The 41,564-nt window shown below is 42.3% G+C and carries 34 protein-coding genes, 3 tRNA genes and 1 rRNA gene; 9 read left to right on the top strand and 29 right to left on the bottom strand.

Features of this window, described 5'->3' with window-relative positions:
• Positions 1 to 205: 205 nt before the first annotated feature.
• Positions 206 to 1,516 carry an NCS2 family permease gene (locus LPAF129_RS08825; RefSeq protein ID WP_244056349.1) on the bottom strand — a complete coding sequence of 437 codons (1,311 nt, stop codon included), beginning with the start codon at positions 1,514 to 1,516 and terminating at the stop codon, positions 206 to 208.
• 812 nt (positions 1,517 to 2,328) lie between these two features.
• On the opposite strand from LPAF129_RS08825, the gene LPAF129_RS08830 reads away from it, so the two are divergent.
• Positions 2,329 to 4,713 (top strand): ATP-dependent DNA helicase, encoded by a 2,385-nt coding sequence (locus LPAF129_RS08830; protein WP_244056352.1) that lies wholly within the window; start codon positions 2,329 to 2,331, stop codon positions 4,711 to 4,713.
• A 159-nt stretch (positions 4,714 to 4,872) separates the two neighbouring features.
• On the opposite strand, the gene LPAF129_RS08835 is transcribed toward LPAF129_RS08830, so the two are convergent.
• The 8 genes from LPAF129_RS08835 to LPAF129_RS08870 all read right to left on the bottom strand — a co-directional run bounded on the left by LPAF129_RS08835 (position 4,873) and on the right by LPAF129_RS08870 (position 12,224).
• The gene (locus LPAF129_RS08835; protein WP_244056354.1) at positions 4,873 to 5,574 is read right to left on the bottom strand and encodes a DUF2238 domain-containing protein; all 702 of its coding nucleotides are present in this window, start codon (positions 5,572 to 5,574) and stop codon (positions 4,873 to 4,875) included.
• Between the two features lie 174 nt (positions 5,575 to 5,748).
• Complete coding sequence (locus LPAF129_RS08840) at positions 5,749 to 5,997, bottom strand: type B 50S ribosomal protein L31 (protein ID WP_244056356.1); 249 nt, start codon at positions 5,995 to 5,997, stop codon at positions 5,749 to 5,751.
• A gap of 190 nt (positions 5,998 to 6,187) precedes the next feature.
• A complete protein-coding gene (gene rho, locus LPAF129_RS08845; RefSeq protein ID WP_244056359.1) occupies positions 6,188 to 7,477 on the bottom strand; it encodes a transcription termination factor Rho in 1,290 nt (429 codons plus the stop codon).
• A gap of 13 nt (positions 7,478 to 7,490) precedes the next feature.
• The gene (gene murA / locus LPAF129_RS08850) at positions 7,491 to 8,774 is read right to left on the bottom strand and encodes a UDP-N-acetylglucosamine 1-carboxyvinyltransferase (RefSeq protein WP_244056361.1); all 1,284 of its coding nucleotides are present in this window, start codon (positions 8,772 to 8,774) and stop codon (positions 7,491 to 7,493) included.
• A 210-nt stretch (positions 8,775 to 8,984) separates the two neighbouring features.
• On the bottom strand, positions 8,985 to 9,179 hold the full coding sequence (locus LPAF129_RS08855) for an LBP_cg2779 family protein (protein WP_244056364.1): 195 nt from the start codon (positions 9,177 to 9,179) through the stop codon (positions 8,985 to 8,987).
• Between the two features lie 165 nt (positions 9,180 to 9,344).
• Positions 9,345 to 10,940, bottom strand: a complete 1,596-nt coding sequence (pyrG, locus tag LPAF129_RS08860; RefSeq protein WP_244056367.1) for a CTP synthase — start codon at positions 10,938 to 10,940, stop codon at positions 9,345 to 9,347.
• 205 nt (positions 10,941 to 11,145) lie between these two features.
• On the bottom strand, positions 11,146 to 11,733 hold the full coding sequence (rpoE, locus tag LPAF129_RS08865) for a DNA-directed RNA polymerase subunit delta (RefSeq protein WP_244056369.1): 588 nt from the start codon (positions 11,731 to 11,733) through the stop codon (positions 11,146 to 11,148).
• A 44-nt stretch (positions 11,734 to 11,777) separates the two neighbouring features.
• Entirely contained in the window at positions 11,778 to 12,224 is a 447-nt protein-coding gene (locus LPAF129_RS08870) for a YwiB family protein (RefSeq protein ID WP_244056372.1), read from the bottom strand.
• Between the two features lie 275 nt (positions 12,225 to 12,499).
• Between LPAF129_RS08870 and LPAF129_RS08875 the strand changes: the two genes are divergently transcribed.
• The gene (locus tag LPAF129_RS08875; protein ID WP_244056373.1) at positions 12,500 to 13,840 is read left to right on the top strand and encodes an HD domain-containing protein; all 1,341 of its coding nucleotides are present in this window, start codon (positions 12,500 to 12,502) and stop codon (positions 13,838 to 13,840) included.
• 658 nt (positions 13,841 to 14,498) lie between these two features.
• On the opposite strand, the gene LPAF129_RS08880 is transcribed toward LPAF129_RS08875, so the two are convergent.
• The 3 genes from LPAF129_RS08880 to LPAF129_RS08890 all read right to left on the bottom strand — a co-directional run bounded on the left by LPAF129_RS08880 (position 14,499) and on the right by LPAF129_RS08890 (position 16,816).
• Positions 14,499 to 14,864, bottom strand: a complete 366-nt coding sequence (locus LPAF129_RS08880; RefSeq protein WP_244056376.1) for a DUF3899 domain-containing protein — start codon at positions 14,862 to 14,864, stop codon at positions 14,499 to 14,501.
• A gap of 103 nt (positions 14,865 to 14,967) precedes the next feature.
• Complete coding sequence (locus tag LPAF129_RS08885) at positions 14,968 to 15,726, bottom strand: YibE/F family protein (RefSeq protein ID WP_244056379.1); 759 nt, start codon at positions 15,724 to 15,726, stop codon at positions 14,968 to 14,970.
• Complete coding sequence (locus LPAF129_RS08890; RefSeq protein ID WP_244056381.1) at positions 15,713 to 16,816, bottom strand: YibE/F family protein; 1,104 nt, start codon at positions 16,814 to 16,816, stop codon at positions 15,713 to 15,715. Before LPAF129_RS08890 ends, LPAF129_RS08885 begins: the two co-directional genes overlap by 14 nt.
• A 423-nt stretch (positions 16,817 to 17,239) precedes the next feature.
• Here LPAF129_RS08890 and LPAF129_RS08895 point away from each other — a divergent pair, with 423 nt between their 5' ends.
• A complete protein-coding gene (locus LPAF129_RS08895) occupies positions 17,240 to 18,202 on the top strand; it encodes a biotin--[acetyl-CoA-carboxylase] ligase (RefSeq protein ID WP_244056383.1) in 963 nt (320 codons plus the stop codon).
• A gap of 112 nt (positions 18,203 to 18,314) precedes the next feature.
• Positions 18,315 to 18,542, top strand: coding sequence for a hypothetical protein (locus LPAF129_RS08900; protein WP_244056385.1), 228 nt, complete (start codon positions 18,315 to 18,317; stop codon positions 18,540 to 18,542).
• A 301-nt stretch (positions 18,543 to 18,843) separates the two neighbouring features.
• On the opposite strand, the gene LPAF129_RS08905 is transcribed toward LPAF129_RS08900, so the two are convergent.
• From LPAF129_RS08905 to purR, 4 genes are all read right to left on the bottom strand, one after another.
• Positions 18,844 to 19,818: a ribose-phosphate diphosphokinase gene (locus tag LPAF129_RS08905; protein ID WP_244056387.1), complete on the bottom strand. Its 975-nt coding sequence runs from the start codon at positions 19,816 to 19,818 to the stop codon at positions 18,844 to 18,846.
• An 88-nt stretch (positions 19,819 to 19,906) separates the two neighbouring features.
• A complete protein-coding gene (glmU, locus tag LPAF129_RS08910; protein ID WP_244056389.1) occupies positions 19,907 to 21,316 on the bottom strand; it encodes a bifunctional UDP-N-acetylglucosamine diphosphorylase/glucosamine-1-phosphate N-acetyltransferase GlmU in 1,410 nt (469 codons plus the stop codon).
• Between the two features lie 289 nt (positions 21,317 to 21,605).
• A complete protein-coding gene (locus LPAF129_RS08915; RefSeq protein WP_244056391.1) occupies positions 21,606 to 22,460 on the bottom strand; it encodes a helix-turn-helix domain-containing protein in 855 nt (284 codons plus the stop codon).
• Between the two features lie 452 nt (positions 22,461 to 22,912).
• Positions 22,913 to 23,755 carry a pur operon repressor gene (gene purR / locus LPAF129_RS08920; RefSeq protein ID WP_244056393.1) on the bottom strand — a complete coding sequence of 281 codons (843 nt, stop codon included), beginning with the start codon at positions 23,753 to 23,755 and terminating at the stop codon, positions 22,913 to 22,915.
• 385 nt (positions 23,756 to 24,140) lie between these two features.
• Here purR and ispE point away from each other — a divergent pair, with 385 nt between their 5' ends.
• Positions 24,141 to 25,004: a 4-(cytidine 5'-diphospho)-2-C-methyl-D-erythritol kinase gene (gene ispE, locus LPAF129_RS08925; RefSeq protein ID WP_244056396.1), complete on the top strand. Its 864-nt coding sequence runs from the start codon at positions 24,141 to 24,143 to the stop codon at positions 25,002 to 25,004.
• A gap of 160 nt (positions 25,005 to 25,164) precedes the next feature.
• Here the strand turns inward: ispE and LPAF129_RS08930 are convergent, their stop codons facing one another.
• The 8 genes from LPAF129_RS08930 to LPAF129_RS08965 all read right to left on the bottom strand — a co-directional run bounded on the left by LPAF129_RS08930 (position 25,165) and on the right by LPAF129_RS08965 (position 33,289).
• Entirely contained in the window at positions 25,165 to 25,404 is a 240-nt protein-coding gene (locus LPAF129_RS08930; RefSeq protein WP_244056399.1) for a Veg family protein, read from the bottom strand.
• 105 nt (positions 25,405 to 25,509) lie between these two features.
• Positions 25,510 to 26,409 carry a 16S rRNA (adenine(1518)-N(6)/adenine(1519)-N(6))-dimethyltransferase RsmA gene (gene rsmA, locus LPAF129_RS08935; RefSeq protein WP_244056401.1) on the bottom strand — a complete coding sequence of 300 codons (900 nt, stop codon included), beginning with the start codon at positions 26,407 to 26,409 and terminating at the stop codon, positions 25,510 to 25,512.
• Positions 26,402 to 26,965 (bottom strand): ribonuclease M5, encoded by a 564-nt coding sequence (gene rnmV, locus LPAF129_RS08940; RefSeq protein WP_244056428.1) that lies wholly within the window; start codon positions 26,963 to 26,965, stop codon positions 26,402 to 26,404. The genes rsmA and rnmV overlap by 8 nt, the downstream gene beginning before the upstream one ends.
• A 4-nt stretch (positions 26,966 to 26,969) precedes the next feature.
• Entirely contained in the window at positions 26,970 to 27,740 is a 771-nt protein-coding gene (locus tag LPAF129_RS08945) for a TatD family hydrolase (RefSeq protein ID WP_244056403.1), read from the bottom strand.
• 447 nt (positions 27,741 to 28,187) lie between these two features.
• Positions 28,188 to 30,212, bottom strand: coding sequence for a methionine--tRNA ligase (gene metG, locus LPAF129_RS08950; protein ID WP_244056405.1), 2,025 nt, complete (start codon positions 30,210 to 30,212; stop codon positions 28,188 to 28,190).
• 133 nt (positions 30,213 to 30,345) lie between these two features.
• Positions 30,346 to 31,050, bottom strand: coding sequence for an NAD-dependent protein deacylase (locus LPAF129_RS08955; RefSeq protein WP_244056407.1), 705 nt, complete (start codon positions 31,048 to 31,050; stop codon positions 30,346 to 30,348).
• Between the two features lie 17 nt (positions 31,051 to 31,067).
• Positions 31,068 to 32,021, bottom strand: coding sequence for an IpaB/EvcA family protein (locus tag LPAF129_RS08960; protein WP_244056410.1), 954 nt, complete (start codon positions 32,019 to 32,021; stop codon positions 31,068 to 31,070).
• 2 nt (positions 32,022 to 32,023) lie between these two features.
• Positions 32,024 to 33,289 carry a hydroxymethylglutaryl-CoA reductase, degradative gene (locus LPAF129_RS08965; protein ID WP_244056413.1) on the bottom strand — a complete coding sequence of 422 codons (1,266 nt, stop codon included), beginning with the start codon at positions 33,287 to 33,289 and terminating at the stop codon, positions 32,024 to 32,026.
• A gap of 275 nt (positions 33,290 to 33,564) precedes the next feature.
• On the opposite strand from LPAF129_RS08965, the gene LPAF129_RS08970 reads away from it, so the two are divergent.
• Positions 33,565 to 34,389, top strand: a complete 825-nt coding sequence (locus LPAF129_RS08970; RefSeq protein WP_244056416.1) for a substrate-binding periplasmic protein — start codon at positions 33,565 to 33,567, stop codon at positions 34,387 to 34,389.
• A gap of 75 nt (positions 34,390 to 34,464) precedes the next feature.
• On the opposite strand, the gene LPAF129_RS08975 is transcribed toward LPAF129_RS08970, so the two are convergent.
• Positions 34,465 to 35,388, bottom strand: a complete 924-nt coding sequence (locus tag LPAF129_RS08975; protein ID WP_244056419.1) for a Ppx/GppA phosphatase family protein — start codon at positions 35,386 to 35,388, stop codon at positions 34,465 to 34,467.
• Positions 35,389 to 35,429: 41 nt separating this feature from the next.
• The gene (gene trpS, locus LPAF129_RS08980; RefSeq protein WP_244056421.1) at positions 35,430 to 36,452 is read right to left on the bottom strand and encodes a tryptophan--tRNA ligase; all 1,023 of its coding nucleotides are present in this window, start codon (positions 36,450 to 36,452) and stop codon (positions 35,430 to 35,432) included.
• 445 nt (positions 36,453 to 36,897) lie between these two features.
• Between trpS and helD the strand changes: the two genes are divergently transcribed.
• The 3 genes from helD (at position 36,898) to LPAF129_RS08995 (ending at position 40,836) form a co-directional block, all read left to right on the top strand.
• A complete protein-coding gene (gene helD / locus LPAF129_RS08985; protein ID WP_244056424.1) occupies positions 36,898 to 39,168 on the top strand; it encodes an RNA polymerase recycling motor HelD in 2,271 nt (756 codons plus the stop codon).
• Positions 39,169 to 39,274: 106 nt separating this feature from the next.
• Positions 39,275 to 39,347, top strand: a tRNA-Thr gene (locus LPAF129_RS08990).
• Between the two features lie 859 nt (positions 39,348 to 40,206).
• Entirely contained in the window at positions 40,207 to 40,836 is a 630-nt protein-coding gene (locus LPAF129_RS08995) for an RNA polymerase sigma factor (protein WP_244056426.1), read from the top strand.
• 393 nt (positions 40,837 to 41,229) lie between these two features.
• Here LPAF129_RS08995 and LPAF129_RS09000 read toward each other — a convergent pair.
• From LPAF129_RS09000 to rrf, 3 genes are all read right to left on the bottom strand, one after another.
• Positions 41,230 to 41,303, bottom strand: a tRNA-Arg gene (locus tag LPAF129_RS09000).
• A gap of 34 nt (positions 41,304 to 41,337) precedes the next feature.
• Positions 41,338 to 41,409, bottom strand: a tRNA-Gly gene (locus LPAF129_RS09005).
• A gap of 36 nt (positions 41,410 to 41,445) precedes the next feature.
• A 5S ribosomal RNA gene (gene rrf / locus LPAF129_RS09010) occupies positions 41,446 to 41,562 on the bottom strand.
• Positions 41,563 to 41,564 lie beyond the last annotated feature (2 nt).

Raw genomic sequence — 41,564 nt, forward strand, 5'->3', positions numbered from 1 at the left:
GCCAGCCCCAACCACACAAAACCGGCACTTTAAACTAGCTACTAGAGTATAAAAAAGAACCCTACCTTTAAGATAGAGTTCCAAGGACCATCAACACTATTTGACAAAGTCCCGCATTTAATGCCAAAAAAGAAGCAACTGCATTCACAGCCGCTTCCATTAACTTATTTAGTTTATAAAATATCTTGATTTATTTCTCAGTTAATTATTCAACGTTTAAGATCCACAAGAAGAGTAAGAAAACAAAGAACATCACATACATCAATGCTGGTACTTCCTTACCGCGTTTAGCTGCAATCATTGTAATTGGGTAAGCAATAAAGCCTAATGCCAAGCCATCAGCAATACTATAAGTCAAAGGCATCCCCGCAATGATCAAGAAAGATGGGATCGCAATTTCTAATTGTGACCAACTAATTCTTGCCATGTTCTGTGCCATCAAAACTCCGACAATAATCAACGCAGGTGCTGTCACTTGCGAAGTCACCACTCCTAATAGCGGTGAGAAGAACATCCCGATAATAAACATGCAGCCAGTTACAACAGCAGTCAGCCCTGAACGACCACCAACAGCGATCCCAGCTGATGATTCAACGTAGGCACCAACTGGTGAAGTTCCGAATAAAGAACCAGCCAACATGGCGGTTGAATCAGAAACTAACGCTTTCCCAACTCGGGGCATCTTGTTATCCTTCATGAAACCGCCTTGTTGAGCTAAACCAATCAATGTTCCGGCTGTATCAAAGAAAGTTACCAATAAGAAGGTCAAGACCACCACGATCAGCTGTAAGGAATTAATATCTGTCACGTGCTTTAAAGCGACCATAAAGGTTGGTGCCATACTAGGAACACCGGAGACGATTCCATGCGGCATTGCAATGTAGCCGGCAGAAACACCGAAGACCGATGAAAGCAACATCCCGATAAAAATTGCACCAGGAACGTTTAAGACCATCAAGATCACCGTCACTACGAGTCCAAAAATTGTGACCCAAGTCGTCCCAGAAAGTGAACCCAAAGTGACTAAGGTCGACTTATCCCCAGCCACAATTCCGCCGCCTTGCAAACCAATAAAAGCAATAAACAAGCCAATTCCGGCTGAAATCGCTGCTTTTAAGTCAGCAGGGATCGAATCAATGATCTTTTCACGTAATTTAAAGATCGTAATCAAAATAAAGAGCAATGAAGCAACAAATACCCCGGCTAGAGTTGTTTGCCACGGGATCTTCATCCCGATACAAACTGAATAAGCAAAGAAAGCATTGATTCCCAAACTAGGTGCAGTTGCGATCGGATATTTGGCTAAGACACCCATTAAAACACACCCTAAAGCACTTGCCAAGGCAGTGGCTGTAAAAACAGCACCCTTATCCATTCCTGCATCCCCTAAGATGGAAGGATTAACAAATAATATGTATGCCATGGAAATAAAAGTCGTAAAACCAGCTAAAACTTCTCTTTTGATCGAAGTATGTAATTCATCGATACCAAAAAAAGATTCAATTGAATTTTTCATCTCAAAACTCCTTATCTAAACACAGAGCGAAGTGAGGCGTTTAAGAGACGAGCATGATCGTGGCCTGACCTTTAATGCGCATTTGGCATGAAAGGTCAGGCTGGGATAAGCGGAATCTCTTGCCTCACGGAGCTCGACTATATCACAGAGCGAAGTGAAACGGTTAGAAAGCGAGCACTATCGGAACCCAGGAGCTAATGCGGTTTAGGCATTGGTTCCTGGGTTGAGATAGGCGGAACTTTCTGTTTCACGGAGCTCAACTACATCACAGAGCAAAGCAAAGCGGTCAACTCCCGGGCATGATCATAACCTGGCCTTTAATGCGCTTTTAGCATTGAAGGCTGGGTTGAGATAAGCGGAAGAAGTTGCTTTGCGGAGCTCGACTACATCACAGAGCGGAGTGAAACGGTTAGAAAGCGAGCACTATCGGAACCTAGGAGCTAATGCGTTTTAGGCGTTGGTTCCTGGGTTTGGATAGGCGGAACTTTCTGTTTCACGGAGCTCGACTACAAACTACTAACAGCTTACATCGACTAATTGCCACTGATGTCCGGGACCTTGCTTGGCAGCGGTCGCTCAACCAAGTCGTTAAAATCATCCATTAGTCCCTAAATTGTAGTTAATCACGAACATTATTAGCAACAAGTCGTTTTACAAACACTGTCTACTATACAGCACTGGCAATTAATTGTAAATATCCGATTCATCGAAATATAATGTTCGTTTTTTGAAAGATAATTTTCCTGCACTCGACACTAAAAAATGCTAACCTATTAAGGTAGAAACTATTTCAAGGAAGGCTAGCAACTCTTATGACAAAAAAATCAGTCGGGATCAGACAAATGGTTGAATTTGTCCTTCGCTCCGGTGACATGGTCTCAAGCTCAACTGGTTCGCAAAATACCGCCCAAGAAGGAGCAAGAATCCATCGCAAGCTTCAACGTGACTGGGGAAAAACTACTAAAAATGAAGTCTATTTGAAACATGAATTTCAGACCGCTCATAGTACTTGGCTCTTACACGGACGAGCTGATGCCCTGCACCTTTCTGGCGACAGTTATGATGAAGTCCGGGAAATCAAGACTTCGGCCGTCCCTTTTGAAGAACTTAGTCAAAATACGCTGACCCTCTATTTTGGGCAGGCTAAAGTTTACGCTCACTTATTAATGGACCAACTCGGGTTAGACCATCTGCAGGTCTCACTTTATTACTTTCAAACAACCACCGAGAAACTCACGATCAAAAGTATTGATTACTCCCGCTTAGAAGCCGCCGATTTTTTTGACTCTCTGCTGGATGAATTTAGCTGGTGGGTTGATTTTAAAGACGAGCTGGCTCACAAACGCAATGTTAGCAGTCAGGACCTGCAATTTCCTTTTGCAGCTTATCGCAAAAATCAGCATGAACTCTCAGCCGCTGTCTATAAAACTATCTATGCACACAAGCGACTATTTGTCGAAGCACCAACTGGGACTGGTAAAACGATCTCTACCCTGTTTCCAGCCATTAAAGCTTTTGGAACAGAACTAACCGAGCGCATCTTTTATTTAACTGCCAAACAAAGTACCCGGATGGTGGCAGAAGAAAGCTGTGCTTTATTGGAGAAACACGGTTTAGTGATGCATTCGATCACCCTGACCGCCAAAGATCAAATTACTTTCGCTGCTGAAAAAGACCTGGCAGAAACCGAAAATCCGTACCTGTTAGGCTACTATGATCGGATCAAGCCAGCCATTAAGGATATTTTGACTAATGAAACACTGCTCACCCGTCCGGTCATTGAAAAGTACGCTGAAAAGCATCAAGTTGATCCCTTTGAATTTTCCTTAGATGTCAGCCTATTTTGTGACACGATCATTTGCGATTACAATTACCTGTTCGATCCTCAGGTCTACTTGCAACGCTTCTTTTCTGACAAAGATCCCAGCAACGTCTTTTTGATCGATGAAGCTCACAATCTTGTCTCACGTTCGCGCTCCATGTACACGAAAGAAATCTCGTCGAAGGACTTAGCTGACCTCGAGCAACTATGTGCCAGTCATTTAAGTGCGGGGAATCGGTTATTAGAACAGTTAGCTCATTTGCAGGCAGAATTCACGACTTTAAAAGGACCCATGCAAAACTTTCAACAAGACAACTTAGTGATTGCCGAAGAATTTGAAGGCTTTAAAAATCAACTCATGCGGCTCTGTGATTTCTTGCTAGAATGGTTAACTGAAAATCCTGAAGCAGACTTTCGCACTGAGGTCCTGGACTTCTTTTTCAAGTGTCGCAGCTATTTAAAAATCAGCGAGTTTTATGGTCCACAGTTCCGGACCAAGCTCACCTTTGACCGTTCAAGTTCTGACCTGACAATTAAAATTTTTTGTCTGGACCCTAGTGAATTAATTGATCAGCAGTTAAACCTAGGGGGCGGCAGTATCTTGTTTTCAGCTACCTTATCTCCACTCCCCTACTATCAAGAAATTTTGGGTGGAACAGAGAATAGTTTAGCTTACCGTTTGCCTTCGCCGTTTTCACCAAATAATCTGGCACTCCTGATTCCCGCCTACCTGCAAACAACTTACAAACAGCGCGCCGCTAACCAGGCTGGGATCGTGAATGCCATTCATCTCATGGTCGCCGCTAAAACCGGAAACTACCTGGTTTTCCTGCCCTCGTATTCTTACCTGGACCAAATTGCGACTGCTTATCAAACGGCTTATCCCGCGCAAAAAACAATTTGTCAGACTGGGGAAATGGACGCCGTCAGCCGGAGTGAATTTCTCGCTAATTTCAGCGCCGACTTGGATGAGCCCGTCGTAGGTTTTGCGGTCCTAGGCGGGATCTTCAGTGAAGGAATAGACTTAAAAGGTGAGCGTTTAAGCGGTGTGGCGATCATAAGCGTTGGCTTACCGCCAGCAACCCCGGAACTAGACGCTCTTAAAGATTACTATGACCAGCAAGAACAAGCCGGATTCCAATATGCTTACCAGTTACCAGGGATCAACAATGTCTTTCAAGCAGCTGGTCGAGTCATTCGTGGCGAAAACGACCAGGGCGTGGTTTTACTAGTTGATGCCCGCTTTAATCAAAGTCGTTACACCCGCTTTTATCCGCCCCACTGGTCCAATTACCGGGCAGTTTATCAACCTGAACAGTTGGCCGAGCAACTTGAAGAATTCTGGAAAAATCACAGAACAGAACGTGGCGCTTAAGGGGTAAGCATTATCCTTCCGCGAGCAGCCCGACTAAGAAAACTAAGTGAGTAGTTACCAGACAAAAAATGAGTGCTAAAAATCAATTAACGTTTAAGTCAAATTGATTTTTAGCACTCATTTTTATTGTGCGTATTGCTTCGCGGCAATATTTACCAACTAATTATTTTGTTTGGCAGGATGATTTCTCTTTTTGTGAAAGAAAAAAGTGTTTAAAACTTGCGGTTTTTTACGTAAACGGAAATATAGATAGCAACAAATCAGCAACGCTCCGATCACATCCATGATCAAGTCCGTCATCGTATCCATCAAGGCTGCCCGCCCGACTTTAGGTTGTCCGGCAGCCAAATAGCGCTGCAAGTTCATCCCAAAACTGTCACAGGTAAATTCATAAAACTCCCAGAGGACCCCACAAAACGCTGCAAAACAAAAGGCGTACAAGGTCACAAAGGTTCGGGAAATTTTCCGTTGCACCTCAGGTGTCACCAAAAAGCCAAACAAAGCTAAACCTAAAAAGACTTCTAAACTGGAACTGACGAGGTGCAGCATCTTATCCCACCATGGGATGCGGTAAAAGTGGCGTAAAGTGCCCAGATAAACCGCCCCAAACAAGAAGACGACAAAAAGGGTAAAAAGCTGCTGGGGTAATTCAATGGCATATCTACGGGCGACAAACACGGGCAGGTAGGCAACTAACATTCCGGCTAAAATTTCAACGATCACTAAAAACGTTTGTCCTCGCGAGGCACCATCCAACAAGTCTTTCACGCTAAAGACCAAAGCGATGGTCATTAAAAACTCATAAACTCCTAAAAACAACAATCCCACTGGATTTTTACTATTTTCTTTTGCTTGTGCCATTCTTTTCGCAAACACCGATCCTTTTTTAAATTTTAAAATTTCTCACTAGTCTGCACTGATTGTGCGGTATTTTCACCAAGACTGCAAGAAAAAGGTCTCACTTTCAAGAAAATCTTTAAAAATATAAAAAAACACCTGATCCGCAAAGGACTAGGTGTCGTTTTAGAAACACAATTATTCTTGTGTAAAACCGTATTTCTTGTTGAAACGGTCGATCCGACCATCGACTTGGTTGAACTTTTGACGTCCTGTGTAGAAAGGATGTGAGTCGCTAGTAATTTCAACCCGGATCAATGGGTATGTTTCGCCTTCAAATTCAACAGTTTCGCTAGAGTTCTTAGTAGAACCAGATACAAACTTGTAGCCTGTAGATGAGTCCATGAACACTACTTGATGATATTCTGGATGAATTCCTTTTTTCATTAGTAATACTCTCCTTTGCCCTGAGTCATTTGCTGAGACAGAGTTGATATTTATGATATTGTACATATTATGACAACAACTAACATAGTAACATGAATCCAGACCACACGCAATTGTTTCTGGCAAAAAGTCATTGATTCTGTCCGACTTCACCGCTTAATCTGGTTGTTTACCTGCTATTTTGTCTAATTTAATACTTTTTATGTTTTTTAGTAGTTAACTCCAATTTACCCGCTGCTTGATAAAACTCTGCGTTATTTTTTGTCTGACGCATCATTGACAAGACTTGCGGTGTATCATTTTCAGGTTCCCCACTCATGAATTTACGCAGCTTCCAGATATTATTTAAGGCCTCAGAACCCAAGAGTAATTCCTCTTTTCGGGTCCCTGAACGTTTTAAATCAACTGCCGGGAAGAACCGTCGTTGCGCTAAGTTACGGTCTAGCTGCAACTCTTGGTTCCCGGTCCCCTTAAACTCTTCGAAAATAAAGTCATCCATGCGGCTTCCAGTATCAACTAAGGCGGTCGCCAGAATAGTCAAACTGCCGCCTTCTTCAATATTTCGCGCTGCGCCAAAGAAACGCTTCGGTTTAAATAAGGCAGCGGGATCGATCCCACCTGATAGTGTCCGACCACTCGGCGGTTCAACCAAGTTATATGAACGAGTCAAACGGGTCAATGAATCAAGTAAGATCACAACATCTTCTTTTTCTTCAACTAAGCGTTTGGCACGCTGTAACACTAATTCAGCGACTCTGACATGGTTTTCCGGTTTCTGGTCAAAAGTTGAATAAACTACTTCTCCGTCAATCGTCCGTTCCATCTCAGTCACTTCTTCTGGGCGTTCATCGATCAGCAACATGATCAACTTAACTTTAGGATAGTTCTGTGAGATTCCCTGAGCAATTTTTGCCAACAAATTGGTCTTCCCTGTTTTAGGCGGAGCGACGATCAAGCCGCGTTGGCCAAACCCAATTGGAGCAAACGCATCGATCACTCGCGTCGCTAATAAGGAACTGCTAGTTTCAAGGTGCATTTGTTCATGGGGAAATAAGGGCGTTAACGCTGGAAAATGCGGCCGAGCTTTGGCACCCTCAGGATCTTTCCCGTTCACAGAATCAACGTGCATCATTCCATAATAGCGTTCGCTAGGTTTAGGAGCGCGCACTTTCCCAGCAACTAAATCCCCGCTCCGCAAACCAAAGCGTCTGATCTGCGAAGCTGAGACATAAATATCTTCTTGTGAATGCCCGTAGTTGATTGGTCGTAAAAAGCCATAACCTTCTTCATGCGAGACAATATCCAGCACCCCGCTCATATAATAAAAGCCCTCTTTTTGAGCCTGAGCGCGAATAATAGCCACTGATAGTTCTTTTTTATTCATTTTACTGTAGTAGGGAATTTTGAACTTACTAGCTAAGCTGTAAATTTCTTTTAAGGTCTTCCCCTCTAAATCAGCTAAAGTGATATTTTCTGGCATGAGATGCACTCCTTTATTTGGTTTCCAACTGGTCGGGGCTGGTTACTACTTTTAGTTCAACGTTCAAACCGCGGAATTTTTCAACGATCCGGTCATAACCACGCAAAATGTTATCAGCCTTTAAGATCGTCGTTGTTCCCTCGGCCATTAATGCCAGACCTACCAGTGAAACGCCGGCCCGAATTTCATCGGCTTCGACCGTCGTCCCAGCTAGTTTGCCAGCTGGTCCCACTGTGATCACACCGTCTTCACTCTTAATGTCGCCGCCCATCCGATTCATTTCGGGGATATGCTTGATTCGTTTGGGATACAAGGTATCGATAATGGTCGATTTGCCCCGCGCCTTCATCAATAACGGCGTGATCGGCTGTTGCAGATCAGTCGCAAAGCCAGGGAATGGCGAGGTTTTAATAGCAATCGGTGCGAGTTGATCGTTGCCTGGAATGTAGACACTATCCTCGTCAATTTCTAAGGTCACACCCATTTCTTGCAGTTTAGCCAAGAAAGGATCCAAATGTTCAGTGATCACGTTTTTAACCAAGACCCCATCACCATTAGCTGCCGCAAAGGCAATATAGGTTCCGGCTTCGATCCGGTCAGGAATGATCGTATGTGTATTACGGGCTTCAAGGTGTTCAACACCTTCGACCCGAATTTCGTTAGTTCCGGCACCCCGAATATGAGCACCCATATTATTTAAGAAAGTTGCCAAATCAATAATTTCTGGTTCCCGTGCAACATTTTCCATGACCGTCGTTCCCTTGGCTTTCACAGCTGCCAACAAAACATTGATCGTTGCGCCAACTGAGACGAGGTCAAAAAAGATCCGTGCTCCGTGCAAGCCTTCTGGACCAGTTGTAATTTCAACGGAATTTTGTTTTGCTTCGACGCGTGCACCTAAGGCTTCAAAGCCCTTGATATGCTGGTCAATTGGTCGTGGTCCAATGTTGTCGCCGCCGGGAAAACCGACTTCAGCGTGGCCAAAACGGCCCAATAAAGCTCCCATAAAGTAATAAGAGGCCCGAAGACTGCGGATCGCGTCGCCCGGTAAGGGGTTGGCTTCGATCTGGGTTGGATCGATCTGCAGTACTCCGTGACCAAACTGTGAAGTAACGTTCATAGATTTTAAAATTAACATTAAGTTGTGTACGTCTAAAATATCTGGAACAGAATCAAAAGTAACGGGGGTATCAGCCAAAATTGCTGCCGGAATCAAGGCAACTGTACTATTTTTAGCGCCGCCGATCGTGACCTCGCCACTTAATTTTTGTCCGCCTTTTACAATCATTTTTTTCATTATTATAAAGTCCTCACCAAAATAAAAACAATTACTAGTTTTGTATTATCAACAGCACGCTTAATCACTTGTTAGTTTCAGCATGCAGAGACACAAAAAGTGCCTTATTTCATAATACAAGATACTAATAATTGTTTCAATTGCTTTTGGGGGTTTCTAGTAAATTTTCTTGAAAATTTCACAAATTTCTGCTACTTTTCGGCAAATCATTCAACTTTTCATGAAATTTTTTAAATCGTGTTTTTCTTCTGCAGTTGGTGCATTACCGGTCAGCGACTTAAAGCCATGAATTTTTTCCACGGTAAAATGACTAGCTAAAGCAAATTCCGCATCAGTTAAGTGATGTTTTTCTTGATAGTCAATAATTTCCAGGGCAATATTTGCATCAGTTACGCTTTGTTCCATAGTGATCATCCTCCTAGCAGTAGTTAAACTTTTCTACTTTTAGAATAGCACATTCAAATTATTTTTCTCAACTAAAAGCCTTTTTAGCAAAAAGAAGTCTCTGCCGGCCGCATCAACGACCAAACAGAGACTTCCCGAACTACTAATTCTATTTGTTAGTTTTCCTTATTTGGCACTAGCCGCAACGAAGCTGGCAAACAAGCCTTCTGGACGTTGTGGACGTGACAAAAATTCTGGGTGATACTGAGCAGCCACGAAGAATTTGTGGTCCGTAATTTCTACCACTTCTACCAAATGATTATCAGGAGATGTTCCAGCAAAAGTCAAACCTTTTTCTGTCAACAAATCACGGTAAGCATTGTTAAATTCATAACGGTGACGATGACGTTCTTGAATCACATCTTGATTGTCATAAGCAGCCGCTGCTTTAGTATTTTTACGCAACTTGCATGGGTACAAGCCCAAACGTTGAGTTCCACCCATTTCTTCGATGTTTTCTTGATCAGACATCAAATCGATGATGTTGTTCTTGCAGTGTGGGTCAACTTCTGTGGAGTTGCAGTCTTCTAAGCCAGCAACGTCACGGGCAAATTCAATACATGCCAACTGCATTCCCAAACAAATGCCAAAGAATGGGACGTCATTTTCACGGGCATACTTGATTGCTTGGATCATACCTTCCAAACCACGATCGCCAAAACCGCCAGGAACGATAATTCCATCGTAAGCAGCTAATTTTTCAGCAACATTGTTTTCGTCCAGCTTTTCAGCATCAAAGTAGTCGATCTTAACATCTTTATTGATCTTGTAACCGGCATGTTTCAAGGCTTCATTCACTGAAATATAAGCATCAGGCAAGGAAGTATACTTCCCGATCAACGCAATCTTCACTTGGCCTTCCAAGTGCTCAACTGTGTCTAATAACTTAGACCATTCTGTCATATCAGCAGCCGGTGTATCTAAGTGCAATTTTTCGCAGACGATATCGTCCATGTGCTGAGCTTTCAAGTTCATTGGGATCTGGTACAAAGTAGGTACATCCAAGGATTCGATCACAGCTTCTGGTTCAACGTCACAGAAGTTGGAGATCTTGTTACGCATTTCTTGTGAGATTGGTTTTTCTGTCCGTAAAACCAAGATATTTGGCTGAATTCCTAAGCCGCGTAATTCTTTAACACTGTGCTGAGTTGGCTTGGTCTTCATTTCACCCGCAGCATTCAAGTATGGTACTAAGGTCGTGTGAATATAAACCACGTTATCGGCACCGACTTCAGAACGCATTTGGCGTAAAGCTTCCAAGAATGGCAGGGATTCAATATCGCCAACTGTTCCCCCAACTTCAGTAATCACAACATCAGCATCTGACGCTGTGGCAGCCCGCATGATTTTTTCTTTGATCATGTTAGTAATATGTGGGATAACTTGTACAGTTCCACCCAAGTAATCACCACGACGTTCTTTCTTGATAACTTCTGAATAAATCTTCCCAGTTGTGACATTGGAATACTTATTTAAACGAATATCGATGAAGCGTTCGTAGTGTCCAAGGTCTAGGTCAGTTTCAGTACCATCATCTGTGACAAAGACTTCGCCATGTTGATAAGGACTCATGGTTCCTGGGTCCACGTTAATATATGGATCGAATTTTTGAATTGTGATTTTTAGGCCGCGGTTTTTCAATAAGCGTCCCAATGAAGCAGCAACAATTCCCTTTCCTAAAGATGATACAACTCCACCAGTTACAAAAATATATTTGGTCATTACAAATGCCTCTCCTTTTTTCGGTAATTTTTATGGGGAAGATTTAAAAAAGAAATAAGCTCCCTATCCATAAGTATGAATAGAGAGCTTATTTTACCGTTCATTTGACTTCAGTCTAACTGAAGCGCCCAGACAGTATAATACAGAATAATTCAGTTCACGTCAAGTCTAAATTTCAAAAGTCGCCCAAAAGCGGCTCGAAAAATTACTCGTCGTCTTCGTCATCTTCGTCTTCATCAAGTTCAGATAATTGTCCTTCAATTCCGTCAGGCAATTCATCTTCGTCCTCGTCATCGGCGGCTGAGTCATCGATGTCACTCAAATCTTGACCATATTCCTTTAATTCAGCAGACTCTTCATCATCTTCAGCGTCTTCGTCATCATCGAAATCTTGGTCTTCTGGATCATCATCGTCATAATCGATCACATCATCATCGTCAGATGCGTCATCCAAGAAAGCATTAACTTTCTTACGCTTTTTACGCTTAGGACGTTCTTCATCTTCGTCTTCCGAATGCACAAGTGCTTCGTCGATTGATTCATATGGATACCACGAACGTAGTCCCCACAGATTATCTCCTAATGAAATAAAGCTGCCGTCAATGTTTAAATCCGTATAAAATTGTGGTAAACGATCACGGATCTCTTCATCGCTTTTACCAAGAAATTGTTGTATTTCGTTTGTCAAATCTGCAAAAGCCACTACATCACCTTTTTGGTTTAAGATAGCCCGTGCAACTTCGATCATTGATAATTCTGTTTTATTAGCACCTTTGAATTGTTCTAGCTCCAAACTGGTACACGCCCTTTCCACAGTTTACTCTTCATCATACAATACTAGGCTGTAAATTGCAATCGAATTTTGTACTGTCCTAGTTCTTGCCCGTTTGAAAATAAAGTATAGTCGACTGAAACTTTACCACTGATCGGATAATTACTTAGACTGACATTTAACTTGGGGGTCAAAATGGTTAACGGTAGATTACCGTAGGCCGTTTGATATTTCGCTTCTACCTGCTGATTGACCGCAAAAATCATGCGGGAACGATTATCTCCTTGGTGGCGACTCAACTGGACTTCATCGCCAGCCGCATTGACCTTGAAGGTAACTGCTGCTGTTTGACCATCCGTCGCTTTTTCTTGATACCTTAAATAAATCGTCTTGCCCATGTTAAAAAATTGACCAGGAACGTCTTGGACCAGCTGATTAACTTGGCCATCCTGAACATTTCTGGTTTCTAGGTGGATCATCACCTCAGACTTATCTGCTGCCGTTGTCATCATTTCCTTTCTCTCATTACTGTTATTTCTACTGCTGGAGGCCAGGTTTATTGTCTTCAGCTCATCAACTTCTGTTAGTTTCAATACCCATTATATATTTTTCGTTCACCAGACAAAAGCCTTTCTCTGCGGTTATGGTATAATTTATTTGAAATAGGTGTCGGCTTGACCACAAGGGGCTCAAGCCAGCTCCTTGTTAACACATTTTACGAAAAAAAAATTAATTTAAGATAAAGGAGGGTCATCCCATTACACATTATTATCTTACCAAACTTCCGATGGAAAAGGTCCTACGAGACCCGATCCACAACCATATTTATGTTCAGCACCAAGTTGTCTTAGATTTGATCAATACCAGGGAGTTTCAGCGGTTACGCCGCATTAAACAGTTAGGTACGACCAGTTACACCTTCCATGGGGCAGAACATTCCCGTTTTTCTCATTCAGTTGGTGTTTACGAGATCACCCGCCAAATTTGTGATCTTTTTGCGAGAAATTATCCGAGTCAATCACCAGACGATGGTCTCTGGGATGATGATGAACGGATCGTTGCCTTATGTGCTGCCCTGTTGCATGACTTAGGACACGGGCCATATTCACACACATTTGAACATATTTTCAAAACTGATCACGAGCAAATGACCACTGACATCATTACTTCACCTGAAACAGAAGTCAACCAGGTCCTACGACAAGTCAGTCCGGATTTCCCGGCAAAGGTCGCCAGTGTCATTCAAAAGGCCTACAAAAATCCGCAAGTCGTACAAATGATCTCCAGTCAAATCGACGCGGACCGCATGGATTACTTGTTGCGTGATTCTTATTTCACAGGGACTAACTACGGTAATTTTGATTTGACCCGGATCCTACGGGTCATGCGCCCTTATCAAGATGGGATCACCTTTGATATTTCAGGAATGCATGCTGTGGAAGATTATATTGTTAGTCGTTTTCAAATGTACCAGCAAGTTTACTTCCACCCAGTTTCGCGCTCAATGGAGGTCATTTTAAGTCACCTCTTAAAACGAGCCAAATACTTGTACCGGGAAAATCAGTTACAGCTTAACGGTGCCACGGATCTGTTAGTCCCGTTTTTGACTGGCAACTTCACGTTAAATGACTACTTGAATTTAGACGATGGTGTGCTGAATACTTGTTTTGCAGTGTGGCGCAATTCTAGTGATGAGATCTTGAGTGACTTGGCCAGTCGTTTCTTAGACCGCCACCCGCTCAAATCCGTGCGCCTAGCCGCTAACACTAAAAAATATCTGCCAACGTTAAAAAAGCTGGTCAGTGAAGCGGGCTACTCACCTGAATATTATTTAGATACCAATGACAGTTATGATTTGCCTTATGATGCCTATGACCCAAGTTCGAAAAAGCCGCGCACCCAAATCGAGTTAATGCAAAAGGACCACAGCCTAGTGGAACTATCGGCAATCAGTGCGCTGGTCAAATCGATCACGGGCCGAGTTTCGGGGGACGAACGGCTTTTCTTCCCACGAGAAATGTTAGCTAAGAGTGACCAAGCGGACCTCTTTTCTCCAGTCTATGCAGAATTCAACCGCTACATTCATAACGACCACTTAATTGATCCAAATAATAACAGAGCGGAGTGAAACGGTTAGAAAGTGAGTACCATCGGAACCCAGGGACTAATGCGTTTTCGGCATTGGTTCCTGGATTTGGATGGGCGGAGCTTTCTGTTTCACGGAGCTCGACTAATAACAGAGCGGAGTGAGGCGTTTAAGAGACGAGCATATCGTGGCCTGACCTTTAATGCGTTTTCGGCATTGGTTCCTGGGTTTGGATGGGCGGAACTTTCTGTTTCACGGAGCTCGACTAATAACAGAGCGGAGTGACCTTTAATGTGGTCTAGGCATTGAAGGCTGGTCTTGGATATGCGGAAGAAGCTGCTTTGAGGAGCTCAACTAATAACAGAGCGGAGTGAGGTGCTTAAGAGACGAGCATGATCGTGGCCTGACCTTTAATGCGTTTCCGGCATTGAAGGTTGGGACGGGATAAGCGGAATCTCTTGCCTCACGGAGCTCGACTATAATAACAGAGCGGAGTGAAACGGTTAGAAAGTGAGCACCATCGGAACCCAGGGACTAATGCGTTTTCGGCATTGGTTCCTGGATTTGGATGGGCGGAGCTTTCTGTTTCACGGAGCTCGACTAATAGCAGAGCGGCCCTAACCTGCTAATTTACAATCTCCACACAAATAAAAACAGCTGACCTTAGATAATTTAATCCAAGGTCAGCTGTTTTTGATTGTTAAAGCGTCAGTAAGACTGCACAGATAATTAGCCAGCCACCAAGTAAAAGCCCGTTCACAGCGAGGCGATCCCAGTGAATTGGTTGATTTTTCCGTTGCGCTACATCTCGTACATTGATCTTCCGTTCCTGATATTCATCATCAGTTTCTCCCCGGTGTTTATGCTGAAACCAGCCTGACATCATGCTGGCGTGTAACAAAATATCGAAAATTGCCACACAGATAACTAATAAGCCTAGCATAAAGAAACCATCGGAGAACAAGACCTGCTTTTTGAACAGAAAGCCTAGCAAGGCTAGAACAGACGTGATCACCAAAGCGTACAGATCAAATTTGACTAAGAGATTTTTTTTAAAATTTTCCATTCTTAATTTACACCACATTTTTTAATTTTGAGCCAACTGCTTCTGGTTAGCTGATCAGCCCTCTTTGCATTATAACACGAACCCTTACTTCTTTACGGTTAATTTATCGGAACTGTTTTCGACTGACCTGTCGTACCACTAGCCAAGTCGTGACTAGGATCACTAAAATCACAGCCACTGCCGAATATAAGACTAATAAACATTCACTGACAAAAATTTTGGAATTCAGATAATAGCTAAAATTATTTTGCAGCTTGTTTAATAAAATAAACAAAGCTAGGTTCCCACCGAACATTCCAAAAAACAGTGTGTTAAAGGTCATTCCCATGATCTGAAAACCAATGTTTCGACCACTTTGGTACAAGTCTTCTCGTTTGATCAGCGGATCTTGCTCGACTACTTCTGCCAGTCCACTGGCAATTGCGATCGCAGCTTCAGCAATTGCTCCTAATGTACTTAAAATTGCGGTCGAAATCGCTAATTGTTCAAAATTAACACCGATCAACAAATTAAAAGCTTCAATTTCTTCCGACTGCTCATTTGCAAAACCCTTGATTTGAACCAAGTGGTCAACTGGAATAATTAGCAAGAGCATCAAAAACATCACACATAGGGTTGCACCAAAAGCAATATTGGCGACCTTGTCATCTGTTGTCCCCATATAGATCGTGAGAGCTAACAAGCAGATCCCGCTAAAAAGTGTCGTCCATAGTGGCGGAAAACCTGCCGCGATCAAAGTGATCGTTAAAAATAACAGCCCACAGTTTAACAATACTGATGTAAAGGCCACTAAGCCGCGTTTGCCACCGATCAGCAGCATTAATACGGCTAAGATCAAGGTTAAGATACTAATGACTTGCATCTGTCTTTTCCCCCTTTAACACTAGCGCTGCCAAACAACTCGCAGCTGGTACGACCAGGGCGATCCCGATTCCACTGATCAAGGACTGCACTATCCCCAAAGACATCGTCCATTCAAAGGTATAGCTAATACTATTCCCGGTCCGGAAAAATAAGACTGCCATCGCAAAAGTCTCCGCAAAAAAGATCAGTAACAACACGTTGATCAAGGGACCTAAAATTGAACGGCCAACTTCCATCCCTGACTTAAATAACTGTTTCTGCCCTACTTGAGGGTTCTCCCGTTTAATTTCAAAGACCGTTGAAACAATATCTGTAGCCGCATCCATCACCGCTCCAAGCAAGCCGATCACCGTCGCCGATAAAAACAGCTGCTTTGGCGCTTGGGTCGCAAAGTCTAAGGCCTCGTAATGTAGATCATCCCCGCCATAATTCAAGACTAAAACGCCAATTCCTAAAGCAACTACTGTTCCACTGAAAATGGCCCCAAAAGTTACTAGACACTGCCGGTTAAAACCAATCACCAAGACCAGCGACAACGCAGTAAACAGTACGGCACTCAGCGCAAACAGCCAAAAGAAATGGGTGAGGTTTAATTGCACATCTAAATTCACAAAAATCAAAAAAATAACAAAATTCAATGTCACACTCAATAATGTTTTCAAACCAGTCATTTTCATGGTTAAAAATAGTAGGGCAACCACTAACCATACTAGTAAGACTAAGTAAGTATCCCGTTTAAAACCAGAAATCTCTCCGGTAGGCTGCCCTGTCTTGTGACTTAGATCTAAAAAGACCTGTTGTCTGAGATGGAACTTCTGGTCTAGCGCACCAGAGTTAGACCAAGTATTTTTTACCTTGACCTTTTTGCCTTTAAAATGCCCATTTTTGATCAAGACCGTTAATTTTTGCTGATGAGTCTGATCATGATTTTCAAATTCATCAGTTGTTTTCTGACTAGTTCCTTCACTCACCTGAACGATTTGCCCAACAGGCTGCTGGTATAAAAAAGCATCATGGGTCGTGAAAAGATACAAACATAAGCCTGACACTAAAACTGCTAAGAAGCGCAAAATATTTTTACGGCTCATTCTATCAAATCCCTTCAATTATCCTACCTTAGCACGACTTTCGCACAATTAACAGTTAGGAACTTTGGGTATTAGCTGATTTCTAACAGGTTTACTTTTTAGTCGAGCTACTCAAACCAGCTTCTTCCGCCTATCCAAGACCATCCTTCAATGCCTAGACCACATTAAAGGCTGGTCTCCGATATGCTCGGAAGCTAACCGGTTTGTTTCGCTCTGTGTTTTTTAGTCGAGCTACATGAGGCAAGAGATTCCGCTTATCCCGTCCTGACCTTCAATGCCAAGAACGCATTAAAGGTCATGCCACGATCATGCTCGTCTCTTAAACGCCTCACTTCGCTCTGTGTTTTTTATTGCCAAAATGTTAACTTGGCCGTAAAATTTAGTTAACCAACAGAATCTAGGAAAAGAGGCTCGAATTATTTGATGAAAACCACCGAAAAAATTTTGCAGCTATTAACTCAGCAAACTGACTACCTTTCCGGCCAAGAGCTAGCCGAAAAACTGGGGCTCTCCCGAACCGCCATTTGGAAGGCCATTCAGACTTTACAAGCCAACGGGTATGCAATCGACAGTCAACCTCATCGCGGCTATCGCTTACAAGATAGCGGTCGGCTATCAGAAACGTTTATCCGCCGTAACTTAACCACTACCCAACCGCTCCAGTTTGAAATCCATGACAGTCTAAGTTCAACTAATACTCGCGCTAAAGAGCTTGGTGCCTTACCACAGACCATCGACCCCCAGGTGATCATTAGCGACCAGCAAACCGGCGGCTACGGCCGTTATGGGCGAACCTTTGCCTCACCCAAAGGAACTGGTATTTATCTAAGTTTACTTTTACAAAATCACCAGAAAAACTTTGATGCTGGTTTGCTAACGACCGCGACTGCAACTGCCTTGTGTCGCGCTCTCGCAAGTCAATTAAAAATCGAACCGTCCATTAAGTGGGTCAACGATGTCTTATGGCAAGGTAAAAAGATCAGTGGAATCCTGACCGAAGGAATTACTGATTTTGAAACTGGTAATTTGAAGCAAATCGTTGTTGGCGTTGGGATCGACTATTTGACCGACCCCACCACATTTAGCCCGGAACTGCAAGAAAGAGCTGGTTCACTAAAAAGTGCAGTCCTTGCTTCAGGTGTTTCTCGCAACTCCTTGATTGCAGCCTTTTTAAACGAGTTTTTCAAACTTTATCCGACTTTTAACAGTGCAGACTTTATTGCTGATTATCGCCAATACTGCACAACGATCGGCCAAGAAGTCACTTTAACACAAGGCAGTCATCTCACGACTGGCCGTGTCGCTAGTATCACCGACCATGGCGAATTAGTGTTAGAAGATGGGCGGATCTTTTCTTCCGGAGAAATTACTAAACTCCGAAGTTAAGCTGCCTAGTCGCGCACCTGGTTCGAACACATCGTGCTAAATTCTTTTGCTTCGCTGTCAGCCATGCTAAAATATAGGTGAGATACCACTAGAAAATTGTGAGGTGTTCAAGATGAGTGAAGATGTATTTTTTAACCCGGGACAATCAGTATCGAGCGATTATGACTTTAATAAGGCCTATGTTTCGGCCCAAATTTACCATCATAAGTCTAAGAAACCAGTCGTAGTTGTCCAAGAAAAAGATGGCCAGCCCTATTTAATTTTTGAAGAACAAACCGATCAAGCTACGCCAACAGAATCTACCGCGAAATATAACGTAGTTAAACGAATTAACGATTAATATCAAACCTTTCAGGCACGTATGTCTGGGAGGTTTTTTGGGGGTAGATTAAACGGACCGAGGTTTAGCAAATTTTCTAGATATTATTTTTAATTTCTTTGGTCCACAAATCTTTTTCTGGACCATACTTTCAGAATCGTTGGTCCACAAATTCGTTTCTGGACCATACTTTGAAAGACTTTGGTCCACAAATCAAATTGCAGACACACCTTTGTCAAAATTACATTAAACCAAAAAAGCAACGTTCACTTCACCCACGGGTGAACTTGAACGTTGCTTTTTAATTAATGAGTTTGAGAACTTATTCTTGGTGGAAACGGTTCTTAAACAAAGGACTAACTGGTTTGTTTTCATGGATCCGCATAATTGCGTCACCAATCAATGGACCAACAGAAATCTGCACTAATTTATCAATGCGTTTTTCTTTTGGTAAGTTGATCGAGTCTGTAACTACCAATTCTTTAATTGGTGATTTTTCGATTCGTTCGATAGCTGGGCCAGACAAAACTGGGTGTGTTGCTGAAGCATAAACTTCAGTTGCACCGGCATCCATCAGGGCTTGCGCAGCCAAGGTGATCGTCCCTGCAGTATCGATCATATCATCAACTAAGATACATTTTTTGCCTTCAACTGAACCAATAATGTTCATAATTTCAGCAACATTAGCCTTAGGACGACGCTTATCGATGATCGCAATTGGGGCCTTCAAAAATTCAGCTAATTTCCGGGCACGTGTAACTCCACCATGATCTGGTGAAACAACCACAGCATCTTTATCGACGCCTTGTGTCATAAAGTAATCAGCCAACAATGGTGCACCCATCAAGTGGTCAACTGGAATATCAAAGAAGCCTTGAATTTGTGCAGCGTGCAGATCAAGTGCGATCACACGGTCACAACCAGCTTTTTCTAACATATCAGCCACTAACTTCGCCGTAATTGGTTCACGGGAACGAGCTTTTCGGTCTTGCCGAGCATAACCATAATAAGGAATGACCGCATTGATCGTATGTGCACTAGCACGACGTAAAGCATCAATCATAATCAAAAGTTCCATCAGGTTATCATTCACAGGTGCAGATGTTGATTGCACGATAAAAATGTCACAACCACGAATACTTTCTTCAATGTTGATCCGAATTTCACCATCGCTAAAACGGTCCACCGATGTTTTTCCCAACGGTACCCCAACAGCATCAGCGATTTTTTGTGCTAGGGGTTTATTTGAGTTCAAAGCAAAGATTTTAAGCTTTGAATCACTATAATGTTCAGACATAACAGCCTCCATCAGTCCTAATTTCTTGTTCTTCTCATTAATCTTAATGCATAACTAGCGCTAAAATCAAGCTTTCAATCACAAACTCTTAATTATTTTTCTTAGCGGCTTCAGTTTTCTGAGCTGCTTGAGCAACTGGATATTTGTCATAGTAGCCGGCTTTATTGACCTGACGTCCGCGTGCGATCGCCATGTCATGCGGTTTAACGTCCGCTGTGACTGTTGATCCAGCTGCGATATAGGCATGGTCGCCGATCTCTACTGGAGCGATCACGTTACTGCCGCTGCCGATAAATGAATAGTCGCCGACGTTGGTGTGGTGTTTGTTAATGCCATCATAGTTGACGAAAATTGTCCCGCAGCCCACATTAATTTCTTGTCCTAAAGTTGCGTCGCCAACATAAGTTAAATGACCAACTTTGGTATTTTCACCAATTGAGGCCTTCTTGACTTCGACAAAGTTCCCAATATGAGCACCCTGGCCAATTTCTGCTTGTGGACGCAAGTGACTGTATGGTCCAATATCTGATTGGTCATGCATCACGGAGTCTTCGATCAGAGAAGATGTCACCGTAATTTCGTTACCCAAGACTGAGTTTCTAATTTCAGAATGAGCACCGATCACACAATCGGAACCGATCTTAGTCTGTCCCTTCAAAATTACTCCTGGTTCGATCACTGTGTCAGAGCCAATCTCAACATCAGCATCAATATAAGTACTTGCAGGGTCAATGATCGTTACACCATTACGCATGTGTTTTTCGTTGATCCGGTTGCGCATGACTTGAGCAGCCTTCGACAAGGCAACTCGGTCATTAACACCCATCGATTCTTCAAAATCTTTCATCTTGTAAGCTGCAACAACCTTGCCTTCTTTTTGGAAGACTTCCATGACATCAGTTAAGTAGTATTCACCTTGCGCATTATCATTATTGATTTTATGCAAAGCATCAAACAATTCACGGTTGTTAAAGCAGTAAACACCAGTGTTAATTTCTGTCACTGCTGCTTCTTCTTTAGTCGCATCCTTTTGTTCGACGATCCGTTCCACGATTCCTAGATCATTACGAATGATCCGACCGTAGCCGAATGGTTCAGCAGTCTGAGCTGTCAAAACAGTCCCCACTGCCCCTTTTGATTGGTGGTACTGGAATAATTCTTTAAAAGTTTCCGCAGTGAACAATGGCGTATCACCACAGGCAATCAAAGTCATCCCGTCTTTATCGCCTAACAAACTTTCAGCTTGCATTACAGCATGCCCAGTTCCTAATTGTTCGGCTTGGACCACGTAGTCTGTCCGGTCCTTTAAGGTACTTTTGACCATTTCAGCGCCGTGACCGATCACTGTCACGATTTGGTCCATTTCATTTTGTTCAATTTGAGTCAACACATGGTCGACCATTGGTTTGCCACAAACCGGATGCAAAACCTTATACAATTTAGATTTCATCCGTGTGCCTTGTCCAGCAGCCAAAATTACAGCGTATTTTGCAGTCATTTATACTTACTCCTCTATTATTAAGTTACAGAGTTAATCATCTAGCCAATTTATGGCTCAACTTTAGCTTCATAATTCTATGATGGTCAGTGCTTTAACAGAGAGCTAAACTAGCGGTTCACCTCTAGCAAATATCCACTAGACTGACCTTACTTTTGAATAATAACCCAGTTTTTGCTTGCATGCAACTAACTCCGCCCTAAAAACATACAAAAAGTCCCGCTAAACTACTCTGCGGGACCTAAGACGAGCAACAGTCAGCCCCAGATGATCACTGGGATGAAACTGCTTATTTTGGCAAATAACCAATTTCTGTTAAAATGTCACTTGTTTTTTTGATATTTCTCTTATTATCACTAAAAGTAGCAAACGACCAGGACTTCAGTAAGTAACCAATTGCTTCTTTTGTCCACTTACCGCTCTTATCATGTAAAACTAAAGCATTGGTGTAGTACAGCGAATCCACAAAAACTGGTGTCAAATGGCGGTTTGAAAACTCTTCTGCTTTAGTCAGAATTTCAGCACACTTGTCAAAGTCTTTCATTCGGTAGTAATAAGTCGTTAAACTCTTCCAAATAAAGAGACTCCAAAAGACGTTATCATCTAAGTTAATGTTTGTCAGCAAGTTAGGAACTTGTTCAAAGTAAAAACTTGCCTTGTCCAATTCGCCTCGTTCTAAGTAAACTACACCTAATTCACAAGTTGCGAGTACAGTAAACACATCATCTTGTTTGTTACGCATTTGTAAGATGCGGTTGAAGCCGAATAAAGCATCTTCAAAATCACGTGTCTGCCACATAATGGCATTTGTCTTAATGAACAAGTAATGAGCTTCTTGTTCTTTATCAGTTAGTTTTTCGATTTTTTTCAAGGAAGCCAAAGCCTGCTCGTATTGATTGTTCATACTCAGTTTATCTGCTTCGTCTAAATAACGTTGCGCAGTCAAGACTTCGTTATCAACTACTACGTCTTCTAACTTCAAGTTCAGGCGAGCGATAATTTTGGCTAAAATATCCCCACGTGGTGAAGTTGAATTTCGTTCTAGTAAGCTGACCGTTCCCTGGGTCGTAATGCCCTGAGCCAGTTCTTGTTGTGAGATGCCTAATTTTTTACGTGTATCTTTAATTTTTTGACCATCTATCATACCGATTTCTCCTCTAACTAGACGCATTTTCTAAAATTATTAATTCTAAGATAATTTCGAATTAAAAATTATAGTCTGCTGCTGTTTGATTAACTAACCAACTAAATGCTATTGATTTACAGTTTAACTACTATACTCCAAAAGTTTAAACATTTTTCTAATAACACGCAAAGCAAAAGTTTTTATCAGTTCAGCGGTTATTTTGCAAATAATTTGCTATTATCAGAAGTAGTACGGATCAGTTTGGTACTATAACAATTGTCTGTAAATATCAGGTAATTGTCAAGTAAAACATTCCAAATTTAATAGAGATAAAATTACAACCTTGGAATCCGAATATTTTTTGGCTATTAATGCCCACAATATATTTCCGAGCTGCTAGTTAGTTTGGCAGTTAGCAAAAAAGTTCCTAACCACCACTCAGGGAAAGTTACGAACTTTGCTTTAATTCATTAATTATTTGGTTGGTCGCCAAAAACTTTGGCAAGGTAATTTCCCGCGTTAACGTGGATCGTTTTATCTTCAGAATTAACTTCATCAACGCGCAACAAAGAAGTATAGTCATCGACTAAGCGTTGACCCGTAAAGGAACCTTCGGCAAAGACCGTGATCCCGACTAATTCAGAATCGAATTCTTCGATCATGGACTTCATTCCGTTGACAGTTCCGCCGCCCTTCATAAAGTCATCGACTACCAAGACATGTGAGCCTTGTTTTAAGCTGCGTTTGGACAATTCCATTTTTTCAATTCGTTCACTTGAACCAGAAACATAGTTCACTGAAACTGTCGCACCTTCAGTAATTTTGGAATCACGACGCACGATCACAAATGGAACATTTAAGTATTCTGACACACTTTGTGCAATTGGAACACCTTTAGTAGCCACGGTCATCACAGCGTCAATTTGCTTGTCGATATACTGACGGGCGATCACCCGGCCAACTTGGCGTAAAACATCAGGACGGCCCAAGAGGTCAGACAAGTAGACGTAACCACCAGGCAGTAAACGACTTTCAGCTGATAATTCTGTCACCATGTCGTTAATAAAATCGCGCGCTTCGGCTTCACCGATCGAAGGGATAAACCGCGCACCACCAGCAGCGCCAGGAATAGTCTCTAACACACCAATTCCACGAGCCTTAAAGGTCCGTTTCACGATTGCCAGATCTTCTGAGATCGAAGATTTAGCTGATTCGTAGCGTTCGGCAAAAAACGTCAAAGAAATTAACGTATGTGGCCTTTCCATTAAATAGTTAGTCATGTCGATCAAGCGATCGCTTCTTCTTGTTTTCAAATTACAACCTCCACTAGCAATTTGTTTTCATTTTAAAATTCTCTTCGTTATTATACGCTAATTTTAACAAACATAGTAGTTTTTTCCGCAATTTTGCTCAGAATGTTCGCATTTATAAAAATTTCTTAGCAAATCATGCGGCTTTTAACTAGCAAATTCAGCACAAATTAACGTTCGTTTATTATTAAACAGCAAGGATAAGGCTATCACTTTTTTTAGTTTTCGTCAAACTTTTTTCGAGTGTGACCTTGAATTAGTACGCTTTTTTCAAATTTAGTTCCATTTGTTTCCGGCAAAATGACCCTGATCCAGCCTTTAGACTTTTAAAACTTCCCCAATATGGATATAATAAACTTTAATAATCGTTTAGAAATAAGGTGAGACCTTGGAGATCACAGAAAAGGCCCCGGCCAAATTAAATTTGTGTCTAGATACCCCATTTCAACACCGAGATGGCCACTTTGAGTGGAAGATGGTAATGACTGCGATCGATTTAGCAGATTACGTGCAAATCACCACTTTGCCGCACTCTGAGCAAATTATTGTTCAAACTGATAGTGGTTTTTTACCGTGCGATCAACGGAACTTAACCTATCAGGCTGCTAAAAAGATCAAAAGTTTATTTCACATTAAGACGGGCTTAAAAATTTCAATTCAAAAAAACATCCCAGTTGCTGCTGGAATGGGTGGCGGCTCAGCTGACGCTGCCGCCGTTTTACGTGCGTTAAACAAGCTCTGGAACTTAGAGCTAACCAACGAGCAATTAGCTAAAATTGGGCTCTCGATCGACTCTGACGTTCCTTTTTGCGTCTATAGTCGACCAGCACTCGTGACTGGTCGTGGTGAGATCGTGACCCCACTGGAAAGTTTACCTCCAATGTGGTTTGTGATCGCCAAACCGCCAGCTAGTGTCTCAACGCCTTTCATTTTACGTCAAGTCAACTATCACCACTTAGACCACTTAGACGTCGACCAGCTAGTCGCGGCGATACACAACCAAGATTATCTGGCAATCACCTCTCAGATGGCTAACGTCTTAGAACCGATCTCTGCTAGACGTTACCCAGAAATTTCCAAAATTAAAAACAAAATGCTGCAATTTGGGACAACGACCGCCCTAATGAGCGGGACTGGTCCGACTGTCTACGGTGTTTGTCAGAAATATTCGCGGGCTGTCCGCGTCTACAATAGCTTACGCGGTTTTTGCGAAGAAGTTTACTTAGCTAACCCATTTTCACTCGAACCATAACCTAGCATTCAAGTGTTGACAGACCACTGTCAGCACTTTTTGTTTTCCCTAAAAAAGAGCAAAAAAAAAGCACTCTCGTCTATCAATTTAGACTAGCAGTACTCCACACTAATTGTTCCTGAGAAAAAAGCTCTATGATAAAGAGCATCTAGGTGCAATCTTATTCATTATCAAAAGCTAATTCAATATTTCTAGTTAGAACATCAGTATAGCTGTAAGAAACACGCTTCACAGCATTTTCATCCTGGTCAAGATCTACTACAAAGACTGCCGGAAATGTTTCACGCAAAATTCCGTGTCTAGAAGTAACCTTTTTCCGACCAACTTGCGTTGTGACCGTCAAATTGTTGCCAATACGATCATCCAACTTAGTCTTAATTGCAGTTAAAGTAACAGCCATTAGATTCACTCCTTCTAATGAACCACTATACCACTTTTTCAGAAAAACTGCAATTATACCACACTGATTATTCTACATCAATAAAAATAATGATTTTTTCACGTTTTATTTAGGACTGAGGCCCTGATCTTCCAGGCAATCACTGAGGCGGACAAAATCCCCAACTGTCAACCGTTCTGCCCGGATCCCTGGTTCGATTTCAGCAGCTTTTAACGCTAAAGTTAATTTACTTTTAATGTTTTCATCCTTACCATAAAAGCCTAATAAATTGTTCCACAGGCTCTTACGTTTGTGCATAAAGCTTCCACGAACTAGTCGTTTAAAGTTAACTTCATTTTTAGGCTGATATGCATTCGCTGCCTTCTTTTTCATCGATACAATGGCAGAATCGACCTTCGGACTAGGCACAAAAACCGTCTTCGGAACAGTAAATGCAATTTCACTATCCGTTGAATAGGCCACCCCAACCGTCAAAGAACCATAGTCCTTCGTGCCGGGATGAGCCGTCAAACGTTCAGCAACTTCTTTTTGCATCATAACTGTAATCGAAGCAAAGTCTGCCTCTTCATCTAACAAATGCAAGACGATCGGTGTCGTAATGTAATATGGCAAGTTAGCTACGATCTTCACTGGATGCTGACCATCGAAGTGTTCGGCGATCAAAGCCGAGAGGTCTGTCGCTAAAATATCCCCGTGCAAAACGGTAATATTATGATAGTCGGCTAAAGTCTCGCCTAAAACGGGAATCAACCGTTCATCAATTTCCAAGGCCACGACCTGGTGGGCTGCTTTGGCCAATTGCTCAGTCAAAGCCCCGATCCCAGGGCCAATTTCGATCACATCGTCGGCGTCGCTAACTTCAGCGGCGGTCACGATTTTATTTAAGATATTTAAATCTGTTAAGAAATTCTGGCCTAAACTTTTTTTGAAAGTTAATCCATAGGCTTCCATGATGGCTCGTGTCCGAGTCCCAGAACCAATTTCAGGATTATGATTTTCAGTCATTTTTTTCCTCCGTTTCTTGAAGCCGTAATAGTGCTTCCTTAAATTCTGCTGGAGTCACCTGAAATAGATTCAGGCGCTTATACAATTGTTTGCCATTCACATAGCCGATCCGTAAGTCTTCACATAGGCGCTCCCGCCGTTGTCTAGCATGCGGTCCTGAGATCAAGTTAGCAGCCAGTAGATCAGCTTGAGTGATGAGTGGTTCCGCTTCAGGCGCTTCCGTGTATAAATGCGACAACGCCGCTCTAATGGCGGCTGGCGTTGCGTGCTCAACACCTAAACTGCCTTTGCCATTCGGAACTGCATCTTTTTTATTCAAAAATGCATGTTTCACTCCTGGAACGGCAGCCTGGATCGTCTTTCTAATTTTTTCACCGGAAAAGTCAGGGTCAGTAAAGACGATCACTCCCCGAATTTCATTTAATTCATCGATTTGTTCCAAGACTTCATCACTAATAGCTGAGCCTTGGGTTTCTAACGTATCAGCATTGACTGCTAAATTAATACGTTTCGTATCATCGCGGCCTTCAACCACGATCACTTCTTGGATCTTCATTTTTTTACTCATTGATCTTTAAAATCCTCTTTGTATTTTGATAGGTCTGTTCAGCCAACTCACTCACTGAGCATCCCCGCAAATCAGCTAAAAATTCTAGGGTGTAGCGGGTAAAACCTGGTTCATTTTGTTGTCCGCGGTACGGCAGCGGGGTCAAATATGGCGCATCAGTCTCCACCAGCAAATGTTCAGCTGGGGTCTTTGCTGCAGCATCTTGAACTTCCTTTGCGCTACTAAATGTTACCACGCCGCTATAGGAAAGTTCCATCCCTAAATCTAAAAATTTCTGTGCCCACTCCCAGTCACCATTAAAACTATGCATAATTCCGCCATAGCGACCGATCTCGCTGTCTTTTAAGATCTCATAGCAATCTGTAAAGGCATCTCGATTATGAATGCTGACGGGCAAATGCAGCCGTTGTGCCAGTGCGATTTGTTGCTTGAAAACTGTCTTTTGCAACTCATGGTCAACATCACAATGATAATCTAAGCCGATTTCACCGACCGCAACCATCTTAGGCCGCTGCAGCTGTTCTTCCAATTGTTTTGCAAGTACAGCAGTATATTTAGCACTATCTTCCGGATGACACCCCAGTGCTCCATAGATCTGGGGATATTGTTGTAACAACTTTTCCAGTTCAAGCGCACTTGGTTCATCATAGCCAATTACCAGCATTGCTGTCACATCTAACGCCTGTGCACGTGCAACGACGTCAGCACGGTCATTAGCAAATTCTGCCGAATTGATGTGCGTGTGCGAATCAAAAATTTCCATCTGAACCTTCCTTTCTCAAATGGTTGGTTAATTTTAGCTTCTTAGTCAAACTTCGAATGACTTGGGTACCCAAACTTTTTTCTGTACCCAACTTCAAGAGATTTGGGTATAGAAATCACTCGAAACTCATAGTCTAGTCTTCAACGGTTTGCTTAGTCGGGCTCCGTGAGGCAAGAGATTCCGCTGATTCAACTAAGCCAGCACATCGCTGAGAAACGTGATCTTCAGGCTTAGTCCAATCATGCTCGTCTCTTAAACGCCTCACTCCGCCCTGTTTTTTTAGTCGGGCTCCGTGAAACAGAAAGTTCCGCTCATCCAAGCCTAACCTTCAATGCCAAAAACGCATTAAAGGTCAAGCTCCGATACGCTCGGGAGCTAACCGCTTTGCTCCGCCCTGTTTTTAAAAAGGTTCGAGAAGTTTTTCTCCTCGAACCCCTAGTGTTAATCTTAGCTGATCAATGAACCAGCTGGAATGTTATCTGGAACTGTGATCAATTGAACCTCGTCGCCATATTCTGCTGACAACAACATTCCTTGACTCACTTCACCACGCATCTTCCGCGGTTGTAAGTTAGCCACTGCGATCACCTTTTTGCCCACCAGTTTTTCTGGTTCTGGATACCATTGAGCGATTCCAGACAAGATCTGACGGTCACCTTCATCACCGGCATCCAAACTAAACTTCAAGAGTTTGTCGGCGCCTTCAACTCGGCTCACAGCTTTAATTAAAGCTACTCGTAATTCAACCTTATCGAATTTATCGAAACGGATCTCTTTTTTGTTCAGAGTTAAAGTCGTTGCTGGTTCTTCAGCAGCAGCTGCAGCTTTTTCAGCCATCGCTTTTCTACCCTTTGCCTTTTCGTTTTTAGTCATCTTAGACTTGATAAATTCTACTTCAGCTTCTGTGTCCAACCGTGGAAAGACCGGGGTCCCCTTAGCGACAACTTGGCTATTAGCCTGCAAGTCGAAGAAAGAAGCACCCGCAATTTCCATGTTCGTTGGTTCCAGTCCTAACTGAGCATAAATTTCTTTTGGTGCATGAGTTAGTACTGGTTGTAACAAGATCGCACTCAAACGTAATGAAGCAGCCAAATGAGCTAAAACGCTATCCAATTCAGCAGCTTTTGCTTCGTCTTTAGCCAGTGCCCATGGTTCTGTTTGATCAATATACTTATTGGTCCGGGCAATCAGCTTCCATAATGCAGATAAAGCATTGGAGAAGTGCATGTGGTCCATTTCATCAGTATATTCCTCGATTGCTGTTTGGGCAGTTTCTTCCAAATCAGTATCAAATTCAGTCACACCGCTCACTAACGCTGGAACTTGGCCGCCACGATACTTGTTGATCATAGCGACTGTCCGGTTCAATAAGTTCCCCAAGTCATTCGCTAAGTCATAGTTCACTTTATTGATAAAGTCTTCTGGAGTGAAGACACCATCGTTGCCAAATGGAACAGCGCGCATTAAGTAATAACGCAATGCGTCCAAACCGTAACGTTCCACTAACATTTCAGGATAAACGACGTTCCCCTTCGACTTCGACATCTTGCCGTCTTTCATCAATAACCAGCCATGTCCTACAATATGTTCTGGCAATGGCAAATCTAAGGCCATCAAGATAATTGGCCAGTAGATCGTATGGAAGCGTACGATTTCTTTCCCAACCATATGGACATTGGCTGGCCAGAACTTGTTAAACAAGGTCTGATCATCAGAGCCATAACCTAAGGCAGTGATATAGTTGCACAAAGCATCGATCCACACGTACACCACGTGTTTTGGATCATTTGGCACTTTCACGCCCCAAGTAAAACTGGTCCGGGTGATTGCTAGATCTTCCAAACCTGGTTTGATAAAGTTATTCAACATTTCGTTTTTCCGTGTTTGTGGAATGATGAAATCAGGATGTTCATCATAGTATTTAACCAAGCGGTCAGCATACTTGCTCATCTTGAAGAAGTAACTTTCTTCTTCGACTAAAGTAACTTCATGCCCAGATGGTGCTTTACCACCGGTCATGTTGCCCTGGTCATCGCGGTAAACTTCAGCTAACTGTGATTCTGTAAAGAATTCTTCATCTGAAACAGAATACCAGCCCTTATACTTACCTAAGTAAATGTCACCTTGATCCAATAATTTTTGGAAAATCTTTTGGATGGCTTTTTCATGGTAATCATCAGTTGTCCGGATAAACTTGTCATTGGAAATTTCCAACGTCTTCCAGAGTTCCTTAATTCCAGCAGCCATTTCATCCACGTAAGCTTGGGGTTGCATCCCTAGTTCTTCCGCTTTTTCTTCAATTTTTTGACCGTGCTCATCTGTTCCTGTTAGGAAAAAGACTTCAAAATCCTGGAGTCTCTTGTAACGTGCCAAAACATCACACGCAATTGTTGTATAGGCATTACCAATATGCAATTTGCCAGATGGATAATAAATCGGTGTTGTAATATAAAATGTTGGTTTATCAGCCATTAAGTTTCGTCCCCTTCATAAGTACCAGTTAGAATTTTTTTACTTGCTTAATTTTAATTTCAATTCTTTTCATTATAGCATACTCGGCCCAGTTTCCTCACTAGCTGTGAGCTAATTTGTGAAATTTGTCTGTTTAGTCCACGCTGACCGCTTGAAACTCATCCACAGCGTCCGCTTGGATCATCACACCATTTTCAGGCAACGCGATCTGTTGCTTGTTGACTGCCGCTAACTTTGCTTGTGGTTGTCGGTAAGAAATTAACCCTGCAAAAGGATAGACTACAAATGAAGTCCCCACTACCACTAACAAATCAGCTGCAGCAATGGCGGCCAACGAGCGGCGTAAATTATCTTCATTGATCGGCTCACCGTATAAGACGATATCCGTCCGTAGGATGCCGCCACAATTTTGGTGGTGCATATCAGCTTGATATTCAGCTAAGGTCGCTTTTTTGCCGCATTTTTGACAGTACACTCGCGATAAGTTGCCGTGAAATTCCACCAAATTTTCTGCCGGAGTCCCAGCCTTAGTGTGCAAGCCATCGATATTTTGGGTAATGATCTGGGCACCTTTTTTCTGAGCAAATTCCGCCATTTTTTCGTGGATCACGTTTGGCTTGGCATCCGGATACAACATGCTTGACGTCACAAAGTCATAGTGCTTTTGCGGTTCTCTTTGTAAGCATTCGTCGCTTAACAAATATTCAGGTGCTTCCATGCCAGAATATAAACCGTTTTTCGACCGGTAATCAGGAATGCCAGATGCCGTTGAAACTCCCGCTCCGGTCATAAAAACAATGTGGTTCGCTGAATTTAATAAATCATTTAATTGTGTCATGCAAATTTCTCACTTTCTTATCTGATCAAATACTCAATGTGCATTTGTTGCAAGATCTCTCCAATTGGCGCAGCGTAAAAATTCCGGAAAATTTCTTCCTGATTTTTATCGGGTTCAGGCAAAACAAACGAATTTTGGCGATCAGAACGATACCGGACGATATAGGCCGATTTAAACTTTAAATTGTCCTGTAAAGAAGAATGGTAGACTTCAAATAACTGTGCCACATTCAACCGTGTTTGACGCTCGCTTAACACTGGTTCCAAACTGATAAAGTCATTCAAGCCAAGCGGTGCTAGGCCCCATTGAGATAGTTGTTCGTCAAAGCCTCGCCACAATTTCACGATGGCCGCCCGAATTTTTTGTGGTCCGTTAAGTGGTTTTTCAGTTAATTTTTGATACAGTTTTTGTGCCGCCTGCATACTTTGCGGATATAACTTCGCTAATTCTTGTTCAGCCTCAGCTTGAGTGCCAGCAAATAACACCAAAGCGTCCACTAACTTCACTGTTCTTAAAACCATCCAGTCGTCAACTTTGCCGGCTTCTTCAGGAGTCAGTTGTGCTAATAAGCCCTGGTAAAATAGTTCCATAATTTTTTCATCCAGCAGACCTAACTCTGCTTGTTTAGGGTAGATCTCTAAATGTAAGACACTATCATATAATTCCATGCCGACTGTCATAATTTTAGTATCCCGGTCCTGATCACCCGTTGTCATCTGAAAGTTGATCTGGGGAGTTTGCCCGGCCAGCGCTAAAACATGTAATAATTCATGTGAAACTGTATAATTAGGCGCAGTCACATCATAAACATCCAGCTGCATTTGGCCATCGTGCAAGTACATCTGCGCCTGGTCACTTGCCAGCCACCCCTTTTTTTCTTCTTTAAAAGCAATATTAACTGTTGTCTTTAAAACTTGGTTGACCTGTTCTTTCAAGTCTAAGACTTCTTGTTGTAAAACTGGTGCATCCATCGCTATTTTTCCTCATTTCTAATTTTTGCCAAGATCTGAACTGCAGCCGCCGAATCTGGCCGGTCCAACTGTCGTAATGCGGCAACGATTTGGGCTAATTCTGTCCCCGTCGCTCCCGTTGCAGCAGCTAACGACTTAATTTGTAAGTTCATATGTCCCTTTTGAATCCCATCTGTGACTAAAGCATAGAGAGCAGCCAGATTTTGTCCTAAGCCGACACTCACAATAATTTGCGCTAGGTCGGCCGCATTTTTTTCCTGCCGCAAATCTGAGTTGACTTGAACCACAGGTACAATGTTGATCGAGCCGCCAACGGAACCGACTGGCATTGGCAGTGTCAGTTCTCCAACTAACTGCTCATCTTGAACTTGCCATGTGCTTAGTCCCCGATATTGACCATCTTTTGCGGCATAGGCCTGGGCCGCTGCCTCCACTGCCCGCCAATCATTTCCACTGGCGATGACTGCCGCATCAATTCCATTCATGATCCCTTTATTGTGGGTTGCAGCTCGATATGGATCTAGTTGGGCCACACGTGAAGCCTGTGCTAGTTTGGCAGCAATTTCCGCACCATCCACGCCATTTTTAGCCAAGTTCACGACAGGAATTTGACAACGTGCTGTAACCAAACATTCAGTAGTATAGTTGGATAAAATTGCCATCAACACGTCTAAGTGTTCTTTGGTTCGAAGTTGTTGTGCAACGGCTTCTAACATGGTGTTAATCATATTTGCCCCCATCGCTTCTTGGGTATCAATGACTAAGTCGACTGATAACAAATCATCTGCCAAATTTCGGACCTGCAAGTCCACCGGTCCACCACCACGACGGATGATCGAAGGATGTGCTGCCCCAGCAACGGCTAATAATTCCTGACGTTGTCCTTCCAAAGCAGTCTTTAATGAGGCTGCATCTGTGACATTTTCCAGTAAAATTTGGCCCCGCATCGCGCGTTTTAAGCTCTGGGCTTGAAAGCCGCCCGCTTTTTTGACGATTGCCGCACCATGACTTGCCCCAGCAATCACGGATGGCTCTTCTGTGACGAGCGGCACGAGATATTCTTGGTCATTGATCACAAAGTTTAAGGCCAACCCTTCTGGCAGCTGAAATTGAGTAATGAAATTTTCAATCTGAGTTTCACCAATTTCAGGAGAAACGGCATTTTTTTTCAATGTCTCCACCTGAGACTCCGTCAGCTTGTGTTCTTCTTGCAAAACAGCTAACCGCTGAGCCCAGCTTTTACGGTAAAATTTTTCAAATCCTTGCATATGTGTCCTCTACCTTACTATTTTATTTTTTTAAAATTTCAAATCCTTGCTCCACTAACTCACTCACTATTATATAATAACGAGTAAGGTCCACTGCAAGTTTTTCGTTTAGAAGAATTTCGGTGAGATACTCGTTGATTATTAAAGCGGCCTAAACCAGAAAGCTCCGCCTATCCTGTCTTGGGCTTCAATGCCTAAAACGCATTAAAGTTCCAGCCTTGATAGTGCTCAAGTTCTCCCGACTGGCTTCGCTCTGTTATTTTTAGGAGGTTCTCTTGTCACATACTAAACATCATTTAAATTTAAAATTAGTTAGTCTTTTTTTGACTCTGCTGATATTGTTTGTGGGGTTCTTTTTCGTTCACCGCATTCATGCCGCTAACTCTCCGCTAAAAGTTGGAGTTGTGAGCAACGATGCTCCCCTTAGCTCCAAAACCAGCTCCCACAAACCAACGGGTGCGAATGTGGTTGTTGCTAAAAAGCTCGCGCAAAAGTTAAACCGTTCTGTCCAGATCGTGACGGTCAAAAACCAAACCGAACTCAAAAGTCAGCTCCGTCAAGGACAAGTCGACCTGGGTCTAGGTTATTTTTCACCAACAAAGAAGCAGTATTCATGGCAGACCTCTCAACCCATTTTTTACCTTGATAATGTGCTTTTTCGGCGCGCCGACGGCAAACAAAAGTCTTTAGTTAAGCTAACTGGTAAAAAGGTGGGAAAATTAACGACTGGTCCACAAACTGCCATTTTAAAGAAACTAGCCCTCAAAGAAAAAAACTATGCTTCACCGGATACAATGGTCGCCGCTTTGAAAAAGAAACAAATCCGTGCAGCCGTTTTAACTGGTCCGCAATATGCCACCTACCTGCAGCAACATCCTGAATTTGTCCAGGCTAAAGACCACACCGACCCGCGCCAAACCAAGCAGGTCCTCAAGCGGATCAGTGATCCCCAACTCACTGGGCAAACAGTCCGCGTGGTCTCTTATGATCACCGTCGCTTAACCCGCCAAGTTTCTCGAGCCTTAAAACAGCTTAAACAGTCTGGGGAGTTAAACCAGATCTCACGCCGCTTTTTCGGTAAAGACCTCACATTAGAATAGTAAAAAGACTTACTTCTCATTACCAGCCCACCAAGCTGTTTAGCCAGGCGGACTCTGAGATGTAAGTCTTTTTTCTTACTTCTGTAATTCAGCGATAATCCCTTCACGCACGCCGCTTTCTGAGAAAATAATTTCCGGCACCTCATACTGTTGAATCAACAGCACCACGGGTGTTAACCCCGCAATGATAATGTCGGCCCGGTCATGTTCTTCACCCAAAGAACGGGCACGCTCTGCTCGATCTTGGCCTAACCAGTCTTGGAAGATCTCAACAAAATCAAAGGCAGACATCTTCGCTCCATGTAAACTTTTTTGTTGGAGGAGCGACTGACCGTTGTTGCCTTTTCGTGCCACTGTCCGGTTAGCACCGCCAAGTAAGACTAGCGGATAACCGCGTCCTTGTTTTAACCATGGTAATTGTTCAAATTTATAGAGGATAAAACGCTGCAAGGCAAAAAAGTCAGCCGCCGAGATCTTGTCAGTTGCGCGATACTTCTCACTTAACGTCACTGCACCATAAGGAATACTAATATAACTCACAGCTTTGCGCTGGTGGACTAAAATTAACTCAAAGCTGCCGCCGCCCATGTCACAGATCAAGCAGTCCTGTAAATCAAAGGCATGCATGACTCCGGCATAATCATAGTAAGCTTCTGCATCGCCAGATAAGATCTCAATGTCCACGCCCACTAAGTCTTTGACCGCTGCTAAAAATTCAGCACTATTGGCAGCATTGCGCACCGCCGCTGTGGCAACTCCTCGCACCGTAATATCTGGGATCTGCTCATATTCAGCCTGAAAGTTTTTTAAGGCTTGCAAGGTCCGTTTGATCGCAGCGGGAGTTAATTTTAACTCGTGACTGCCATCGCCCATTCCTTCTGCCAAACGAGTCATTTCCTTATACCGCTTGATTTCCGCAAAAGAGTGGTCCGCGTTAATTTGGTAAATGCCCATCCGGGTTGAATTTGAACCTAAATCAAGTAACGCAATTTTAGCCATAGTACGCCCTCCTCATTATCTAGCTTGTTGATGATCACTAATTAGATTTGATCAAAGTAATTCACACCAATAGCTGCACGAACTTCTTGTAAAGTTTGGTTAGCAACTTCATTGGCCCGCGCACTGCCTTCTTTTAACATGGCATAAACGGCTGGAATATCTTTGGCATATTCTAAGCGACGTTCTCTGATCGGTGCCAAAACCTCTTCTAAGACTTCATTCAAATAACGTTTTAGCTTCACGTCGCCTAAGCCGCCAGCTTGATACTGGGCCTTTAAATCAGCAACTTTCTGCTGGTCTGTGGCAAAAACATCCAAGTAAGTAAAGACGGTGTTGCCTTCAATTTGACCAGGATCTTCCACATGGATATGATTTGGATCGGTGTACATTGACATGACTTTCTTTTTCACTGTTTCAGCATCATCTGACAAATAAATGCAGTTATTCAGCGACTTACTCATCTTGGCGTTGCCATCCAAGCCAGGTAAACGTCCAGAACCCTTAGGTGGAAAGACCCCTTCTGGTTCAACTAACACTTCTTGACCGTAAATTGAATTGAAACTGCGCACAATTTCTCTGGCCTGCTCTAGCATTGGTTCTTGGTCATCGCCCACTGGGACAGTGTCTGCTTTAAAAGCAGTGATATCAGCAGTTTGACTGACTGGATACGTAAAAAAGCCTGCTGGAATTGAGCGTTCAAAATTTTTCTGTTGGATCTCCGCTTTAACCGTTGGGTTCCGTTCCAAGCGTGAAACTGTCACAAGATTCAGGTAATACAAGTTCAACTCTGCTAAAGCCGGAATGGCTGATTGAACAAAAATTGTCGATTTTTTGGGATCAAGTCCGACTGCCAAATAATCCAACGCCACTTCAATCAGTGATTTTCTGATTTTTTCTGGATCGCGGGCATTATCTGTTAAGGCCTGTTGGTCGGCAATCATAATAAATGAATCATACTCGCCAGTTTCTTGCATGGCTACTCTTTGTCGTAACGAGCCAATATAGTGTCCGATGTGCAGCTTACCTGTTGGACGGTCACCAGTTAAAATAACATGTTTACTCATAGTAAAATTTTCTCCTTTGTCTAAATGCTGCTGTTTAGTGGTAATACTTTGCTCGAAATAAAAAAAGGCCCTATTGTTACTAGAACAATAGGACGATTTCTCGCGGTGCCACCTAAATTGCGGATCACTCCGCCACTCATTTAATTAGTTAATTTCTTCTCCCAGTTCCATTTCGAAAATTACTAACATCTTTCAGCCGCGGATGTCTCTCTGTCTGGTAAATTTTCTACTTATTTCTGCTCAACGAATTACCTTAATTTTACCAAACCAGTCAAGCTTGTAAAGACTTAACTAGCAAAAACTTAAAGTTCTGACAACTCTACCATTTTGTGGTATCGTGAGTGTTGACTATTTGACCAGAAACTAGCATAATTAATGCCTTGCTTTCTAGCTTAAACCAGCAGTTAGCAGCATGATCATGACTTAACAGAAAGGATCTACATTGATGGAAAATGAACGCGAACTAGAACAACAACGAGTTGACCAAGTGATCGATGAGATCCAAGTTCAACTTAAACAAACTGAAAAAGAATACCAAAAAGCCCACGAGGAAACTTCTTCCGTGGAAAAAAACTATGTCCAAAACGCCAAGGTCAACACCACTGAAGTCGATGACCGCATGGAAACCAACGCCGAGATCCAGCAACAAAAACAACTGGTGGCTAAAAACATTCAGACCGAACAAATTTTGAAAGATCAGTTGACAACTTTAACCGACTTACAAGATACACCCTATTTTGGCCGCATTGACATTCAAGATCCGGGTGATCCTGAACAAGAAAGTCTATATATCGGGACAGCGTCACTAAATGACGACCACCAAAACTTCTTAATTTATGATTGGCGGGCCCCAATTTCCTCCGTTTACTACAACGGAACTTTAGGCAAGGTAGAATACGAAACACCTGCCGGCACCCAAGAAACTAAACTGTTAAAAAAGCGTCAGTTTAAAATTAAGGCCGGACAAATTCAAAACATGTTTGATACCAATGAAACCGTTGGTGATGAGATCTTGCAAGATGTTCTCGATGAACATAGTGACGAATACATGAAAAATATCGTTGCCACGATCCAAAAGGAACAAAACGACATTATTCGCGATACGAAAAGCGACTTATTATTAGTCCAAGGAGTCGCTGGCAGCGGAAAAACTTCGGCTATTTTACAGCGGATCGCTTTTCTGTTATATCATAGCCGTGATAAGTTAAATGCCGACCAAATCGTGTTGTTCTCACCCAATCTCTTGTTTAGCCGTTATATTTCTGACGTTTTACCTAGTCTAGGCGAAAAGAACATGCGTCAAGTCACTTTGTATGAGTTTTTCTCCCGGCGGTTACAAGGCTTAAACGTCGAGTCGCTTTTCGACCACTACGAACGACAAGATGAGCTAAGCGAGACACAAAAACAATTAGACCGCTATAAAAGCTCTGTCGCTTTCATGAAACGGGTCAAAAATTATGCCAAAAATTTGCCCAGCACTAACTTTGAATTCACAGATGTGACCTTTAATGGTGAAATCGTCTTTGCGAAAGAAGACATTACCAAGCTCTATGACAGTTTTGCCGGGAATTTAACTCTAGGTCATCGGTTTAATAATTTGAAGAAAAAGTTAATCAAACAACTCGATCAAATTGTCGCAAAAGAAGCGACTAGCCCGGTGATTCAAGACCAATTAGAAAATCTCAGTGACGAACAATACCATGAGTTACTCGGCGAACATGAAATGGAATTTTCTTCTTATGATGAAGAACAAGCTTATTTCGGCTTACAGCTGGCACAAAAACAGTATGACACGATCTATAACGCAATTTATGATGATTTCTTCTTTGATGCCTACAAACAATATGGTGACTTTTTACAAGCAGAACTGCCTGAAGCTTTTGCTCAATATTCTAAAAATATCGAGTACCACCGGATCGATTTAAACGACTGTGCTCCATTGTTATATTTACGCGATTTACTGACTGATAGCGGTCAAAGTCGCAGTATTGAACATCTCTTTATCGATGAAATGCAAGATTACAGCCTGGCTCAAATGGTGTATTTACGACACGTCTTCGGTGCTGCCAAATTAACGCTTTTAGGTGACAGTGAACAAGCCTTGTATTCTAAAGGCCAACGTCCACAAGAATTACTGCAGTCTTTAGCCAAAACGGTCAAAGCCCGCCACAGTAATTTAAAACTGCTCAATAAAAGTTATCGGTCTACTAAAGAAATCACGAACTTCATGAAGGCAATGCTGCCAGAGGGCAATGAGATCGAAGCCTTTACTCGTCCAGGCAAACGTCCTTTAGTCTGCCAAGTCGCTACTAAGGACCAAGCTTTAGCCGCTTTACGTCATCATTTAAAGCGAGCTTTAGGTCAGTATAATTCGGTGGCTTTGATCACCAAAAACATGCCCGAAAGCCAGCGCTTATACGAAGAGCTGCATCACGAGCTGCCTGTGACCGTCTTAGAAGAACAAGACCGGACTCTCCCAAGCGGAATCGCCATTCTACCCATTTACCTGGCCAAGGGATTAGAATTCGACTGTGTCGTTGTGAATGACGTTTCAGCCGCAGAATATCCGTTAACTAGTGAACGTGGTATCTTATACACAATTTGTTCTCGAGCCATGCACGAGCTAGTGATGATCAGTGCGGGTGAACCAAGTCCCCTGATCACCCAGCTTGACCCTGCTTTGTACGCGCTAGAACGGACTTTACCAGTTAAATAAAAATATAGCTTACTAATTAATTCCGCAAAGAATTTAACCTTTTTCTAGAACTCTATTGCAATTATTAAATATATATCATATACTATTTAGGTACCAATAATTGCATGCCATTTTAGCTCAGTAGGTAGAGCGCCACCATGGTAAGGTGGAGGTCACCGGTTCAAATCCGGTAAATGGCTTAGCTACCTGATAAATAGCTGTTAATTCAGCTTTTATCAGGTTTTTTTGTGTCTCTTTCAACTTCCATTCCAAGCAAGTGGACGTACATCATCACTACACAAAAAAGACCTCACAATGGAGTGAAGTCCCAAAATTATAATAATATTTTATTACAGCCTTTTTAAGTTTCTCGACCAAGCTAATTGCGATATCGGCTCAGCAATAACTCATCAAAATTATCATCAAGTTTTTCTGCTGTTTTTCCAGATTCAGCTAATTTTTTAGCACGCTGACTCTTAGAGTGTTTTCCATCCAGTTTATGGACCGCTTTAGCATCCTTGAAATCTTGATCTTAAGGATTAGTTGAATATTTGCCTGTCTCGTTGGCTTTGACCTTTCTATAGCTTTTAGTCAACTTACCATCGCCCTGTTTCAGCTATTTTGCTGATACTCCATATTTTTGGATCCAAATAATAATTGAAACTATTAACAGTATACTTTGCAGCGCTTGGTATAAAATCATGGTTCATCTTATTCCCGACCTGCCTACTAAATAGCTTTTAATTCAACTTTTATCATTTTTTTAGTACCACTTCAAAGTGAAGAGCTGTAATACTAGACTAACTTGGACATTAATTCTTTGTGATATCTACCATTACAAAATATTTTGCCGCTTCAAATCCATTTTCATGTTAAGGTGCAGCCTTTAAACTTCTTCATTGATGACAAATATTAGCTTTTTTTACCAAAATAGTGGTTATTTTGGAACTTTTTTTATAAATTTTGCAATACTTATGAAAGTGCTTTATTTTTGTTTTTGGCATTTAGTGGCACAATAAGATGTATAGAATAAAAAAATATAAAAAGAGGTCTCAGTTAATGTCACATCGCAAATTTTTAGTCGCTAATGATTTAGAGTTAATTTCAGATATTCTGCTTGATCCTGAAAGCAGTTCCTTTTTGATTTTATATCAAAAATACTGTCCGGTATTTTATACTGCGATTGGTGCCTTTCATTTTCATTATTATGACCTTGACGATTTAAAAGTCGAGGCCATGCTGATCTGTTACCAAAGTGCCTTAGATTTTAAACCGGAACGCCATAATACTTTTGGATCATTTTATAAAGCGAACTTAACCAACTATTTCATGACCCTTTTGCGTAATCAGGCAGCCAAAAAACGAAAAGTCGATTATTTAATCAATTCACTTGATAGTTTGATAGAGGAAAATGGCACCGCTTATCTGGGCCCAGATAAGTCAGAAATTGCTGCGGATGTCCACCTGCAAATTCAAGAACGGTTAGCTAAATTGCCGCTAATGCTTTCCAGCTTAGAATGGCAAGTGATGGAATCCTTTTGTAACTCTAATCCGATTTCTCGTAGAATTATTGCAAGACGCTTAGGAATGTCGTATACCCGCTTTTACAATGCGGCTAATCGCTGTAAGAAGAAGCTTAGGAGATTACTGTTCGAGGACTGTCCAGAACTTGGCGACATAGACGAATAATCATAGTAGAGAGGTAATGGCGGCAGTCATTACTTCTCTATTGCTTTTTAGAGACTGTACGTCAATCTGTGCACTGCTTACAATCAAAATCAACAGCGGCCAGAAAATAGCCACAATTGAAAATAGGATTGAAGTCATTAATTACTTCAGTCCTATTTGTGCTGTTCAAAATAAATTTTGGTTCTTTGTGGATTAATTGATTAATTCAAATTATTTTCAATGATCTATACGTCCGCCTATGCACTGCTTACCGTCCGCTTATGCACTGCTTACGTTTAAATTCAAATAACTCCCAGTTATTCGGCAAAATTTTTATGACCGCAAAAAAAGACCGCCTACACATTGCTGTGTACACGGCCTTTTTTAGCTGTAACCTAATTTGTAAAACTAGAATGCACCCAGTAGGAGTCGAACCTACAACCTTCTGATTCGTAGTCAGACACTCTATCCAGTTGCGCTATGGGTGCAAATTTAAAACAGCTAAGCTGATGAATCTAATGAAGCGGAAGACGGGATTCGAACCCGCGACCCCCACCATGGCAAGGTGATGTTCTACCACTGAACTACTTCCGCAAAAAAGATACCAGGAACACCTGGTATCTTAACAAAGCGCGACAACGACCTACCCTCACAGGGGGCGATCCCCCAACTACTATCGGCGTGACAAAGCTTAACTTCTGTGTTCGGCATGGGAACAGGTGTAGCCTTTGTGCAATAATCGCCGCACT

This window comes from Ligilactobacillus pabuli, from assembly GCF_022836475.1.
Classification (GTDB): domain Bacteria; phylum Bacillota; class Bacilli; order Lactobacillales; family Lactobacillaceae; genus Ligilactobacillus; species Ligilactobacillus pabuli.

Excerpts from the sequence above, each read along its gene's own strand:
- LPAF129_RS08825 (WP_244056349.1), bottom strand. The coding sequence starts at position 1,516 with ATGAAAAATTCAATTGAATCTTTTTTTGGTATCGATGAATTACATACT.
- LPAF129_RS08830 (WP_244056352.1), top strand. The coding sequence starts at position 2,329 with ATGACAAAAAAATCAGTCGGGATCAGACAAATGGTTGAATTTGTCCTT.
- LPAF129_RS08835 (WP_244056354.1), bottom strand. The coding sequence starts at position 5,574 with ATGGCACAAGCAAAAGAAAATAGTAAAAATCCAGTGGGATTGTTGTTT.
- LPAF129_RS08840 (WP_244056356.1), bottom strand. The coding sequence starts at position 5,997 with ATGAAAAAAGGAATTCATCCAGAATATCATCAAGTAGTGTTCATGGAC.
- rho (WP_244056359.1), bottom strand. The coding sequence starts at position 7,477 with ATGCCAGAAAATATCACTTTAGCTGATTTAGAGGGGAAGACCTTAAAA.
- murA (WP_244056361.1), bottom strand. The coding sequence starts at position 8,774 with ATGAAAAAAATGATTGTAAAAGGCGGACAAAAATTAAGTGGCGAGGTC.
- LPAF129_RS08855 (WP_244056364.1), bottom strand. The coding sequence starts at position 9,179 with ATGGAACAAAGCGTAACTGATGCAAATATTGCCCTGGAAATTATTGAC.
- pyrG (WP_244056367.1), bottom strand. The coding sequence starts at position 10,940 with ATGACCAAATATATTTTTGTAACTGGTGGAGTTGTATCATCTTTAGGA.
- LPAF129_RS08870 (WP_244056372.1), bottom strand. The coding sequence starts at position 12,224 with ATGATGACAACGGCAGCAGATAAGTCTGAGGTGATGATCCACCTAGAA.
- LPAF129_RS08875 (WP_244056373.1), top strand. The coding sequence starts at position 12,500 with ATGGAAAAGGTCCTACGAGACCCGATCCACAACCATATTTATGTTCAG.
- LPAF129_RS08880 (WP_244056376.1), bottom strand. The coding sequence starts at position 14,864 with ATGGAAAATTTTAAAAAAAATCTCTTAGTCAAATTTGATCTGTACGCT.
- LPAF129_RS08885 (WP_244056379.1), bottom strand. The coding sequence starts at position 15,726 with ATGCAAGTCATTAGTATCTTAACCTTGATCTTAGCCGTATTAATGCTG.
- LPAF129_RS08890 (WP_244056381.1), bottom strand. The coding sequence starts at position 16,816 with ATGAGCCGTAAAAATATTTTGCGCTTCTTAGCAGTTTTAGTGTCAGGC.
- LPAF129_RS08895 (WP_244056383.1), top strand. The coding sequence starts at position 17,240 with ATGAAAACCACCGAAAAAATTTTGCAGCTATTAACTCAGCAAACTGAC.
- LPAF129_RS08900 (WP_244056385.1), top strand. The coding sequence starts at position 18,315 with ATGAGTGAAGATGTATTTTTTAACCCGGGACAATCAGTATCGAGCGAT.
- LPAF129_RS08905 (WP_244056387.1), bottom strand. The coding sequence starts at position 19,818 with ATGTCTGAACATTATAGTGATTCAAAGCTTAAAATCTTTGCTTTGAAC.
- glmU (WP_244056389.1), bottom strand. The coding sequence starts at position 21,316 with ATGACTGCAAAATACGCTGTAATTTTGGCTGCTGGACAAGGCACACGG.
- LPAF129_RS08915 (WP_244056391.1), bottom strand. The coding sequence starts at position 22,460 with ATGATAGATGGTCAAAAAATTAAAGATACACGTAAAAAATTAGGCATC.
- LPAF129_RS08930 (WP_244056399.1), bottom strand. The coding sequence starts at position 25,404 with ATGGCTGTTACTTTAACTGCAATTAAGACTAAGTTGGATGATCGTATT.
- rsmA (WP_244056401.1), bottom strand. The coding sequence starts at position 26,409 with ATGACTGAAAATCATAATCCTGAAATTGGTTCTGGGACTCGGACACGA.
- rnmV (WP_244056428.1), bottom strand. The coding sequence starts at position 26,965 with ATGAAGATCCAAGAAGTGATCGTGGTTGAAGGCCGCGATGATACGAAA.
- LPAF129_RS08945 (WP_244056403.1), bottom strand. The coding sequence starts at position 27,740 with ATGGAAATTTTTGATTCGCACACGCACATCAATTCGGCAGAATTTGCT.
- metG (WP_244056405.1), bottom strand. The coding sequence starts at position 30,212 with ATGGCTGATAAACCAACATTTTATATTACAACACCGATTTATTATCCA.
- LPAF129_RS08955 (WP_244056407.1), bottom strand. The coding sequence starts at position 31,050 with ATGACACAATTAAATGATTTATTAAATTCAGCGAACCACATTGTTTTT.
- LPAF129_RS08960 (WP_244056410.1), bottom strand. The coding sequence starts at position 32,021 with ATGGATGCACCAGTTTTACAACAAGAAGTCTTAGACTTGAAAGAACAG.
- LPAF129_RS08965 (WP_244056413.1), bottom strand. The coding sequence starts at position 33,289 with ATGCAAGGATTTGAAAAATTTTACCGTAAAAGCTGGGCTCAGCGGTTA.
- LPAF129_RS08975 (WP_244056419.1), bottom strand. The coding sequence starts at position 35,388 with ATGGCTAAAATTGCGTTACTTGATTTAGGTTCAAATTCAACCCGGATG.
- trpS (WP_244056421.1), bottom strand. The coding sequence starts at position 36,452 with ATGAGTAAACATGTTATTTTAACTGGTGACCGTCCAACAGGTAAGCTG.
- helD (WP_244056424.1), top strand. The coding sequence starts at position 36,898 with ATGGAAAATGAACGCGAACTAGAACAACAACGAGTTGACCAAGTGATC.
- LPAF129_RS08995 (WP_244056426.1), top strand. The coding sequence starts at position 40,207 with ATGTCACATCGCAAATTTTTAGTCGCTAATGATTTAGAGTTAATTTCA.